The sequence below is a fragment of the Bacteroides sp. genome (genome assembly GCF_028690125.1).
In the GTDB taxonomy this organism is placed as follows: Bacteria; Bacteroidota; Bacteroidia; order Bacteroidales; family Bacteroidaceae; genus Bacteroides.
In genome coordinates, this window is sequence record NZ_JAQVBV010000011.1 from 57672 (window position 1) to 115342 (window position 57671).

A 57671-nucleotide genomic window follows, 5' to 3' on the forward strand; every position below is an offset into this window, starting at 1 on the left:
TTCTGTTGGACAGTTGGTGGGTGATTCTGCTGCACATCGGTTCAGACAGATTAACTCAATGATGGTGCTGACATTGCTGGACATCCTCTTGATATAACCGTGCGATTCAAGTTCGTCGAGAAAGGAAGCGACGGTTTTCCGGTGCCACTTCCATTTGATGGATAGTTCCACAATGGAGGCTTCCAATTGCCCTGGAGCCAAGTGGATGGTAATTCCGCGCTTACTGATTTCAGCCGGTTCTTTGACAGCGTTCTGTAACAGGTCGATAAAGGCGTGCAATCTGTTGCATACTTGGGTGGAACCACCTAAGTATGTCAATAGGTTGGTATCTATTGTGACTTGTATCTTGTTTTCGGTGCTCGTTTTCATTTTTGAAAATCTTTTTTCAAGGATGCCAAAAGTAGGGGTATAAAAAAGGATGGCAAAATGAACTAAAAGGAGTTTTCTTTCACTTCTTTCAAGCGCAAGAAATGAAAGATAAAAGAGGGAAAGGAGGGGCTAAAAAAGGGAAGAACTGCGGTTGCTTGGTGCGTGCGTAGGCGGGCATATATAAAAGGTGACGGGTGGGGAAAAAAGAAAAGCGACTCTTGCGAGCCGCTTTCTCTGGAACGAAGTTCCTGTTACTCTTTCGGGTCTGGAACAAAAGCCTCGATGTCATTGGAGACAATGATGAAATACGGTTTTTCGTTGAAGAGGCAGCCCTTGCGGAAACCTTTGACTATTACGGAAGCACCTTTCTTGATAAGGTCAAAAGCGGTTGTCTTCCATGTTTCTACATTGTAGTATTCCACTACGGATTCGTCCTTGCCTTCCTTGTTTTTGCTGTAATAATTAACCGCAACACTGAACGTTGCTTTCTGCTTTCCGTTGTTGCAAGTGATGATTTTTGCATCTGTCGTACAGTTACCAGTGAACTCGAAATTGTTTACTCTTTTCATGATCGTAATTTTTTAGAAGTTGAAAATAAATTAATTTTATGCCAGCATCATTGGAGCAAGAAAGAGGGAGTACACAAGGTTTCAGCGACAATTACGCCACGTTCAGAGAATGTCGGAAGAATTTTCGTCTGAATTCATCTAACCTTGTGAAAGGATTTATCCGTCTCCGAAGAACCCTTTCGGGTTCGCTCCTTGCCCTAAATTTGCTGGTAATAAAATATTTTTTTTGACTTCTTGAAACGAGCCGATGATAAAGAGGGATTATGAAGAACGGGTGACGGGCTGATGTAGAAATACTGCATCAATGAAAAGATGTACAGAGAGCTTCTCATTGCGGTCTACAGCAAAAAAGGTAAGGTGAAACGTATAAAGTGGAAAACAGGATTGTTACATGGAGGATAGCCGCCCGGAGCAATTATTGGTGACCTGGCATCCAATGGGGTTCAGTGAGGGCTGCATCTAACAAATGATTGGAATTCTTGTTTATGAATCGCATACCGATGTTGGTGTGTTGGATTTGAAAGAGTGCTCAGTGTATTCTCGTAGGATTGAGCGGAACTCGCATGAGGTACGGAAACTACATAGTATGTTTTATAATAGGGAGGGCGGATATGTTCGTGTATAAAAGGGAATATGTATTCTTATAAAAGGATGGCTGTCGGGAGGTATAAAAGGAAAACCTGAAAAGAAAGCCGGAGGGTATTAACCCCCGACTGGTAGCGGATTGGCTTTCATTGTTGTGAGATTGAGGAATATGCCTTGCTGCTCAATCTTTCCCTCCCTGAATAGCTTCCACAGTAAGGCACATCCCATTTGTGCCAAGGTGGAGTTGATAAACAAATCTTGCTTCCTTAACGCTTCGGCAACAGAGCAACTCGGACCGCTGTCTTGTTCATTGACCTGTGTGAGGTCAAACAGATCGCAGATAGTTGGCAGTACTGCAATCGCTTCAAATTCCGTGTCTTCGGGCTGTTTGCATTTCTTTATCGTCCCCAAAATGGCTTGCCCTGTTTTTTGTGTATTGCCGAAATCCAGCCAATAAAAGGGTACTTCATAATTATCACAAGCTATTTTGGTTCGTACCTTTAAATTGCGATGGATTACCATTCTGCTTTTCACGTTGTCCACACAAGAAATGGTAATGTTGGCAGTCGTGGTATCTTCTGCGTACATCTCGGGGACTGCCATCCAATCTAACCCGAAAAATTGATTGATGCGTGTCACAAGGCAAACGGATTTGTTCAGTCCTATATCGGCAGGACTGAAAAGTTGTCTACCAATATTTGCTTCAGACACTTCATCGGCATCAAATACGGAAACATCCAGTCCGGGATGTCCCAATCGTGCGAGAGCGGAATCCATGCGTGCCAATGCCTCCAATACTTGTGAACCTGTTCCTCCTGCACCAATGAGATGAATAGAAACCCGATGCTGGGGTTGCACTAAATAGGCGTTTGTGTAATGTACTTTTTTCATCGTAAAAAGTCGTTAAGTGTTTTATTTATAGGGATAAGTTCAGTGACAGGAAACGGCTCACCTGTTTTTATCAATCTTTTGGATAAAAGAGAAAGGTTAGACACGATGGGATTTGTGCCCAAAATATGGTCAAATTCAGAAAGCCAAAACATTTTTTCCCAGTATTCCATAATGTTAGTATAAGTCATGTCCGCTATTTCGGATAGTTTGGAATTACCCAAGCAAACATACGTTTCCGATACATTAAAATATGGGGCACGATAGAGCTGTGTGTCGGGATTGTCACCGATAAAGGCATATATGGCAAGGGTGTTTTGAATTGCAATATACAAGAGAGATGGTGTGTATAACTCTCCATTAGAAATAGCCAATCGTTTGCTGAAAAAGTGCATCCGCTTCTGCGGCTTTTCAAACCATATATATTTTTCATATCCTTTTCGTCCGTCTGCATACAGCATATTAGATGGAATAATACCGTGCAACTCCCTTTTAGTTGTATCAAGCGTCATTTCCGCTATATCTCTGATACACTCTTCTGTTAGTGGTATTCCCGCTCCCATATTACCTTTTACGATGTCTCTGCGTTCGAGGTAGATGTTATTTTCATCCTTGTCACTGTACACGATAATCGCCATTTTAGGCGTTAATCTTGTTCTTAGTTGTTCTGTTAGTTTATTCATTGATTACTAAATGTTCAAAATAGTCATTACATAGATATTTGAGCCATTGATAAGGAAATTCGCAAGAAGATAGTTTTTCTTGCTTTTCAGGAGAAAGAATGAGAAAAGAGAGTGGCTCTGTAGCTCCCATATTACTACATTCATCATTAACCATTTGAAAATGATATTCTACGATGGGGTCTTCTGTTGGCATTCCCCATGAGACGGATATAAGATTGTGCCATTCTATTTCTTCATTATTACGCTCTTGGTTATATTCTTCGTAGGTATCATCATAGATGTAGCTTGTTAGCACATCGGTACACATTAGCTCTATCCCCCTAATCATACACTTGACCTGTTCCGTTTCATCCTTGGAAAGACGTTTGATACTTTTCAGTTCGTCAAGCAAGCAGCATGGATTTATATCCTTGTTTTCTTCTATCAGTTTGATGAACCGATTTGCTTCTCCTTTTGAGTTCTTGTAGGAACGCATCATCTGTATTACTTTCTCGTCTACTTCTTCTTTTTCTTCTTTCATCTGATATTGAACATCCTCAATGAAGATTTCAAAGTTGGTGGTGTCTTTGATGAACGGAATGTAATTTCGTTGCATCATAAAAGCGATGAAGCGGATGAATAGTTTCCTTATCTTCGGGCGCATCGTCTTGGCTATCGAAATAGGAATATAGCAAATGGTGTCCCATGTAAATGTTGGGTGTGACTGATATACGACAAAGATAAATTCATCGTCTGAATAGTCTACATTCAATAACTGATGCTCCGGTAACAACTCTGTAACCCTATTGATTAAGTCTGTTATATCCCGACCGAATATTCCACAAGGCTTGAACAATAATTCTTTCCCATATAGGGAGAAATAGTTTGACGCTGCCTTTATCAATTTTTCGATATTCTTTTCGGTGTTAGTTACCCGATTGGTATCGAAGATTGTCTCTATTTCTGTTAGGCGTAAATCAGTGAATTGCTCCTTTAAAAATGAGTTATTTGTGACGACTTGGGCAGTACCCGTACTTTTCGGACGGATACCCCTGTATTCTGAACCTGCTTTTCTCGAAGTAGTATTCGCCCTAAGCGTTGGTGAAACCATTGGTTGTTGCATGATTTTTCTGACATAAGTGAGTGATTAACCTTTTGTTCCTATCGTAGTCTTGAATTGATATTCCATAGTGCCTTTTTCCGTAATCTGTCCGTGAATACTGCTGGTGGTCAGTTCGGGATAACTGTTGGAGTAGAAAGCAAGTACTTCATCGGGAGTGAGTTCGGGATTGGGGTCTGTCAATTCCGTTTCGTTGTACATGAATATACGTTTCAGCCCTGTAACTTCTAAAGCCATAATCTATCTGTTTATTAAGCGAACAATGTACCACTGTTCAGTTCTACACTAATTTTGTTTTTTAATACCTCACATTGTTTTGCATCCGCAGTAGGCATTTCGGTTGCCGTTTTGAGTAGAATGGCTGCTTCGGCATATTTCTTCTCATTGAACAACGTTTCTACCTTTTTCATCTTCTCACTGAAAGCTTTGCCCTCTTTCTCTTCTTTTTTCTTGGCTTCCGTAGTGGCTTTGGATGCTGCTTCCGCTGCTTCGATTGATTTCTCAAAGGTGTCCATGTTAGTCAATAATCCGGTCGCTTTGGTAAGAGGTTGGCAGATAGCCTGAATAAACTCTGCGTCCAGTTCATCGGGTGTTCCACTCACAATTATAGGAGACAGCTTACCTTTGGCTTCGTCTTTCAACCCTGTTTTAGTTGGCATAACCGACACACTCATTTTTCCATTCACTTTTGTCAGTGTAAGGGTGATTATATCCCTGTCTGACATCAATTCTGCTAATTCATTAAACATACTTTTAAGTTTTATATTTCCCTTTTGTAAGAACCCTTACTTCAGGAAGACTGTTAATTTTTTATCTGCCCCAAAGAAGCGTATCGTTTCCAGTCAAGTTTATTGCCGGAAATACTCTTGACCATCGGGAAAGGAAGATTTTCGGAAAATACACGAAGTGCTTGAACTTGCAAGAAACGAAATTTAGCGCTTCTAACTTTGCGGATAAATAATGACGGGCTTCTGAAGTGAGGCTTCCGGGAAAGGAGGCCGTTATAAAAGGAAGGGAGTTGAAGCTTTATAAAAGGGATGAAAAATGATAATAAAAAAGGGAAACCGCCCTTTGGAAAGGTATGGAACGAAAACAGAGAGATAGGAATTCGGAATGTATGTCCGTGACAGAGGGGTGAAGTGTGGTCTTCCCGAAGATGGCACTTTGCCCGTAATCTCTGTCACAATCGGGACTTTCATTCCTAATTACTTCGCGACGCGGTGTGACAGGACATTCCAAAGGAACGGTGGTATAAAAGGAAATCCGCCCACCGCCCTTGTTTGAGAGAAAAAAATCCCGTCCTATAGCAACTACTACCGGACGGGAAAAACGGTTAATATAAAGTTTTGTTTAGGCTGCGTTGTCTGTAACAAGACTACCCTCTACTTCTTTCAAGGATTTGTCTATTGTTTCTTGCAAAACTTTACGCTCGGCTTTTAATGAAGCCAGTTCATCTACTTTGCTCCACACATTTTGCATGATTTTTTGGAGTGTCGGAATTTCACTTTCTTTCGTAGCTATTTCCTTATCCTTACGGATGATAAGGTCGCCAATGCCTGCCATAGTAACAATCGGATATTCGGCACAACTTTTAAAGCTTAGGGGCAAAGCTCCTGTTATTCCATACCTGTATTTTAATCCGCTTACTCCTTCGACATAAAAGCTATTGTGTTCAAATGAACCTGCCCAATGGTATTCACTTTTGACATAAAGTTTTAATCCCATGCAGTGCCCAATGTGCTTAGTCTGCTCATTGCGGTTGCTCTTAGCTATTTGGTTCAATGCTTTTCCTGTCTCTTCCAAAGAGCTGAATTGTTGCCCGATAAGCGTTGTTGCTTTCTCCCCCTCATAACTCCGTACATATAGAACATCTTCGTTTACTTTTCGAATGAACTCTTTTCCTTGTTCTATGGCTTCATTATTAGTGGTAATTGACCTTTCAGCTTTGTAACGCTCTCGATTAAAAATCGTTTGCTCTTTTTCAAGCTGCATGATTTTATTGTCCAATTTAGACTTGTTCAATAAATCGGTGTTACCTGAAAGGAGAGCAACAAATTCGGCAAAGTTCATTCCGCTATTTTCGTCCATCGAATCCTCGTCAATTCTACGTGCGCCTATTGTGCCGCTATTGATTTGATTGATGAACATCTGTTTGTTTTTTAACAGATTAAACTTGTAAGCATCCAGCGTTTTCTCTGTGCCGTAAATAAAAATATCAACTTTGTTGTTACCCCACAATTTTACGTTATTTCCTTTACGTACAGCACGTCCGTTGCGTTGTTCCAAATCAGCCGGTCGCCACGGAATGTCAATATGATGCACCGCTACGGCTCTTTGTTGTGCATTAACTCCTGTACCCAACATTGAGGTAGAACCAAAGAGAACACGAATTACACCGCTGTTCATATCAGCAATCATTTTCTTTCTGCTCTTCTCTGTTTTTGCACAATGAATGAACTGAATTTCATGTGCTGGAATGCCATAACGGTTCACCAATTTGTCTTTGATGTCTTGGTAAATATTCCACTCATTCGGCTTGTATGTGCTAAGATCCGAGAAGCAAAATTGAGTCCCTTTTTCCTCGTTGAAGCGAGTATAGTATTCGAAAATTTTGGCAGCACATTGCGATGCTTTGTTAGCCGGATCGTCCTCAAACCGTTCAGGGTCTAACATTCTCATATCAAGTGCCATTTTACGGGCTATATCCGTAGCAATAAGCATTTTCGCCTTATCCAAATTATCAGGTTCGGGTTGGCGCAAGTCGAGGTCAGTCCAATTTCCACTATTGGCAAACGAAACAAGGCGACCAATCATTTCCTCTTGCGCCAGCGTGGGGGCGGAAGTGAGGAACTGAATATTTTTCTCGGGCACATCAAGGTTAATCATTTCAGCGGTACGATAATCGGTTATCTCTCGGAGGAATGAAGCAAGTTCGGGGACTTTGATATAAGTACGGAAGCGTTCTTTACGCTTGATGGCTCCCGTTACACTTAGTTCGTAATCACTTGCTTTCTTGGTGAAAATAGCAGCCCACGCATCGAAGCAACTGATATGCTGTTTTGCTAATTCTTTCGGTCGAAGATACTTAAACAATACATATAATTCAGTCAGCGCATTAACAATCACCGTGCCGGAGAGAAACGTTGCTCCCAAATCTTTACCTGTACGCATCTGAATATCACGAATAGCGATTAACAGGTTCATAGCACGTTGCGAACCTGCGGTATTACCAATCCCGGCTACTCTGTTATGCCTTGTCTGAAATGTTAAATTTTTAAAAAACTGCGATTCGTCGATAAAAATATGATCGATGCCCATTGAGTGGAAATTAATGCAATCGTCTTTCTTTTTTTCGATTTCATCTCTTAACTGCGAGAGCTTTACCAAGAGGTTTTCTTTGCGCTTTTCCAATCCGTTGAGCAATTTCCTGTTGCACCATTGGTTGCCTGTCTGGTCGAGGGCATCTAAAGAACGGTCAATGTCTGCCAGCTCTTCATCTAAAATGGCAATAACTGTTTCATCCGCTTGCGGTATCTTTGCAAACTGGTCATGCGTAAGAATGATACAATCCCAGTTGCAATTTTTTATTTTTGATAACAGTTCCTGCCTGTTTGCCGGAGTGAAATCTTCTTTGCCGGGATATAGGAGTTTTGCCGTAGGATAAGCTTTTTTGAACGCATCCGCAATCTCGTTGATATTCGCTTTCAGCCCGATAATAAGGGGCTTTTGCGCCAAATTTAGCCGTTTCATTTCGTAGGCAGCAACACACATTACCATCGTTTTCCCTGCACCTACTTCATGCCAGCATACCCCACCATTATTTTGCTTAATCATCCAAATGGCATCTTTTTGCGATTGGTAAAGGTCGTCATAGGGAAATTGTTCAAAGGAAAGCCCCGGAAAGGTTTGTGCCGAACCGTCATAGGCAGGACGTACATAACAATTAAATCGTTCGTTGTACAACCTAACAATCCCATCGCGTACTTCAATCGGTTGACTATCCAGCCATAAATTAAATTTATCTCTGATTTCCTGTATTTTGGTTGCTGCCTCTTGTATCGCTTCTTCATCGGGGACTTTCACCGTTTCACCGTTTTTAGATATTTCTTTTGTAAATTCGGGTACAGTGTCTTGCAACGCATGTACAAATAAACCTTCTCCGTTTAGATTACGAACGGAATACACCCGATAAGCAATAGGTGAATAGCCTTTCATTGAAACAATAAAAGTATCGTTTACATCGAAATAGGTAACGGTGGTTTCTATTTCAAAGAGATCTGTTGCGAAATTGGAATAAAGTTCACAATCTACCCAACGTTCCCCGAGGTTAAACTCCAATGCCTCATAAGGGATGATTTCAGGGGTAACATCTTCTAATGCTTTGATAGATTGGCTTGTCCATTCTTTGGCTTGTCCTGTCTGCGTAGCGATGTGTGTATGTAACTTTTTGGTTTTTTCAATTACATTACCTGCAAGGAAACGTCCCTTTTCTTCCCAACAGTCAGTGATGGCATTATAGAATATTTCACCGTTCAGGCTTTCGATAATTTCACTTTCGGCTTTCTCCGTTGCCTTGGAAATATAGTCCATATCTACCTGTCCGTAGAAATTCAGGCTACTTGCCAATGCTTCTAATGGTTGCAGTTTGATGGCAGTATCAATCTTCTTGAAAGCAACAGGCTCGTTCATGATGTCGGCTTTGATTACATTGTTTCCAAGCTGTATCTCAATGGTGAATACTTCGATGCCCATTGCATCCAACATAATAAATTCCTTGTTGTCGTTACTATGAAATTCTCCCCATTTAGCAATAAACGCATCATAATGGGCGTTCAACCTCTCACGTAAATGAGGAAATTCTTTCTTTGTTTCTTCCTCATTCTGTGAAAGTAAGAAGTAAGCTTCTCTTATTTTGAAATAGTCGGCAGCTCTTTCTATGTTTACAATATTCATCTTTACAGGGATAAAATTAGCTTTTAAACTGTCCATAAAGCTATCCCGTGTAAAATACAATGTGCCAATCTGTTCTTCAAAAACCACCATTGTACCCTCTTTCATCCAACCTGCTATTGTGCCAGTATAGGGTCTTTTTCCTCGCTCTACCTTTTTTACAGGTTCAGTATATTCGGTATCAAACAAATCAAAAAGTGTAAATTGTGCCTGTTGTTGTTTGATGGGAGCTGCACCAAAAAGGTTCATTCTAAAATAGCGGTCAAAGTCGGTTGCCAGCTTATTGGAAAGAACAGTTCTCATTTCTTGCTCGGAGTTTTTCCAATAGTATCTACGTACATATTTGCCATATTGGTTTTTGAGAATAGAACTTTCAGTAGCCAATGCCTCTTTCGGTTGACACAATAACTTATTGATGCTTTCGCTTTTTTCAATCATGCAGGGTACTTGCTCTTTCATCGTATCAAGAAAGATTTGTTCTCTTGATGTCAGCATACATTTATTTGAATGCTTCTGTAAAATGAAAAGGTCGCTTCCTACCTCAATTCCGCCAGTCTCCATAAATAGATTATCAGGCAATCGAAGTGCTGTAATCAGATTGGTATTGTGAACGATGAAATCACGCACAAATTTATTGGATGCAGAATCAGCAACCCCTCTTGATGTAATGAATGCAAGAACCCCACCCTCTTTGAGTAAAGAGATGGCTTTGAAAAAGAAATAGTTGTGAATGGTTTTGGCAGCTTGTGTATAAGGTTCTCCCCTTTTAATAAAGTCCGCATCATACACGTTCAGATTACCGAAAGGAATATTTGAGGCTATAACATCAAGAGCAGGAGTTTCTATTTCTTTGTCGCCAAAAGTTTCAAATCCATCAATAAATACCTGCGTGTCGGGTTCTAAAGATGATAAAATAAGCCCTGTCACATAGTCTTTTTCAAATGCGATCTTTACAGCGTTAGCAGGAGCAACAGGTAAAAATCCTCCAATTCCAGCGGAGGGTTCCAAAAAAGTGCCGATAGTCAGGTTGTTTTTACTAAAAATGTGCTGGATATTGTCTGCAACGGCAGAAATAACTGATTGTGGAGTGTAAAAAGCAGTCAAAACGGAATTTTTAATGCTTTTAACCAGTAACTTGTATAGCTTTGTATTACCCTCTGTTGCTTCCGTCAACACACTTTTTAGCTGTTGTAACACTTGCTTTGTGTCATTATCCGTTGTGCCGTGGTCTTTATCCTCATTATCTAATAGTAGAACAGAATAAATACCGCCAAAACCTGTATATTGTTGCAACAATATACGTTCTTCTCCTGTCGCTTTTCTCTGTTCTTGACGAATTTTGAAAGCTGTTGCAATGGCTTGTACATTAGCCGACAATGATTTTAATTTGTTATAGCCCATAATTTTAACCGTTTATTTTAATTTCCCTTTTATTCGGTCTTTCTGACCTGTGAGAGGGATATTTTTCGGCTATTCCAGATGGGTGTGGACAATCATGCAAAGCTGATATGGGAAATACGCTCGACCATAGGGAGAGGAAGATTTCCCAATATCACTTGCGGAGGTACTCCGGCTTTGCAACTGATTGGAAGCGGCCAGCTATCTTTGCGGAAAAATAGCCTTTCGCAGGGCTGCAAACGATGGACTTTGTTCAGCTACAAAGGTTAGGTATCAGTTATAAAAGGACTAGAAGATTCTTGTTTTATAAAAGGGAAAGCGGCTAATTTTACAAAAGGAAAATGAAATATAAAAGGAAATCCCCTTTGAGGGAAGGATGGTTCCTTTTCTGAATCATCCTCGGGTCTTATTCATACGTTCTTTCGGAACAAGGCAAAAGTGCCTCCTATGCTGATATTGTATATTAATTTATAATTATCATCGACAAATAAGGTGTAATCATAGAGAGCTAACTTTGGTTCATCTGCTTCTTCTGATTCTCCATAGTCCCATTCCTTGAGATAATTGGCTATTTCTTCATAATTATCTTTTTCATAAAGAGTTGATAAGAATGAATAATCGCCATCACCATCCTTTACTATACGTATGAGGCTCCATGTGTTATCTGTTTTCTTTTCCATTGTGTCTATCATTAATTTGTTTATATTCATAAAAAGCCTGTCCTTGATAAAAATCGAATTCAGGATATTTACAGAATCCTGATACTCCGAATTTTCCTGTGCGTTTCCCGAAATTGTTTTCTTCCAGCCAATCTATTATAGGAATGCCATTGTTGTTGATATCAATGAATTGGCATCCAGCACTACGATTACACTCCGGGAGATTTACCGTAATATCTCCATAATATACCAAATGATCCTTTTCTAAAACATCGAGTAGCATAGCTATAGGACTTCCCATTCCATATTCATAGGTTGAAATAATGGGAAACACCCACATTCCGTTGTATCTTAGTAATTTGTATTCACGTCCTTCAATTATTATTATTTTCATGTTCGTCTTTTAAGTGCTTTAAAATTAATAACATAGTGATTCTTCTATTTGATGAGAATGTGCATAGTATTATACACATTCTCGTTAGTTCATTTTTTACTCTGCGAAATCTCCAGCGCATATTTTTTGGAACTCACCTTCGCAAAACATCTCATATTCTTCTGTATTGTCTCCAGATTCAATATTCCTATCAATAATATCACCCATTTCGTCAAGATAAGCCATATCGGAGATGCAACGTTCTCCCTGTCTATTGACTAAATAGATTTCATAACAATCCGCGCCCGCATTGTAGGAGATTAAAACATCTCCGGTGAAAAGCCTTGCATTCACCTTGAATCTAAGAGTAGCCATATCTTTAAAAATTGTAGCTGCAAATTGATTAGTACCCCATGACAAAAGCACATTCATGTTAGTAGTTCCTATTAACTGTCTTCTGATAGATTCAGCGGCTTGTAAAATTTCTGCTTTATTCATAACTTAATTTATTTTTCCCTCTAATCATTTTGATTTCGAGGGGGATTAATTATTTTTTCTGCTCTCAGAATTGCATATCATTCCTGCAAAACATCCGTGAGAAATACTCTTTTTATGCAGTAAAAAGGAAGATTTTTCACAAGGAAAACCGTAGGTGGGTTTTTCAGAAGAATGATATAATGCAATTAACTTTGCAGCAAAAAATGGATTAATTCCCGAAGCTATCATGAAGGATAAAAGTGGTGATGTAAATGCGTTACACTATAAAAGGATTTCGATAAATATGTTACAAAAGGATATTACGATGGCAAGTAGCATATTTCTTAGACTAAATAGTCTCTAAGCAAGTTCAGAGAAAAGTGCTTGATATACAATGTCTCTTAATTACAAAAGGATATTTCCTATGCTGTTAAAGCTAAAGAAAGCAAGTGGAGCATCAGTTAGCTCCATAACTTTCTTTAACAAAAGCACCTGCCGGAAGAGTCCATATTTCTTCAGAGGACAATTTGATTTGAAGATTGTAGATATAACTGGTTGCAAGGTCTTTCAACTCCTTGGAAATATGGTTGTAGGGAATTCCCGTATCAACCAAAATTTGTAGGTCAATATTACGTTTTATAGTACAACCAAATTGCTTTTCCAAAGAAATGATTTTTGATATTTGGAGAGGACTTATCACATTCGCACTTGCAAACTGATTTTTGTTTCCAAAAATACAGAATTTGCAAGAACAACGATTCCACCCCATATAATAACACGGATGAACCCGTATTTGATAGCGTTCTATTATGTTCCAGACTTGTTTTTCCGTCCAATCCCGAATGGGGCGATAGCGGTCTATGTGACGGGTAAACTGTTTACCATTGCGAAGGTCGGCTTTGTCGGTTTCAAAAATGGCATATCGGGCGCGTGCGGCTGATTCTTCCCCCCGTTCACCACTAAGTACAAGTGTTCGACTGTTACGAAAACGAGGTTGGTTGATAATGGCTGTGGAACAAACATCTATTTTCAGATAAGAGGAACACCAACGAATTTTTAGGTCGTGGGAGCATTGAGGAAACTTATGTCGTGTTGTCAATTTTCCCCGTAAACCTCCTGCCTTACCAATAGAACCATCCCATTGTTCAAAGCGGTTAGGGGCTGTATGGCTATTTTCACGCATTAGTTCTCCGTAGAATCCTCCTTCTTTCCATTGAAAATAAATAGGTACACCAAATGCTTTCGCAAATTGGCGACAGTAATCAGGTGTGATTTCCCAATCGAAGAAAGTGTTGCCTCTGCCATCTATTTCTTGATGCCATAATTCGATTTTATCAACAGGTACATTGTTATCAAGTAAGTAAAGGAAACATGCGGTTGAATCTTTACCTCCCGAAAAGCTGACTATGTATTTATCATAAGATTGTAAATTGAATCTTTGGTTCATGTTTATTCAGTCTTTAGTAAAATTGAACGTGTCTTTTCTTTAATATTCTCAGATTTTCATATCCGATACTTTTAAGTTCTGCGAGTAAATCCTTATATTCCTCTTCTCTTGCCAATGTAGTAAGGGAAATAACACCATTATAATCAGCATCGGCGTACTGTCCGAGATGTTCATAAGAACTTACTGTTAACTTTCTTCGGTCTGTATTTTCTGGGAAAAGAGCGATAATCTGTCCGTTATCTTTCCATTTTCTGAATATGACTTTAGTTTTATTCATTATATTTTATTATTACGTTAGCCTAACTCTACCGGCTCATCACTCCATGTCAACTCCTTGCCTATGAGTTTGTAGATAGAACCTTTAGGTAACATTATTGTAATTTCTGCGCTACCGCATTCGCTTTCAACCCATATCTCTTCTAAATAACTCCATTCCCAAAAATCCCTGATAGGTTTTTGAGGTGAGACTGTTTCAGTTCCATTTCTGTTTACTGCTAACCATGCCATAATTTAGCTCCTTTCTATTTTGTTATGCAGGGCTTTTGCCCTAGTTTGTACTTAATTTCTTTCTAATATAACAAGGATACCACCCTCTTAAAAATATTGAGACCAATAATAATCAGCAGTTTTCATGTAACCTGCTTTTTTCAACTCGGCTTCAATTCGCCATAATTCTGAGTTTGCTCGTCATTCATCTCTATTTGTAGGTAGGCTCTGACACCTACCCCTGTTATTAATTAAATAATTGTCCGTCTTGTAAATATTCCCAATTATTGGCGTGGCTTTCTTCTTTGAAACTATCTTCGTTTTGCGTATACTCTATATCATCACGGCAAAAACGGAAAAAGCTGTCCAAGCACTTATCCATTAGTTTAAAGTAAGTGATATTCTTGGCGGGGTGTTTCAGAAAATCGTATATCGGTTGCAATATGGCACAATCGGCACAATATCCCGTAAGGGTACAATCTGTATTGTAGAATATCCGACTTAATCGATTTTTTGTTTTACATTGTACGCTTGTCTTACCCCAATAAATCTTAGATATGAATAGCCTGTGCCAATGGTTGTTGGTGATATACCTTGCCAAACGCTCTCCGCTTAGTTCTTCTAGCTCTCCAGAAAGAGAGGTGAAGAAACTGTAATGGTAGGTACAAGTATCATAGCTCCAATTACGGATGTCAACGTTAAAGAGTTTTGCAAATTCCTCCATCGTATTTCGGTTGTCGCTCGAAAAGGAATAGTCCCTATTCTCTATCCACTTATAGTAAGCGGTCTTTTGTGCGTCTACTGATAATTCATGCATCGGAAAAATGTTGTATTCTCGTGTTATCGTTCTCATAATGGTGATTATTGAATGGTTGCTAAAATAATTTCTTCTACATACTGCGGATGCACTTCGCTGAAACAGTAAACTACAAAGTCTTTACGTGCATCATAGTTCAACTCTCTGTATAGTTCTTTAAAGGGGGTTATATTACCGTTGATATAGGTTGATGCCATATACTCGTAAATATTGTCCACCGCATAATATCGGCATTGTTGCGCCACTGTTTTTCCTCGTCTTGTTTTCATCTTTATACTGTTTTTATAATTTTATGTGGATTCTTGAGGTGAAGGAGTTTCGTTTCCATTTATTCTTGAATTATTAACTTTGCGATATCGGTAATAACTTTTCAAGTCCAATATACCCAAGAGAAAAATTCCATGTTAGCAAATATCCTAAGCATATTTGGTAGCTATCGCTTGTTCCTCTTTGGGAATGGTTGTTAAGTTCATAATACTCATCATTATCCCACTCTCTTAGATAACGAACAGCAGCCATAACAGACTTCCTTTTTAGTAACTTTAATGGCTCATCAGCTTCGTCACCTTGCATAAAAATGATTGAGGCATAGCAATATTGAACTTGTTTCTCACCCATCATCTTTTTGGTATTTCCTGTATGCATAATTATTTCCTTCTTTATAATTAAATTTGTAATGACTTATAATGAAAACTCAGCTTTGAAATCTTCGTCGCATTGAATTAGGCTGGTCAATATTTTGATTAGGCTACGTTTTGAACCTACTTTTGCAATGGCGCATATATATTTGTCTTCCTGTTGCTTTGTTGCAATAAAGATATGACCACATTTTACTTCCGGCTTAAACGGGTAGATTTGACTTTTGAGTTTTTTGAAATTTGTTGCCATAGTGATATTGAGTTTAAATAATATTGATAACTGTATTTTTCTGTAATCTATTTGCCGTATTTATGTCTGCTTGTGTAACACAATGTTCTGAATAGTAATAGGGATTCAGTTCAATCAGTGACTTGATATTGTACTTTCCATTCTGTTCTTCTTTCGAGTTTTTTGTTTCCATTACTGTATATTTATTAGTTGAATAAAATTCTTTCCCTACAATTGAACTATTATATTTATTAGCTCTTTGACTGTTTATGGGACTTTTTCAAGTGCTACAATGAACAAAAGCAACGGATTAAGCCAACTTTTTCCAGAAAATACGAGCTGAAAGCTGGAGATTTTCGATGGAAATCAGCGGAATGTTCCGCAAGTTGGCATATCCGGCTTTGGTTGAAATTTGCACATGAATCAGGCCAATCAGTCAAAGTGATAATATTAATAGAAGAATCCAGAAAGCTCTGGAAAAGCGTATAAGGGGAGAGGGACAAGATTTAAAAGAGGCAAGATCGGATGTAATACTTTTCTATCCGGTGTATAAAAGGGAGGCGTGAAGAGACAAGTAAAATGTAATACACATAAAATGCCGAAGGGGAAAAAAGGGAAACATTTGTTTCCCTCCTCCCAACGACTCACTTTTAACTAGGTTGAGTGAAGTTGATGTATTTGCTGTTATTCAAATAGATGTTCTATAATCTCTACTGGCCCCCCCTTATAATCTTAGATTTATTTTTTTTGTTGTTTTACGTTAATTCTACTGGTTCATCATTCCATGTTAATTCCCTACCTATAAGTTTATAGACAGAACCTTTTGGTAACATTATTGTAATTTCTGCGCTACCGCATTCGCTTTCAACCCATATTTCTTCTGAATAACTCCATTCCATAAAATCCCTGATCGGTTTTTGGGGTGAGACTGTTTCAGTTCCATCTTTGTTTACTGCTAACCATGCCATAATTTAACTCCTTTTTATTTAGTTTCTATATTAATGTGCGAATATCTGCCGAATAAATCCTCAAACGGTAAGCGTGCGTAGGATTCACCATCCGCACCAATGGTATATATTCGATTCTCATATACTTCAATGTCTTTTATAAGTTCTCTTACTTGATTAACCACATCTTTGGGTACGTGGATGTATATATTGTCGCCCCATTGCCTTGTGGTTACAGAGAATTTGACGTTGGGAAATTCTCTCTTAAGTAATAAACGGATATTGTTAGGGGCTTGTCCTCCCTCTTTCAAATATGGGAAACGCTGTTTAAGCTTTTCGCAAATTGCAATGTATCTTAGTTGCGCTTCCATTTTTCTTTCTTCCTCCATTCGCTGTATGTATGCTTTTTTCGCTTCAATCTCTATCGAATACATGGTTGTGAAGTCAGACCATAAATACATATACCTACAATAGTCGTAACCCTGTCTGTCTACAAACACATATCTACCACCATCGGACAATATTAATGTTACACATTGATAGAATGTATCTATCTGTTCGCTGGTAAAATTGTATATATTTGCATTGTCGGGGAGGTCTTCAGAGCAACTACCACCCGTATTTGTCGGTAGATAATCACCATTCTGTAATGCTTTGTCGGATATGTGCATTATTTCAACTATCTTACAAATTGTTTGATAGTTGCTTTCATAGGTATAAAACACTTGCGACTGCAAGCCACAATCGTTTTTTAAACCAGAACAGTGAAGATTAACAAAATCGTTTACTTGCAGCTCTGCCACTGGTTTAGATTTATTCTGTTTTGCTTGCTCTTTGTATAATGTTATATTTTTCATAATCGTTTTATGCTGCTATCCGCTGACGGATAAGATTTTTATTTTTTTTATTTGATTCAAACTTATTCTATATCACTTGCAGAGAGCCACCAACCATCTGCTTCTATTATGTTCTTTTCATTACTATTTTCTTGGATTACAATGCGATCATCGTATAGCCCGTATGTATCACTTCCTGCTCCACAAGTAAAACCAATACCCACATCATATTTTTCTAATAATTGAGATAGTTCTTTCTTGAATTCTTTTATCTTTTCTTCTGTCATAATTTTATGAGTTTTTTACGATTATATTAGTGTTTTCCAATTCCCATTTTCTTTATGCAAGACATACATTGTGTTCTTGACTTGTTTTTTCCACCCATGTAAAGACCATGTAAAGCTAATATTGACAATGAGGAAGTGATCTGTCTGCTTTATTATATTGTGAAAAATAAAATCACTTATCCCCTCCTGTCTTTTATTTAATTCATTGTACACGATATGTATTACTTCATCTTTAGTTTCCATAATATTCTTGTTTTATTTGTTGCTAATCTGCTGATTTTTGATTTTATATAGTCCGTCTAAATGTGAAAATCTAACATTTCCGACTATAAAAGTTGGTGCTATTACTGCTCCAGCTGTGTATGTTGTTTTTCTGCGTTTTTCTGCAAAATATTCTGTTACTTTATTATTCTTTATAGCATAGTTTAAACCTGTTTCAATGAATTGAAAGGTAATACCATTAACTTCTAACGTTAGATATGCCCACAAACAATAAGGTTCTGATTGTGTACTTATAGCAACGTCCTTCACTGTTACAGGAAAAAGCATCTCTTGCTGTGCTGTGATATTATCCAAGTATATTTGTTCTTTTATTTCATTCAACATACGACTCTTGTTTGCATTGAATATTTTGAGACAGCCAATATAATTCTGGACTCTTTCATGAAAATATTTCATTCCATTACTGATAAACAGTCTTGTTCTGTTATCAAAAATGAGAGAATAATCATACGTTCCTCGCCATTTTCCAGTACATGCGCTTCTCTCCTTCTTAAAACTCTGATAACCCATAAGGATAGTTAACTCCTGGCAGCTAAGTTGTTTTTCTTTGTTCATAATCCGTTTTTTTTATGTTCAAACTATTTTTTCCCTTTAATCATTCTGATTTCAAGGGAGATTAACTATTTTTTCTGCTCTCATAATTGCATATCATTCCTGCAAAACGTCCGTGAGAAATACTCTTTTTACGCAGTGAAAAGGAAGATTTTTCACAAGGAAAAACGTAGGTGTGTTTTTCTGGAGAATGATGTTAATGCAATTAATTTTGCAGAAAAAAATAGGTTAATCATCCGAAGTTATCGTGTAAAATAGAAGTGGTGATATAGAATATTTTTCAATTATAAAAGGGAGATGGCTGATATGCACTTGCATATCATTTACAAAAGGAGATTGCGTTGATGTGGAGGTTTTCCTCTTGTGAAAGACTTGTATAATCGTTTTGGGTGAAAACAAAGAAGGGAATGTACCAAATTGGCACATTCCCCTTACTTTATTGGCTCTTAGTCTTCTTGAAAGTTATATATTTCTGTCACAATGAAGTCTTCTCCACCATGACCGGATAGACTTTTTAGATCTTCATAGCTATTGCAATAGAAAAAAATATCGTCATCATCATCATTTTGACAGTCTAAACTTAGTGCAATTCTAACATCTGAAACATCCTTTGTGTCTTTCCAGACAATTTTACATGATGCTACTTTAGGAATAGCATTGTTCATGTTTACATATTTATTGTATTCGGCTTGGATGCGATCCATCGTTTCGTCTACATCTGTCAGAATTACGCTCTCATTACAATCATTGCAAAAGCCATAGAAAAAGGATTCACTTGTAAATTCTTTGAACTCTTTTGTATTGGGGTTAATTACGGCTTCACAAGAAACATTCATTCTACCACATTGGGTGCAAATTACTTTCATATCTATTTTTATTGGAATTTAATGATTAAAACACGATTATTGAATAGTTCAGAAGCTTTGTAACCTGTACGCTGTTTCAGCCAAAAATGGTTTTTGCCGAATCCCCAATCGAAGAAATCGTGTGCATCGGTATCTGTTTTTAGTTGTTCCAGTCCTTCACGTAAGTCGCTCTTTGTGCAACAGTTTACTGCTGTGTTGATAATCTGTGCATACGCCAATACCGTTTCAGGGTAATATATGGCTATTGTACTTTCTATTTCTATAGTCTTCATATTCTTATGTGTTGTAGTCATTATTCTATTTGTATGTTATTTATGTAAGTTAATTACTGTAAGCCCTTTGCGGATTGCTCTATTTACGGTGTAATATGTTCCACCGCTGGGCACTTTATCAAAGTAGGCTATTATAGCGGATGCGTTATCTGTCATATAGTCGTTACGTCTGTGAAAACACCCTGTATAATAGTTTTCGGCTAAGGTTACACACTCTGCTATATTTGTGATATGGCAGTAACGCTCTTTGTTTTCGGGTGTAAATCGTCCCGCCTGTAAGCGGAATGGTATTACGGCTATCAAACGTATTTCGGAATGACATTCATCACGTAGCTTCAATACGGCTTCTGCTGATAATAGGTCAAAACCTTCTGCCATACCAGTGATAAATGTGTTGTAACCTTGTTCATACAGTTCGCGAATGATATTGTATATTTCGACAAATAAGGTTTCTTTATCTGTCGAAATACGTTCCTGCCTGTGTCCTGTGAAGGTTACTGCCTTGGCTTTATTGATGTTCATTGTAATCTGTTTCTTTAATTAATATTCAGAGAGTCAATCTTAATTTCAAATAGCCATCGGCATGATTAAAGAAAGGTTTTCTATCTTTTTATCTTCGATTGCAGGTAGGATGATAGCCGCTTTTGATGGGCTGCACATTTTGATGACGACCTCCTTACTGGATATATTTTCAAGTATTAACTTTATATATTCACTTTTGAAGCCAATGCGTAAAGGTTCTCCGGCGTATGCACAAAACAACGTTTCTTCAGCAGAGGTTGAAAAGTCAATGTCTTTACCCGAAATGCCAAGGCATGTACCAATGAAATCCAAAATGATGCAACCTGTTGCAACGCTTGTGAAAATGTTTACTCTCTTGATGGCGGATAGTAAGCTTTCTCTCTCAATAGTTGCCATGTGAGAATGCTCATTGGGGATGATGGCATTATAGTTAGGATAACAACCTTCCAACAAGCGACAGCGGAATGATTCGTCTTTGAACGTAAAGATTGCTTCCCGTCCGTTATGTGTGACCGTGATTGGTGCTGTTTGTTTGCTGGTGAGGTTCTTAATTATTTTGGCAGCTTTGAGTGGAAGAACGAAATCAAAGCTTTCCACTGGCGTGTCCAGTTTGTATGAGTTTCTAACCAACTTATGAGCATCGGTCGCTACTGATTGAAACATACCGTCACTGATAGTGAAGTAAATCCCCGTCATAATTGGACGTATACTGTCTTCGCTGACAGCGAAAAGTGATTGGCTGATAGCTATATTCAATATGGGTGCATCTATGCTGACCTGTTTTTCTATCCCGGCAAGAACTGGTGAAATGGGATATTCGTTAGCCGAAAGTCCCACTAAATCATACTTGCCATTAGCGTACTTGATGGAGGTGGCGAACGTAACTTCGTCAATTGCGAATGCGATGGGCTGCTCTGATAGGTTTTTGAGTGCATCCAATAACCTGTCAGCTGGCAGGCAAATTTTCCCATCCCCCTCGGTCATGGCGAGCGGTAATATACTACACTGTGTGCATTCTCCATCAGAAGCGGTGATTCGTAGACTTTCATTCTCTACCTCAAAAAGAAAGTTGGCAAAAATGGGTTGGGCTTTTGGATGAAACACTTTTGACATTGCGGTCAATTTGTTGCTAAGAACGATTGATGATACTAAAAATTTCATACTTCATTTTTTTTATTTCCCTTATCGTCAAGGACTTTCAGCCCTTTATTGTCGGAAGGTTAATTTTTAGTGCAACCAAGAAACATCCTTCCTATGGAACAAATCTTTTACCCCAAATACTCTTTATTGCAGATAAAGGAAGATTTTGGGTAAAACGAAGCTTGGATTTGTGGAATAAAGTGTAGGATGTTTGAACTTTGCACCTAAAAATCGCTTTACGACAATAGAGGTGACTTAATGTTCGAGTAGAAAAATAATCCTGTGGATGGTAGAAAAGGAAGGGAAGAACGTGCGAGTGCTAAAAAAGGATATTTATAGAGTGGCATTAATACTACTCACTCTTATTTGACATATCTGAATCCGTATCATCCTCACTCATACCTATTACTCCACGGATAGCGCAGAGTGCCGCCATGAGTATCGTAACCAATATAGTGCGTATCGTAAGGTTCATATCGAAAGCTTCCAAGCTGGTTGCTATTAGGATAATGATCGCTATCAGGGCGAGTATCATATTTTTCTTACTCATAAGTATGCCTTATTTGAATGTGATATTCCCGAAAACCGCTACTTGTAGCCATTGGTCGGCATCAGCCGGTGTGCAACAGTGCATCTTTACACGATGCTTGAATTTCACACTAATAGACTCCATCATATAAATGGATTTTTCGAAATTCCAATTCCTGATTAATAAGGAACTGGCTCTATCTGTTATTATATCACCTATGCGAAACCTTACAATCAATATTTTAGGAATTTCTTTTTGTAGATTTGGCAGATTTATTTTTTTGATTTCGTTATTTTCAAATATCCCTTCTTCAATCACTGCCCATGTGCAATATTTATCAATCAGGGCAAGAAGTTCATTGAGAGTTGCTGCGTCCATATTACAAGGAATTATAAAAGGATTACTAATATTTATTATCTGTATAAAAGGTAGTGAAAATGGTTGTCCCGGTAATCGGATTGTTCCTGATTACCGGGTTTGTCTCACTTATTGGAGTTCCATTTCTTCAACACCCATCGTGAAGCCATTCTCCGTCATCATCAAATGAAGGGGATGTATCTTTCGTTTTCATCCAAATACGCCATGATTGCTTTTGCTTCCTCATGCGATGCCCTGTTTCTTTCATCAATGTAGTTGTTATTAGCCATTACCTTAATACATTCTTTGATAGTCCGGTATAAAGACTGTTGCAATGTTGGGTGCATGGTTAATACTGCCGCTGCAAAATTTGAAGGATTAAAGCAGAAACTATTGATACCGTTTTCTACTTGTTTTGCAAGTTGGAACTCTGCTGTTTGATTTACATTCTTATCCATAACAATTTTATTTAGGAACATTTATTTTTCCCTGCAATCCGGATTCTTTCATCCGTCTGCCGGTTTTTCTAAATGCTGTATTAGGTATTCGGGAGGTATCCTGCCAGATTTTTCATCAGAATACATCTGAAAGATGGAGATTGTGATGAAAATGCAGTTTAATCTTGCAGGATACGAAACCGATACCAGACCTTTGCATTTGGACAAAAAACGGTCGATGTAAAGATACCTGCTATTGATAGTCAATCATGGCTATAATAGGTCTCTCTGTTTACGACATAAGGGTCAGAAAAGTACAATAGGTCTCTTCGAAATCGAATTTATATCTCTCCATCATTCTTTTCCGCTCATTTGTAATTTCACCCAAAAATATATCAAGTGAACTAAAAATGGTCAGATGGATTGTGTCACACAGTCCTCTATCATCCGTTATGGCAGATATTCTCACCATGTTTTCCATCTCTGGATTGGATACAGCGCAGCAAGAATGTCCACATAGAATAGCATTGGATGGGATGAAATAATATAGAAGAAGCATATCGTTTTGTTCTTCCCATATATCCATTATCTGTTCTAAAGATAATGGCGTTTCAAGATGATAGGCAAATCTTTCCCAATCATCGAGGATCTCGGTCACGGTTATGTTTACCGTGTCAAATAATTCCGGCATTGTCATCTTAGCAATGCTTTCAAATCTTGCTCTTTTTGGCGTAATCATATTGCTTAGGTTTTAAAATGATTCTTTATACAGGCATTTTTTTGCTTCTTCCCATGCAGCATTTAACTGTTTGACAATATGTAGCAACGCCTTCGTGTTTTCTTTTTGACAAATGTCGTCGTACTGGAATAAAAGAGAAACAAGAATGTTGACATCTTCGTCCGTCATTTGATTTCTCATTTCCGTTATCCAGCAACGTATCTTGTTGATATTTTGCTCTGAACAGGAGTGTTGATGTATCCACTCCATTTGTTTTTTCTCTCTTTTTTCGTTTGCTTGTGCTTCAGAACGTATCTGTTCAATCTCTTCTAGCGAGAGGTTTCCTGATCTCTCAATGCGGAGCATGTTGGAATTACCGGTATCTTCGTCTTTAGCTGAAACTATAAGTAATCCATCCTTATCCACTTCAAAGGTGACACCTATTTTAGGCTTACCCGCTTCTGTGAGTCTCATACCTGATAGGTTGAAGTACCCAATCGACCTGTTTGTCTTTGCAAAATATCCTTCTCCTTGCAGAATGTGAATGGTTACAGTTGCTTGATTATCTTTGGAGGTAGTAAATTCTTCCCGCCGCTTTATTGGGATTGTTTCGTTTGCTGTGATTATCCGTGTCATGATACCACCTTCTGTTTCGACACCCAGTGAGAGGGGAGTTACATCCATTAAGATTACATCGTCAAGTTCCTTATTTAACAAAGCTCCCTCTAAGGCGGCACCTGCCGCAACAATTTCGTCCGGATTCGTACATTTCGATGGTTCTATGCCAAAAAAATTGCGTACCATTTTCTGTACAGATGGGATGCGGGTTGAACCACCCACCAATAATATGTGATCAATCTCTGAATTGGAGATACCTGCTGCTTGCATTGCTTGTGAACAGGGTTGATAACATTGTTCCACGAGCGGAGACACCAGTTCTTCAAACTTTCGTCTGGTAAGCGTTTGGAGAAGATGCCGGGGAATATTGTCTATCGGTATCAGGTACGGAATATTTATTTCGGTCATTTCATTGGCTGACAGCTCTATTTTCGCTCTTTCCGCAGCCTCTTTGATTCTTTGGACAGCCTCCGGAAACTGCCATATATTTATTGAATATTCTTGATGAAACTCCTTGATTAGCCAATCCATGATTGCATGGTCAAAATCGTCTCCACCTAAATGGGAGTTTCCACTGGTCGCCATGACTTCATAAAAACCGTCGTTGCAATCCAGTATGGATATGTCAAAAGTTCCTCCACCCAAATCAAATACTACAATTTTTCCAGGTACACCATTTTTGATACCGAAAGCAAGTGCCGCTGCGGTAGGTTCATTTAGTATCCGCCTGACTTTTAAGCCAGCGATGATACCCGCTTCTTTAGTTGCCTGCCGTTGTTTTTCTGAAAAATAGGCAGGTACAGTGATAACAGCTTCGCTTATTTCCATACCGAGATAATCTTCCGCACTCCTTTTCATCTTTTGAAGGATGTATGACGATATTTCTTGTGGAGTGTATTGTTTTTCTTCAATCTGTACAATCAGTTTTCCATCTTCCAACCCCCGTATTTCATAAGGCATCATTTCTGATTTTTCACTTATTTCAGAGATTTTTTCCCCAATAAAGCGTTTGATAGATGATACGGTACGTGTCGGATTAGTGATAGCCTGCCTTTTTGCAGACTCACCAACCTTTATTCCGGCCGAAGTAATTGCCACAATAGATGGCGTGGTATGTTTTCCTTCGCTATTTGGAATAATGGTCGCATCACTTCCTTCGTAAATGGCCACACAGGAGTTTGTGGTTCCCAAATCTATGCCAATAATCTTCCCCATGTCTATTTCATTGTAATTAGAATCTGTTCTTTAATGAGTTTGTTGGGTAGACTATCTAGTTTGAGCCCGTCAGTAAGTTTTTGTTTTTGGAGTTTTTCGAATAAGGACTCCATCTGTTCGCCTATTGAATATAATTCTTTCACTTGCTTTTCTGTGCGTGTTTCTATACACAATTGATTATAATTGGAATAAGGATTTAATAACATGGATATTGTCATTGCGGCTTGTCTTCTGGTTTTTACTTGATTCCGATTGACGGCGTCCATACATCTTCGGGCATTCTGGATGAGCCGTCTGTTGGTCCTTACCCCCATATATGCTATTAAGTCCTCGGGAGCTATTTTTCTGTCGGAGCTTGCTTGAACCAAAAGTTCTGTAATCTTGGCAGTTGTCTTAATAACAGTACGGACGGACTTTTCATCGTATTCGTACAAGTAGTTAAGAAAGTTAATAAAAAGGTGGTTTTCTTCACTTATGAAATCCAACATTTCCTTTTTAGATATAAATCCCTCACTGTTCCATGCTGTCAATCGGTTTGTGTATTCAGCGAGATTTTCTGATGCAGTTCTATCTGCCTGTACCTTGTCATCCAGTCTATTGAAAAAAACTTCTGCTTCTTGGAGAGCAGAAGAACTGACTGTATTGTTATTTCTATTATTGAAAGATTGTTGAACCAGTATGATGTCTTTGTACGTCCTCTGTTTGCTATCGGCTAATCTTAGCATTTCATCGGAAATATAGTTTCCTATCGTAGCACATCGAATCATATATTGTACGGATTCGGCTTTATCCAGTGTGGTATCTGCTATCATAAAATGCAATACAGTATCTTCCAGCATTTTCCACTTTTCCAGAGTCACTATTAGGTCAGGAGTGGATATGTTTTCTATGGTACCCAGTTCTTTCTGGAATTCCCCATAAGCAGAAAAAGCCTCTATCTTGCAATCTATTTTCGATATTTGTCCTTTAGATGAACACGAGATAATCGTTAACACTAAAGCCAAGAAATAAAGTATTCGTATTTTCATTGTTGTTGAATGTTAATTGCTTATAATCAGTGTTCTTGTTTGTTGTATGATGATGGTATGAGTTTGTTTGTATCTTATTTTATAGAAAATATGGTGACCTGAAACCTTTTTCGCCGTTTGACCGTCCATTATAACTGGCAAATGTTTTTGTCATCAATCGCTGTTAGACTAAGAATGGGTGCTCTAAGTTTGATAAACTTCCAAAATATGTATTTTAGAGACATTATACAGATTTCTTTTTGACATGTTTGAAGTGGAATCTTTTCTTGCGTCTGGTTCATTTTCATTTTGGGGTATAGGCGATCTACTTTGGTATCACTCTTACCAATGGATTTTGTTATTAGCATTTTGCTATTAGCTAAATTGTATCTAACTTTTTCTTTCATATCTTTTTTTGCAAAAGTATGAATAATTGCACATACTATAAAATCGAACTTGTATGCTTTAATTATATTTATGCAATTGAACTTTATTGAAAATAATTAATCGAACCTAAATACTATAAGTTAGTTATGTTTTGTAAGTCGCTGTTATTTTAGATCGTATCGAACATTTATGAACTGTTAGTGTTGATGAGTAGTGTGATTTATATTAAGTTTGATTATGTGTTTATATTTAATTAATCAAACATTAGTATTGTTATTTTTATAAAGCTAGAATTGATAATCTATTGTTAATTAAGAGGAGATAAATTAGGAAGTAGAATGTTCTATGAGCTTCTAAAAGATACTGTTTGGTATCTTTTGGCTTTATCATATTGTGTGTAATTTCTGAATCATCGATTAAGTGAAATGAACCGTTAATAGTATATAAAGTAACATGCATTTAAAGTATGATTTTTATTATTTGAATATTAATTGTACCTTTGTGCATTAATAAAAAATAAATCCATGACCAGAATAGGTTATATAAAACTGAATGTATCGAGCACCTCTCAAGACAGTATGGAAATACTGGAGAGTCTTGGCTGTAAGAAGATTATTATAGAGCAAGTAGAAGATGAAGTAACACGTCCTCAATGGAAGCGTATGCTAACTCAACTGAAAAAGTCAGATGAGCTAGTTGTTCTTGGTCTCAGTAATGCAATTAGAGGGTTGCGCGAACTTGCTGCATTTTTTGAGTTATGTCGTATAAAGAAAATCCGTTTGATTTCTCTAAAAGATAAGCTAGATTCCAATGATGAACTATTTCCCGCTTCTACTTCTAAATTCATGGATGTATTTGCTTCTTTAATGGGAGATATAGCCGTGGAAAGAGGGGCTAGTGCTCGCATCCGTGCACAGAATAGAGGGAATGCTCTCGGGCGGCCGGTTGGCAGTCGGGATAAGCAGAGAGAAAAACTCTGCATTGAACTTTATATGGGTGGTAGCAATGTTGAAGATATTTTAAAAGAGACAGGGTTTCGTTCAAAAAGTTCAGTTTTTAGAATTTTGAGGAATAATGGTATGGAACCTGACCGTCGTCCGGGTAAAAAGAAAAAAGCAGATTAGGCTATCAAATTATGCACAAATATGATAATCGTCAAACAGATGGCTACATATAAGCTAAATATACGTTCTCTTTCCTTTACATATTGAAGATCTGCAAGTCTTGCTGAACAGATTATTGTCATCCATCCGAACAAGATGGACGTTGCTAGTGTGCGTGGACGGAATCCAACTATCGAAAATTCGATATATAATGCTGCCATGCCTAATAATAGCAATGGTATATAAATTAGATTCCTTTGAGAAAAAAACAGTTCGTTCCACTTTCTAGGTACCCAATCATGTAGCTTTGCGCCTATTTCTATGATCAGAAATAAAGCTAAAACGATGTATATCACATAAGGTTTGGGTGTAAGGGAAAGAAATGCCATCTGTATAATGCAATATCCCAAATAAATAACGCCGACCTGTATGGCTGTTTCAGCCACGACTAATTGTGTCCAGGCAAGCCATCGAGGAATACGAACCGATTCCTTTCTTCTGTGCAGGTCCACTACAAGGAATAGTGAAGGAAAAATTACCGAAAAACAAAATACACAAGCTTTGAATAGAGTTATTTGTAATCCGCTGGCACCTATATTGCCCATTGATGCAATCACGTACAAGATTACCAATAGCAGAATGGCAAAAGCCGTATAATACAACGCTATGAAAAAATGTCTGAAAAGTTGGTAAATACGGTTGGATATACGGATTCCATCACTCAGGCACAACGTTGCCAGTGCCGCTATCCATGATGTCAACATCAGCGTATGAGGAAATCCGGCATGATAGGCTCCCGTCATGTAGATAACAAAAAGTGCCGGTGTTCCATAATAAATGACTCTTTTTATCCTGCCAAGATAGTGCATCCCGCAAAGAGATGGAATACCAAAACACAGCCATTCGCTTTGCCGGGTGTACAGGTACAACAAGAAGGTGAGAGTTGCGCATCCGAATTCTATTGGAACATCAACGAATGTCATTTTTGTTAGTGTCCGTATTATGGTCAGTAGTTTTGCAGGAAGAATTCTTGCCCAAATCATTGTTTTAGAAGAATTTGAATTTTGCATTATTATCCATTAGGAGTCTGCCTTCCGACATGGTTTGGTGGCTTCCTGACTTACATTCAAATAAATCAAGGGAGATATTTGAAAAGAAAAAATAGGGAATGGAAAGTCCGGGAAACGACTCTTCTTTCGCTCTGTATAATGATGAAAAGTCCTTAGAGGAGGCATAATAGGTTTTGCCTCCCTGATGAAAGCTTACTTCTGTACCTTGAATGGAGGTTATCTGTACTTTCTTGAAAGGAGGATCTGAAGGTGTAGGCTTATTCGCTACATAATAGTCACCGGTTTTTATAGTGGCAGGTCTCATTCGGTTGGGTGTAGCCATCTCCCAAGTATTGTATTCAGTCATTATGGCGAGTTGTTTTCTGGGGCGCGTGAGGGCTACGTACAAACATCTTCTTTCCTCTTCGATGGCATCTGCACCTTCTTTAATGGCAATATCACAAGGGTAGCTCCCAATACACATGTCGAGAATGTAACAATAGTCAGCTTCCAGACCTTTTGCCGAATGAATGGTGGAGATAATGACGGCATCATCCGTTGCCGGGTTTGTGCCTGTTTGCGGGTCCAACACATAGTCGTTGATGAATCCGGAAAGTGATTTCGCATTTGCGGCAATTTCAATCAAAGCGGCAAAGTCTTTCTTTCGCCTGTTCCAGTCTTTTTGATATTTATCGGATAGCAAATCGACCAATGATTTTACGATTCCTGATAGGCACGACTGGGTATCCATGCTTTGGGATAAAGCATACCTTATTACTTGAGCAGGCGCGCTGAAGTGAGTCGTGTCTTTCATCAAATCCACCATCTCTTCCAATGTATTTTCATCTTTCATGGAGCCAATCATCTTCTTCGCTTTGGATTCGCCGATTCCCGGCCAAAGTTCGAGGTATCTCATCCAAGCCAACTCGTCGTGCGGGTTTGCGATGATGCGCAAAGTGGATACGACATCCCTTATATGTGCCGATTTCAATAGAGAGATACCTCCGTACAGGACGTATGGGATATGATTGGCCAGCAGAGTTGCTTCTACCTGTTTTGCTTGATACGCATTTCTTGCCAGTACCATGTGATCAGCATAGTGTGCTCCATTTTTGAGATGCTCTTTGATGTCGGATTCAATAAATACAGCTTCTTCCGCCTTGTTATTCACAAAAACCAAAAGCGGCTTTTTACCTTTCTTCTGCTGTGCTACAAGCTTCTTCTCGTATTTCAATGGCGACATTTCGAGCAATTGATTGGATACATCCAAAATCGCTTGCGAGCTGCGATAGTTTCTGACCAGCTTCATTACCGTTGAATCAGGAACACGCTCTTTGAAAGAATGGATGGAGTGAAAGTCTGCTCCCCTGAAGGCATAGATGGACTGTGCATCATCTCCGACACAAAACAGGTGGCAACCGGGCATGAATATCTCAAGTAGTTTCCATTGCAACGGGTTGGTGTCCTGCATTTCGTCTACCAGTATATGGTCATACCGTGAAGTTACCCGTTGGCGGAGAGGTGCGTTTTGAGTAAGGGCATCAACGGCTTTGATAAGTATGTCATCATAATCTAAATATCGGTGTTGCTTTTTGTATTCCTCGTAGAGTCCGATGATGTGTTCTATGGTTCCCGTGATGCTTTTCAAATAAGACTCGGTGGCTTGATCGCCAAATTTGTTATACAGAAACTTATGTACAGACACACTCATTTCACAATCCGTGTTCAACTGAAATGAGCGGATAGAAAGTATGTCTGACGCTTTTATGCTATCAGTAAGGCTGTTCTTCTCTTTGTTGAATACAAGCCTCATGACAACCTCTTGGTCGTCTCCGTCAATAATAGTCCATCCACCCATGTGGAAGAAATCTGGATTGGCACGGATAATCTCTAAGCACCAGCCATGAAAGGTTGAGCCTTGCAGCATCGCATCTATTTTTTCTTCGGCAAGGATATGGGCGGCACGTACTGCAATCTCGTTGGCAGACTTTCGGGTGAATGAGATGATTTTTAACCGGGATGAGTCAACGTTGTTTTTGATCAGCCATGCGGCTCTTGAGATGATGGTCATCGTCTTCCCTGTTCCGGCACCAGCAAGTAGCAATAAGTGCTTCCCGTTAAAAGTGACAGCCGCTTTTTGTTCTTTGTTTAAGTTGTTCAGATACATTTTTCTATTTATTTTATACACAAATATCGTGAAAAACAACGAGATAAGAAAGCATTATGAGTATAAAGTTTGATTATTATATCTATTTAATTAAATCGAACTAATATCGGATTTAGGATATTTGTATTGGCTAATCCAAATTCAATATTTACAGCTTAATTATAAATTGTTTATCAATATGTTGTGGATTAACAAGTCTGATGTTCATTAATTGATAGTGATGTCTATTAACGCTTTACTACAAAAAGTGACAAGTCTGATTTAATGTAAAATCAGACTAAATATAGGACTTGGACATACTATACCTGAATCTGACGAATTACCAGTATTGAAACTTATACTGGTTCCAATCCAAAGGTATCTATCAATAACTGTAAAGCTGGATTTGCTTGGAGGAATTGACCTAAAACAGCTTCTTGCAAAGGTCGTTGAAGCAGAATGTCGGCAATATCAATCCCGGCATTCCATTGTTCATCGCTTGTATTTTCTTCCATCAGATTTGAAATAGACACTGAGAAATGTTCTGATTTTAATTTAGCATAAAAGGCATACCATGTATCATACGCTTTTGAATCAGGGAAAAGGCATATTCTTCTGCCTTGAAGAATGTGATACCTTGAATGAAGACAACCATTCTTACCGCCACTGGCAATCCAAACAAACTCCCTCATGTAGGCTGCACTAATTAATGCTGATTTTTCGCTTTCGACAATGGCAATTGGTTTATCCGGATATAGCTTCAGGAGATGTTCTCCAAAGAAGCATTGCTCTAAATGAAAGTTTTCAAGTTTCATTTCGCTATGAGCCCAAGTAATCCGGCTGTACCCTTCTTTCACTCGATGCCCATTGCTTCGGTGGTAGAGCATAATCTTTCCGGTACGGATTTCTCCATCAATGGATACTTGCCAGAATACAGTAGCAGCACCATTCCATTTTTTCGATGTGCCTACGTGGTATTCTTTGAATAACTCTGTCGTTTCGTTCTGTCCAAGTTTTGTGCAGAGGAAAAAAAATAGATTGTTGTTTGCATACCAGTGTCCGGAACACGAAGCACACATTACTTTCTTGTCAATGCAACTTACCATATGAGGTTGTGAGATATGTGGGCGTACTTGTTTTATGAAAGTCGTTGTAACTTGATCGTTACCTGCATCCATCAGTTCTTTTAGAGCTTCGGGATTGTCTCTAAAAAACGCTGCCGGCGGATAATGGTAGCCACAATTATTGGTTCTATTGCACTTACCCACAGTTTCGGGAAAGATAAAGCTGCCTTCTGTATCCGCATAACGTGTAAATTCCTTCTGCCGTCCGCAACCGGGACAAGTGTATCGATTCTTGTTGGTACGGTCATATTTTTCTAATACGAATCTATAGCTTTTCATGAATTATTCGCTGTTTTGAGGACTAAAATGCCAATATCGCCATCGAAATGGTATTGTTTCACTCTTTAGATATTGCATATATTATCCGTTGATATTCAGATTCTTGTTTGTATAAAATAGAATTTTAAAGATGGCAAATCGCCAATATCGCCAGAATCGCCAGTGTGTATTACTAAAAGCTGTACATCTTCTTATAAGTTCCATGTCGTTGCTTTGAAAATAGTTTCTCTGACCGGGTGCTGTCCCCAACAAACCGGTCGAAGGTTCGTGGTGGCATTCCGAGATTCGTAGCAATATCTTTACCTGCTTTCGTCTCGAACTCTTCGGGCAAAGCCATATAGACCTTGCGCTCCAATTCTGACAGGTGGATGTCATTTTCAACAAAAAAGTAGAAATAAATCCGATGGAAAACTTTTCTGAAATATTCAATGAGTAAAATGGCGCGCTGTACAGTGGACAGGTCTATCTGTTCCATCGTTGCTTCACCGTTTCTCCACCGTTCAGCCTGAATGATGAGACACAAACGTCCTAATGCTGTACTAAGTTTACCGAAGTAACTGGCAAGTATGATATTACCACTGTCATTCATCTCGTTAATCATTTGCACATTGGCTTGTTTCCATTCGGTGAATTTGGCTTTTGCCTCTTTTGATAGTTTGAGATTTTTAGGAATAACCTCTTTGCTATCATCAATAACTGCCAATTCAAGGATATCCTCGATGAAGGAATTCCACCAATCCAGCTCCTGCTCGGGGACGTTATCATCGTCTGCCAATTCCAGCTTCTGATCAAGCGGGTAGGCAAACAATAATCGGGCCATAAAACCATTCTCTGTTTTATCTCCGTCAATCAGGTGTTTCAATTGTTCAATTTGAGTTCCTCCGATTACAGAGATTAAGGGTTCTGTTACTACAATGTTATAATCTTCGCTCTTGCGGTTGTAGATGATGTCACTGTGATTGTAACGTTCGTTCCAGAACGTACTTTCATCCATGCCTTTGGTATATCTTTGGGAGTTCTTCGTCCATCGGCTAATCTCGTCTTGGTATAGTAACATTCCATTTTTAGAACATTCGAGCGCAGAAACCAGCCATTCAAGCGTATAATCTTGAGTTATGAAGTATGCTTTTTTAGGTGATTTCGGCTTTTCCAGCCCTTCTTTGTCTTTGGTATTCTCGTATTTTTCTAACTTTTGGTAAAATGCTTCCAGCTCTTGGTTGTATTGCAAGGCAAGTTTCCTGTTGTGTAGTAGCAAAGGTCTAAGGATTAAACGTGTGGGCGGTGTCTTTCCGATGCTTGGGTAACCAACCATTACGTAAAACAGTCCCGGATAATCGTGGAAAGTGTTGTTGATCTCAATGCGGAACCGTTTGCCGATAGCCACCCCTATGGCACACAGAATATTGATTCCCAGATAATCTTTCTTGAAACGAAGATGCTCGTGGATGGACAAGATGAACTGTCTGGTTCTAAGGGAAAAGGCTTCGACCGGAAATTCTCCCAGTGCTGTTTCTGTTTGTATCTGTTTTGCATCTGCAATAACATCTTCAGGCGTTACGGGCTTTTTCCCTGCCGTCTTTTGATCTCTCATAATTATTGTCTATCGTAGGTGAAAGGGAATGGATGTCTCGGATAAAATATCCTCTTCGGTTTTTATCTTGTGAGCTTTTATCCACTCAGTCAATTCAGACTTACGAAAACGCAGACTATTCCCGAGCTTGTAATACGGAATCGCATTGTTGCATGTATAGCGGTAAATAGTGCTTTTACTCTTCTTCAACAGTACGCTCGCTTGTTCAATGTCGATTTCGTCACCATTATCAATGAATAGCATCTGTTCACTCTCCTTTGACTGGTTCTCCACTTGGGTTGACATCATTTCGATGAGATGCTCGATTGCCTGTGGCAAGTTATCGTGTGTAACTTTGCCGAATTTTTCAACGTTTGCCATTTTGTTACATTTTTGATTTGATGCAGCAAAGGAAAGCAAAGAACTAATGATGATAATTTGTCATCATCTAATCTTCAATTATTTAAGATGTCTTAATGCATGCCTCGTAAACGGAAAAAGCCCTATAATCTCGTTGTCGGAGATCATAGGGCTCATTAATGGGCTGTATGTATTTGCCTTATGAAATGATTCTTTGGTTATATGGCATTGTCGTTCTCATCTCCTTTACGAAATCAGATATGATATTGCCTTCCTCTGATATTCTGTATAGAGGGATGATGGACGTAGAGGAAGTACGGGTCGAGTTCCTATAAAGTGATTGGGGATCATAGTCCTTTAAGTCGATAAAACACGATAAATATTTGAAAAAATCCGCTTGCTTGAGCTTTTTATAATAACTCATCAACTCGGATATGTTATGAAAGAAGTGAGCCACGTCCTGCATGGATAGGTACTGTGGAATTACGACTTTATTGACAACCTCAATTTTTCTCCTGTCGTTGATAAAGTATTCAAATATACTTTGCTTGATGGTGGTAATATCATCCGCCGAAAAAAAAGCCGATAATGTTGTTGTAATGTAGCGCTCAAGAAATTGCCATGTTTTGCTGTATAGTTCACTGTTATAGTCGTCAACCGTAACCTTTTGGGTAGAAACCGAGGTGGCACCTCCCGGATAAAGGGAGAGCTGCGTGTTTATGTTTTCAGAAGTCGTGCTATCAGAAGAACGATTCTCTGGTTGAGAAAGGTTCTTCAGATAGGTTTTCAGCACCTCATACTTACCCTTGTGGATTCTGTTGAACGCAACATAATTACATTTTTTTGAGACTTCGAGAAGTTCTTTATCCAACCACTCTTTATCATTCCTATGGATTTGCAGAGCATCAATATATGCGTCTATTTTTTGTTCGCATGTTTCATTGACTTTCTGAATGGCCAGAAGAACCATGAACCCTAACGGAACAATAGGGAAAATATAATATTTTAGGTACCATGGGATGTCCAATAGCATTGAGCACGCAATTAAGGAGACACACAATGCCTGGGCTATAATGAAGGATTTATTGGATAGGTTTATCATTCTGTTATTGATTTTGTCAAGATAATCATTGATGTTTACTTTTAGTAACCTGCTTATATACAAATTTCAGTGCTCTTCAAATGTGAAAAAGTATCCTGCTGCTGAGTTTCTAGTCAGTTTCATGTCTGTCTGGCTTAATTGGTTGGCGAATAAAAGATATATTCTAAATTTTTTGAACATGTTATTGTTACCTATGCAAAGGTACATTTTATCCATAAACGCTGCAAAATGTTGGCTGACAAAATTCCATTTCCCCACACAGTTTTACACATCATTCCTGAAAACTCAAAAAAATCAGCCTTTTCAAACACTTTATCGTAAATCATCAACGCTAAAATTTAAAGTTAAGGCTATACTGTCATGGAGGTTTAAATAACAGCAATTATCAATTGGGAGTAGAACAAGGCACAACGTTGCACCCAACATGAAAGTTTTTTTCTGACATTACGAAATGAATAAATTAATCGAAATAATAAAATCAGTCTTTTCTAAATACTCATGAGATCGTCTAATATATGAGTGAAAGAGGAGGAGAAACAACCATACATATTAGAGTCAGTTACCCCCAAAACAAAGGTCTAAGATTGATCAATACTTCTCATTTTTGTACCTCAATGAAAAAACAAAAAAAGACTTGATTATTTGAGATAAAATCAGTATTTTTGCAATGAGTTAAGGACATTTAGAAAATGCGATCATTGCTATATTATTGATTATCAGTATTTTACATTTTCATTTTTTGTACCTCGTGTGTATCTCTCTTTTTCATTCACTGTTTGAATTGATTGACTATCAGTATTTTGCATAGTTTTTCAATATCCTGTATCGGCAAGTAAGAGGTGATTATCATCGATTAGCATATATTACTATTGATTAATAAGGCGTTGAAATTCAACGCCTTTCTTTTTGCTCTTATCATTGATCGTAGTCATTGATAGTGCATTTTCAGCTCATTTTTGTACCGTATTTGGGTCTCGGAGGTTTGCATAGTAAAAACCATCGGCAAGGTTGTGGTCACTGTGGTACGCAATGGTACGTGTTGGTACGCAATGAAACACTTTTGGCGAAATAACAAGAGAAAGAAATGAGCAGTAAAATCGAAATTCAGAAAAAATGTGATTGGTGTGGAACAGTTTTCACTGCACGTAAGACAACTACGGCATATTGTTCTCACAAGTGTGCCAATCTGGCTTACAAAGACAGAGTTAGGAAACAGCGAGTTGAAAGTCTTCAAATTGAGTTTAACAAGAAAGCTCAAAAGAATCCCGATTTAGAAAAAGAGTATTTAACACCTACCGAAGTATCAAAACTACTCGGTATTGGTAGAACATCTACTTATAGGTATATCAGAACCGGACAGATAAAAGTTGTTCGGTTTAATGGCAAGACCTTGATAAGACGTATTGACATTGAGCAAATGTTTGATTTCTTACAGGTACAAGACGTAGAAAGCAAGCCAAAAGAGAAAGCCTCTATCACCGAGTTCTACACCACAGCCGAAGTCAAAGAGAAATACAATGTAGTTGACTCATGGATATTCGTTGTAGCTAAAAAGCACAACATTCCCCGAACCTTCAATCGTGGCAAAACTTATTGGAGTAAAAAGCATATCGACAACTATTTTGCTAAGAAAGCAGCCAATCCGGAAATAACAGAATGGTACTCCGTGCAGGAGATTCAGGATAAATTCGATATGACTTTGGCTGCTATCTATACGCTCGCCTCAAAGAATGCTATCCCCAAAAAGAAAGAGGGCATCATGGTCAGCTACTCCAAAAAGCATTTCGACATAGCCAAAGGCGTAGCCCAGCCCGAAGAACCGCAATACTACACGGTAGCAGAAGCGATGGAGAAATTCAATCTCACTCGTGACCAACTCTATCATTACGCTAAGTACCATAATATCCCTAGAGTGAAAGTCGGCAAATACACTAAAATCTCCCGACCTGAACTTGATAAATTGTTGGGTGATCCGAAAATAGAGTAAGTTATTCAGCGGTGACGGTAGCCACCATATTATCACCGCTTTTCTTTGCAATCAAAAAACAAGTATAAATCATTAAAAAACAATCGTATGATACACACGTGCACCAAAGTTACAGTTCGCCAAAGAGCCATCCGTAACGACAAAATTTCTCTCTACCTTGATTATTATCCGGCTATTCGCCATCCCGAAACCATGATTATGAGCCGTCGGGAGTATCTCGGCATCTACATTTACGCCCACCCAAAAAACGAAATGGAGCGTGAGTTCAACAACGATATGCTGAACAAAGCCGAAGCCATCCGGTGCATCCGGGTACAGTCACTCATCAACGAAGAGTTCGGTTTCTTAGACAAGCACAAGATGAAAGCCGACTTTCTCGCCTATTTTGCCAAGATGATGAAGAGTAAAGATCAAAAATGGAAAGTAGTCTACGCTCACTTCTACAACTTCGTACAGGGAAAATGCTCTTTTGGTGAAGTGAATGTAGATTTATGCAAAAGGTTCCGAGCTTACTTATTGAACGCTAAGCAACTGAAACATACTCAGCACAAAGTATCGCTTAACTCCGCAGCAGGCTACTACTCCACATTCAGAGGTCTATTGAAAATCGCTTATCGGGATAAGCTGCTCCGTGAGAACATCAACGACTTTCTGGATAAGATTGAGTATGAAGACGTAAAGAAAGAGTATCTGACATTAAACGAGGTAAAACAATTAGCAGCCACACCCTGCGACATACCTGTTCTAAAAGCCGCCTCTCTGTTCTCTTGCCTGACAGGACTACGTATCAGTGATATTATGAATCTACAATGGTCTGATTTTGGCATCGCTCCCGACCAAGGTTACTGTATTCGTATCCGTACCCAAAAGACCAAGACCGAAGCCACACTCCCCATTAGCCACGAGGCTTTTGAACTATGCGGAGAGGTTGGAACGGGTAAAGTCTTTAAGGGGCTTAGCCGAAGCATGATAAATTATCCTCTAAAAAACTGGCTAAAGCAAGCTAAGATATTGAAACATATCACATTTCATTGCTTTCGGCACTCGTATGCCACCCTTCAAATTGCCGCAGGGACAGACATTTACACCGTCAGCAAGATGCTTACACACCGTAATGTATCGACGACGCAGATATATGCGGAGCTGGTGAGTGAGAAGAAACGAGAGTCGGCAAACAAAATCTCATTGAAATAATAAAATCAACTTTATAGTTGAAATATTGCTATTTATAAAACAAATATCAACTTAATTATTAACTTTGCAAAACAGGAAATAAATGGTAACAAAAGAAGATGTAGAAGTGTTCCTTAAGCAGTTCCAACAGAAGCTTAAAGTATTCAGCATCATTTTTAGAGATGATAGAGGAAAGAATGCTCAAGCACTGGCAGACTTAGAAATAACACCTAAATATAGAGAAACTGTTATAAAAGAAATCAAAACTGAAGACTATTGCCAAGGCCCTATTGTTGATACATTAAACCACATGGGAGATATGTGGGTGTTTGGTAAAGACGTAAAGGGACAAGAGGTATATATCAAGATTTCATTAGGTCAGAAAAATAGTCAAACAATATGTATTTCGTTTCATATATCTGAATATAAAATGAAATACCCATTTAAAGGAGAAATACAATGAAGAGTCCTTTTACAGGAGGGAAAGTTGTCCTCCACCAAGAAAATGCAGAGTTGGTGTTTCGCAGAGAAAAATTTAAGTACATCTATTTGTACTATCTATGTGAAGACACCAAAGAAAGATTTACCACCACAGAGATTGACGAAATCAATCTCTCACAGGTATATAATCAATATCGTATCAAATATGGAATCCCATTTCCCGATGAGATTAAGCGTATCCGACAGATGTATGAGCTTTCGGCATCTAAGATGTCAGAAATATTAGGATTTGGGGATAACCAGTATCGGCTATACGAAAATGGAGATATACCCAGTGAAGCAAATGGCAAAATACTCAGCTCAATAAAAGAACCGTCTATATTCAAGGTATTTGTAGAAAATGCAAAGAACCAATTTGAAGCCAAAGAATTTGAAAAGATTCTCTCTAAGCTTAAAAAAGTAATGGAGCATGAGAAGTCACATATCAAAGAAGCACTTATTTTCGATTCATACTCAAGGGGAGCTTACAATGGCTATGCTGCTCAGTCATACAGTAAATTGAAAAACATCATACTCTATTTTATAGAAAAATGTGGTGATACGTTCAATACCAAAATGAACAAACTATTATTCTATACGGATTTTCTATCTTATAAGACCTATGGGCGTGGAATCAGCGGTTTAGCTTATAGAGCGATTCAATTCGGACCGGTACCTGTAAGATGGGACAGAGTATATAGTTTGATGGATGATGTTTATCCGGAAATAGTAGAATTTAACTCCGGCAATTGCGGAACCAAGCTATGTTCTACCCTATCACCCGATTTCTCTTGTTTCTCTACTGAAGAACAAAGTATTCTAGATACTGTATGGGAAAAATTTAAAGATATTTCCGCATCAGATATTTCAGAATTGAGTCATAAAGAAGATGCTTGGGAAAAATATAATACCACCAATCTGATGATTGACTATAAAGAAGCATTCACACTCCGCGCATTCGATTAGAGATAATGGAAATATTTCTCATCAACATATCATATAATAAACAAATAGCATTATATTTGCATATTATATGATATGTTACAACTATGGCAAAGAATACAATGGGGACTAAATTACCTCGCAAATTACAGCAGAAAATGGAGATTGTAGGTGAGCAGATCAAATTAGCACGCTTACGCCGTAATTTGAGTGTGGCACAAGTGGCTGAACGAGCTACCTGCTCACCTCTCACGGTATCACGCATCGAAAAGGGTGTGCCTACCGTTGCCATAGGTATCTATCTTCGTGTGCTTTACGCTCTGCAACTGGATGAAGATATTCTCTGGATTGCCAAAGAGGACAAATTGGGAAAATCACTGCAAGATTTGACCCTAAAGAGTCGTGAGCGCGCATCTAAAAAGGAATAAACAATGAAAAAGCTATTAGTATATGCCGACTTTGATTGGCTGAAAGATATTAAACTTATCGGAGAACTAAGTTATGAATCGCTTCGTGGCTCAGATAGCTATGCTTTCAAATTCAATGATGAATGGCTGAAGCGATATGGCAACCTATTTATTAGTGCAGACCTGAATAACTACAAAGGACTGCAATACACACAACCTGAGAAAGATATTTTCGGCTGTTTCTCCGATGCATTGCCCGACCGTTGGGGACGTACGCTGCTCAATCGTAGAGAGCAAATCTTGGCTACCGAAAAGAAACGTCCTATCCGTCGCTTATCCTCATTTGATTATCTACTGGGAATTGATGATTCATCTCGCATGGGAGGATTTCGATTTAAAGAAACACCCGATGGCGATTTTATCAACTCCGGCAATACGCTGCGCATCCCACCATTAACCAGTATCCGTGAGTTGATTCATGCCACCGGGGAGATCGAAAAAAGCGAAGAGGAAAACAAACTACCTGATAAGAAGTGGCTCACTCAATTAGTGCAACCCGGTTCTTCATTAGGTGGAGCTAGGCCGAAAGCCAGCGTAGTTGATACTGATAAAGTATTGTATGTCGCCAAGTTTCCCTCTCGTAAAGATGATTACAATGCAGGGCTTTGGGAACACTTCTGCCATCTATTAGCCAAGAAAGCAGGAATCAATGCAGCATCTACACAAGTAATCTCCACAAGCGACAAGTACCACACACTCTTATCACGTCGTTTTGATAGAACCGATGACGGCAAGCGAATACATTTTGCCTCTGCCATGACATTACTCGGACTCTCGGACGGTGCCAACGCAAGTACTGGAAACGGCTACTTAGATATGGTAGACTTCATACTTCAAAATTGCACAGAGGTAAACAAGAACCTCCAAGAACTATACCGTCGTGTAGCTTTTAACATTTGCATCGGTAATTCCGATGATCACTTCCGCAATCACGGTTTTCTGCTCACATCTAAAGGTTGGACTCTATCTCCTGCTTACGACATGAATCCAACACTGAATGAATATCAGAGTCTACTTATTTCCAACTCTTCCAGCAGAGCAGACTTAGCAATTCTATCAGATGCTTGTGAAGACTATATGTTACCTCGAGACGTAGCCACAAAAATCATCTCAGAGGTGACAATAGCCGTTAAAGACTGGAAAGCATTGGCAACTAGATTAGGAATAGCGAACAGCGAAATGGAATTACTCGGGAATACCTTTAATAGTCGGATTAAAGAATACATCTAATTCTTTGGCAAAATAGATAGTCATTTGCCTTATAGAGAAGACAAACGCAGCCATATCAACGCCAAATGCGGACAATTGCACAAACAATTTGGAGTCAAATAGTTATTACTATATATTTGCGCACAAATGATAACTATTGATTAATATGACAGCTAAGAAAACCGACTACATTATTATATATTCTTTCCTATGTGCATCAATATTGAGTATTGCTGTATTAGTTCGCATGTTTGCAGTAACAGAGCTCAAAATGGACGAGTTCTCGGCTCTTATGGTCTTTTTCGTAACTTGCCTTTTGCTTGGTGGCTTCTATTTTAGTTTCCAATCCATATTGAATGATTGTCTTTTGCCTATTGTAGAGCGAATTTTTAGAAAGAAACACCCACAATTAGAGCCTGAAATTATAGTAGAACCGCTTGTGGAAGCTCCACAAGAACAGAAGGAGCCTGCTGTGCTTAACTACGGAGAATATAAACAAACTGCACAACATAAATTTGCGCAGGAGCAGGCACAAACTTTGGAAAAGGTTCTCTCCTATACAGGGAAAGAGATGGCATTGTATATGACCGAAAGCGAGTTGCAACAACTTTACGAGCATATCCGCTTTTTTCAATCCGCTACAGAACAGGAATGCGAACAGTTAAGTAACCCTGTGGCCATTGATGCCAAACTAAAATCCATCGACCTGATGCACTTTGGCTGGAATATCGGTAACCAATTTAAGAAGTCTGGTATTGAAACGGCAACTTTCATCAAGCACGTTTTCGCCAAAGAACTACACGATAGCGTAATTTCCACCATCAAGCGAAAACTCAGAGTCGAAGGTACTTGCATTATTAAAATCAAAGAGGAGTTATAAATTATATTTTTTAGTCTATATCAAGCGATCACTTTGGCGTGGTCGCTTTTTTTATGCCGTAACCTATTGGTATATAGCAATAATCACCATTGATAAGTTATTAACCAGTTATATCTTGGTGGCTAATTTCACCATAAAATCACCAGTTTTCTTTGCACATGAATTATTAAAATCAAGAATTTATGTGTAAACAAGAAATCACCTTTGATAAGTTACCGCAGGCGATAACTTATCTGACCGAACAGGTCGCAGAGTTAAAACAATTGGTATCGGAGCTTCAACCACCACAATCTGAGAAACACCAATTAGTAGGCATTGACGATGCTTGCCGTATTATCCAAAAAGCCAAACCTACCGTCTATGCCCTTGTGCGTAAAGGATTGCTACCTTCTTATAAAAAAGGGAAACAGCTCTATTTTTATGAGGATGAATTACTGGCATGGATAGAAAACGGTCGGAAGAATACTTCAGAACAGAACTATGACCAGATGCTGGCTTCGATGCAAAACGGAGTACGTCGCAAACCGAAATCAGGCTTTAACCTTTAATCCGTCAGAGTTATGGAAGAGAAATCAATAACTCCCGAAGGAATTATCAATCAAGCAATGGGAATGAATATGTCTTTTGCAGGCGCAGAATTTCCGGTTGAGATATTTCCATCAAAGATTCAGCAAATTATACATGAGGTGTATGAGTGTCAAAGTTATCCTATTGATTATACGGCCGCCTCTATCCTGACTGCCATTGCAGCAGGAATAGGCAATACCCACCTTGTCCAAATGAAACAAGGTTGGGTGGAGAGTGCTATTTTGTTTGTAGCATTAGTCGGCCGACCGGGTGCAAACAAAAGCCATCCCCTCAGCTTTGCCATGAAGCCCTTTATCAACTTCGATTATCAGCAAAATCTGGAATTTGGAAAACTGTATGCTAAATATGAGCAAGATATATCTATGAGTAAAAAAGAGCGTCAAGATGCCGGTGCGGAGGAGTTTCCACAAGAACCAATCCGCAAACGCTTTCTGGTTTCGGACATTACACCCGAAGGATTAAGTTATATCCATGCACAGAATAAACGTGGACTTTGCCTCTGGTCGGATGAACTTTCGGCATGGTTTAAAAATTTCAACCGTTATAATAATGGTTCGGAAGAACAGTTCTGGCTGTCGGTATTCAGTGCCAAGACTGTTATTTCCGATAGAAAGAATGCTAAAAGTTCCGTTTTCATCACCCGTCCATTCATTCCGGTGATCGGCACCATCCAGAAAAAGATTCTAAGCGATTTAGCTCATGGCGACCGTTCAAGCAACGGATTTATTGACCGTATCCTGTTCATCATGCCTGCCATTCAGCAAAAAGCTCGATGGAATGAGAAAGATATTTCTCCCGATTTGGAATCCCAATGGCATACACTACTAAATGGGCTTATCAACATTGAGTGCTCATTTGATGAAAACAATGAAATTCAGCCTTCAATCGTAACCTTCAGCGACGAGGCTCGCAGGCTATTGTATAAATGGCAGCATAACCACGCGGACCTGTGCGATAATCTTAGCAATGAAATGCTTTTAGGAATATATTGTAAACTGGAAATCTATATCATTCGCTTTTGCTTGGTGATACAGATAACCCGTTGGCTTTGTGGGGAGTGCGGAAAAGATCAGGTAGACACAGAAACCGTTCAACGAGCGATTCTGCTAACGGAATATTTCAAACAAACCGCTACCAGAGTGCAAAATCTAATGAATGAAACGGCTCTTACTGTTCAACAACAATCCGTTCTATTTCAACTCCCCGAACTCTTCAGCACTGCACAAGGCATAGAGATAGCAGCCAGTCAAGGGATGAAAGAACGGGCGTTCAAAGAGTTCCTGAGTAAACACACAGGAAACCTTTTTCAGAAAGATCGGCATGGAGAATACAAAAAAGTATAACCGCATTATCCACACTATCCACATTTTGAGAAACCAAAATGCAGAAAATGTTGAAAATGCACTAAAAAAAGAATCAATGACACACAGATTTATATTAGAACCATACAAAAGCATTGCCTCCCGACACACCTGTCCGGAGTGCAAGCACAAAAGATGTTTTTCCCGATATGTTGATACGGAAGGAACAATCTCCTTTCCGGAATACGTCGGACGGTGTAACCGTGAACAGAAATGTGGTTACCACCTTACACCCAAAACATACTTTGAACAGAATCCTGAACAATGTGAACAGTCACAAGTGCGTGAACGTTTGTTCCGCCCGGCTCCACCTCCATCACCAACAAGCTATATAGATGACACTCTAGTAGAACGGTCAATGAGTCATTACAAAGAAAATAAACTGTTCCAATTCCTATCTACTCAGTTTGGTGAGGATGAATCATTGCGACTAATGAAGCTTTATCAAGTAGGAACAGCCAACCATTGGCAGGGTTCAACGGTATTTTGGCAGACAGATGCATATGGCAAAGTGCGTACTGGCAAAATCATGCTCTATAACTCAACTACGGGCAGGCGTATTAAAGAACCTCACAATCATATTACGTGGGTACATTCCATTCTTTATAAGGATGGCTTTAATCTGAAACAATGTTTCTTTGGAGAGCATCTATTGCCTAAAGAGAGTACAAAGTCCGTGGCCATTGTAGAAAGTGAGAAGAGTGCTCTTATCGCCAGTTCCTACCTGCCACAATATTTATGGATCGCTTCGGGTGGCAAAAATGGCTGTTTCCGTGAGGAGAATCTCAGTGTACTCAAAGGCAGAAACGTTGTGCTCTTTCCTGACTTGGGAGCCACCGATGACTGGTCGGCCCGAATTGCCACAATGCAACGAATGGGAATTACGGCTAAACTTTTCGATTATTTAGAAAAGAATGCTACTTCTGAACAGCGGAAAAATGGATTTGACATTGCTGATTTTCTATTGGAGATGAAGCAACCGCAAGCTATTTTACAAGCCATGATTGCAAAGAATCCGGCTCTCAATTTGCTAATAAAAGAGTTAGATTTAAAGCTCATCGAAGAACCTGTACGACCTATTTCCACCGCAAAGAGAAAAGGATTCAGGCTTTAAGTAAAATCGTAGATTTTGAGATAGCAAGTTTATGTTTTGGGCGTCCCAAAACCTTGTCTTAATCCCGTTGGTCTACAAATTAATCAATAATATTGAACGTATGAAAGTATATAATAAAGGTGGAAGACCCACCAAATCATTGATAGAAAAACGCACCTATCGGGTGAACCTAAAGATGAATACCGAGGAGTATTACACACTCAAAACCCGCGCATCGGAAGCAGGAGTTTCACCATGCGATTTTATCAGAGTTGTAATTCTAAAGGCTGAAATACGACAACGACTTTCGCCCGAATGGATGGAACATATTCGCAAACTGTCAGGCATGGCAAACAACCTGAATCAGATTGCACACAAGGCAAATGCCGCAGGTTATCCGGATGCTCGAATGGAATACCTGTACTTAGCCGACAAGATTGATCACCTGTTAGACCAGATACAACAATGATGGCAAAAATAGTAAAAGGAACAGCTTTTGGCGGTGTAGTAAAATACATTCTCGACCCGGCGAAACAGACTAATTTGTTGGATTCCGATGGTGTACGCCTAAAAAACTTGAACTCTATTGTTCAGAGCTTCGAGGCTCAACGAGAGCTAAACCCACGAGTGAGCAAGCCTGTGGGCCACATCTCGTTGGACTTCTCAGCACAAGACCGAGCCAAAATAACCGATGAAGTGATGATACAGATTGCACACGACTATATGAACCGCATGGGTATAGTAAGCACACAGTACATCATTGGCAGACATCACGATAAAGAGCATCCACACCTACATATAGCCTTTAATCGTGTGGATAACAACGGACACACCATCTCCGACCAGAACGACCGTTTCCGTAGTGAAAAGATATGCAAAGAGCTAACCGCCAAGTATGGATTATACTTCGCAAGTGGCAAAGAGCAAGTAAAACATCATCGCCTAAAAGAACCTGATAAAACCAAGTATGAGATTTACAACGCTCTGAAAACAACTGTTCCTCAATGTAGAAGCTGGCGAGAATTATTGGAACGATTGAATAGTGAAGGCATCACTGTTGAATTTAAGATGAAGAGCGGAACTAATGAACCGCAAGGCATTAAGTTCAGCAAGAACGGCTACCACTTCAACGGCTCAAAGGTAGACCAACAGTTCAGCTTTTCAAAGATAGACTTTGCATTACAACGAAATGTTCATGCAGATCAGAAGCAAGAGACAAACATCCAGCCACCATCACAGAATTCTCAACAGGGATTTACCTCTCCAGATTCTGATAGTTTGCTAAGTGGCATAGGTGGATTATTTGATGGGATACTCACACCTAGTCCTGCTTACGATCCCGAAGAAGAAGCTTTCCGTCGCCAAATGCAACGGAAGAAAAAGAAAAAAGGAATAAGAAGATAACAATTTAAAACAAGTTACTATGTTTGTAAACGTTGACAATCTTCGCTCGTCGGGACGGGTGGTCCCGCCCCTTGCCGCTGGGCGCTCCCCGACCGATGATTTTTAGATAAAGAAAATAGGCGTAATAATTGAATTACTAAATTTGCAATTGACAAGATTCAAGATTCAGTAATTAAAACTATTACACCTATGGTACAAAGTAAAGCATTAAATTTTGAAGGTCAAAATATCTATATTGGTATTGACGTTCATTTGAAGACCTGGCATGTGAGTATCATCACCGAATCCGGCTGTTTGAAAAAGCACAGTCAGCCATCTTCAGCCCAAGCGCTCTTTGAACATTTGAAGAAACATTATCCCAACGGTAATTATTTGTCAGCTTATGAAGCTGGTTTCAGTGGTTTTTCCACTTATTATTCATTATGGGATTGTGGTATAGAATGCCTTCCGGTTCATGCTGCAGATATTCCTACCGGTCAGTACGAATCGGTAATGAAAACTGATGCCATTGACTCGACCAAAATAGCAAAGGCTTTGAAATCAGGTTTTCTCAGAGGTATTTATATACCCAAGAAAGAGATGCTGGATGACCGTAACGTTATGCGTTTTCGTATCACATTGAAACGTCAACTTTCCGGTTACAAGTCTCGAGTCAAGCACCTGATTTATAATAATGGAGTTAGTTATCCTGAATGTTTTCAAAACTCCAGGTCTCATTGGTCTAAACGCTTTCTTAATTGGTTACATGAAGATGTACAACTATTATCTGAGAGCCGTAATTCACTGGATCTATTGCTAAGACAGGTGGAGTTGTTTCGCAAGAACCTGCTTGAGACTACCCGACTGATCCGTACATTGTCACGTAACGAACGCTATGGCAGAGCATACGAGAATATAGTCTCGATTCCCGGTATTGGTATGATTACAGGCATGTGTCTTTTGACAGAGATTGGTGACATAAACCGCTTTCATAATGAAAAACAGTTCGCCTCCTATCTAGGGCTGGTACCTACAAGCCATAGCAGTGGTGAAAAGACAAGTCACGGTCAGATGACATTCCGGGGAAATAAACGGCTCGGTCCGTTATTGGTGGAAAGTGCATGGGTAGCCATACGGCAGGACAGGGCATTAGCTGCTGCTTACGGTGAGTATTGCAAGCGTATGTTACCACAGGAAGCGATAATCCGCATAACCCGAAAATTAGCGAACAGAATACTGATTGTACTCAAAAGTGGAAAAAAGTATGAGCATGACAGATGTTACTGAGAGAAAATATAAAAGCCCTTCAGGCAAATTTCAACTGGGACGACTCCTGCATAATTTATGATGAACCGTAAAGGTTGCATCTCAAACAAGACTGTTGCGTCCTACCTATTATTCTGAAGAAGTAAATTGTTGGCTACATACATTGTGGCACAACTTATAGAAGTTTGTCTAATAGGGCTTTTATTTAACTCTAAACCATATAAGGAGTAAAACTCTGAGATGGTTCAGAGATTGTGGCTTGAGTCGCAATCCGGATGGGGATTGTTTCTTTATCTGATTTCAAAAAACGTAAGTGATTGATTTATAAAGTTAATAACAAATAAAAAGGTATTCAATTATTAGGAATACAACATAGAAAAAATTATGGATATAAAAATTATCATTTCTATGTTCGAGGACTTGAAAAAGTTAATCTCGGAGCAGTTTAGCAACCTTTCGAAATTGATTGAATCTTTGGTTAATGTCAAATCCGACCAACCTGCCCTACCAATTATACCACAGGTGGATCTATCTGAATTAGAAAACCATATGGCTCAGACTAACGAACTTATCAAAGAAGGGTTCCAGAAACAGCAAGAACAATTACATGAGTTTAACCAGAAGTTAGAACAACAGCAGGATAAGCCCCTACCCGTTCAGAAGTATCTTCATTCCATAGAGTTAAAATCGTCGAAGGTAGTCATTGCATTGATTTTGCTTGGTGTAGCGCTGCTCGCCTCAATGAGCTACAACGCCTATCAGTTCTCAGCAAACAGCCGTTTGACGGGTAACGATATTAAGTTCCGCTACATCAAAGCCTTTGGTGAAATCACTCCCGAAAACCTGCTAAAACTCGAAACTATTTTCGAATACGATCCCGACAAACAGAAACAACGTTCTATCCGTAAGATGGTAGAAGAGCACGAACAACGTGTAGAACAGCGTGCCCGTGACCTCGAACAAGCCCGACTTAAAGAGGCACAAGCCGAACAGCTCCGCAAAGAAGCTGAGAATCTTAAACAAAAGAAGTAGATTAAATACAGCAAGAAAGATGGAGAAAACATCTCCATCTTTCTTAGTGCCTGACTACGAAGACATATAATTACTATGAAATAAAGTTTAATTTTATAGTAATGTATCAATGGTATTTATTAAATTTGCAATTTAAGTCAATATAATCAACCAATGATGAAAGAAATCAATAGATTAAAATCGGTATTAATCGAGCAGAAGAAAACTGGCAAATGGTTGGCTGAAAATTTAGGTAAGGATACTGCAACAGTGTCACGTTGGTGTAATAATCATGCCCAACCATCAGTGGAAACCTTCACTCGCATTGCGGAACTATTGAACATTGACGTAAGGAAATTATTCAACAAGACAAAATCATAGTATTGGTATTTATGAAGATAATAGATAATAAACAGGGACGAACATTATGTAACGAGATTAAAAATCGTATTGAACCTGATGCAATAGTATCATTAAGCACAGGGCTCTTTACTGTTTATGCACTCTATTCTCTTCGTGAGAAACTAGCTAATATCAAAGAGTTCAATATTCTAATTTTATCTAATCCTATAACACAGTTACCGGAAGGACTTTCGATAACAACAGAATCAAATATATGGGGAACAGATGACGAAAAAGAGCTCAAGCGACAACTGCTTTTAAGGCAGGTTGCAGAGGAGTGTTCGAAAATAGTAAGCCATGTCGGTTGTATAAAGAAATTATCAGTGCCAAGTGCATTGGGTTTTAAATTGCTCTTCATTAGGAATATTTCGGGAAGTGACTGTGTTGTGAATAGTGGTATATCTGATTTTTCAGCTGATAATATTGGTTATTCAAGTTCTGCCAATAGCCAATGTCATATTGTTCAAGATGAGAAAGAGGCTATAGAACAACTACGTGTTTTTTATAATCAAACTTGGGGAAACAAGAATCAAACAATAGACATTACAGCCGAAATACTGAACGAATTACAAAAAGGGTTCAAAGATTACACTCCCAATGACGTGTATTATTATATTCTTCACCACCTATTTCACTACTCGATTGTGGAGCTTGCTGGAGATAAAATAATCAAAACTAAAACAGGTTTTAAAGAAAAAGAAGTATGGAATAAGCTATACAAATTTCAAAAAGATGGAGTTATTGGAGCTATTGAAAAAATAGAGAAGTTTGGTGGGTGTATTATTGCCGACAGTGTGGGACTTGGTAAAACCTTTGAAGCATTGGCTGTTATCAAGTATTACGAGTTAAGAGGTGATAGAGTGCTTGTCTTGTGCCCTAAGAAACTCCGAGAGAACTGGACAGTTTACACACAGAATGATAGACGAAACATTTTTATCAATGACAGATTTGGGTACAAAGTTCTAAATCATACTGATCTAACAAGAACACGAGGAAAATCTGGAGACGAAAATTTAGCTACATTCATTTGGTCAAATTATGACCTTGTGGTTATTGATGAGTCTCACAATTTCAGAAACAACAACCCGGCAAAGGGCGAGATGACTCGCTATGCAAGGATGATGAATGAAGTAATAAAAAAAGGAGTTAAAACAAAGCTCTTAATGCTTTCTGCTACGCCTGTAAATAATAGAATGAACGACCTGAAAAATCAAATTTCATTTATTACTGAAGGAAATGATTTAGCCTATATTGATGAGGGTATCGACAATATCACCAATGTAATGAAACTGGCACAGAAGCAGTTTACCGACTGGACAAAAAGCTCCGAGAGACATATAAATACGCTGTTTGATAAATTAGACAACCGTTACTTTAAGTTGCTTGATATGCTTACCATCGCCCGTTCTCGCAAGCATATTGTAAAATACTATAATTCATCAGATGTAGGGAAATTTCCAACACGATTAACTCCTAAGAATGAAAAAACGGATATAGATAGTCAGCGTTTATTTCCATCGTTGCGAGAGATTAACAATGCTATTCGCAAAATGAATTTGGCGAATTTTTCTCCTATGTCCTATTTGAGAGATGACAAGGTGGCTGAATATGAAGCTAAGTATGACTATCAGTTGAGTTCGGGAAGTGTGTTTAAGCAAGTTGACCGTGAAGCGAGTTTGATTCACTTGATGCGTGTAAATTACCTCAAGAGGATGGAGAGTTCAATAAACTCATTTTACTTAAGCATACAAGCACTTTTGGAGCAGGTGAACAACAATTTGCTAAAGATAGAAAATGCTGCTGAACTTACTGATGAGTCTGTCGCTATTGAAGATATTGACATTGAAGACGATGATAATGAAGCACTGATTGGCAACAAGGTAAAGGTGCTTTTGCAGGACATCAACCTTGTCAAATGGAAGCAAGCATTAGAATATGATCGAGATACACTCACGAAGTTATTGGATAGTGCAGCAACCATATCTGCCATACGGGACGAAAAATTGGAACGATTGAAGCAGATTATTGCTGAAAAGATTGCTAACCCTATCAATAACAACAATAAAAAGGTTATTATTTTTACAGCTTTTGCAGATACAGCAACATATCTCTATCATGAAGTTTCAGCGTGGGCATTATCAAATTATGGATTATACTCAACACTAATAAAGGGAACCGGAACTAATAAAACCAACTTTCCTTCGGCGAGTACCAAGGATATGAATGAGTTGATAACGCATTTCTCACCTCTTTCAAAAGAACGCCATAAGACGTTTCCTACGGCAAAAGGCGAAATTGATATATTAATCGCTACTGACTGTATCTCTGAGGGGCAGAACCTTCAAGACTGTGATTATTTAGTGAATTACGATATACATTGGAATCCGGTGCGTATCATTCAACGTTTCGGACGTATAGACCGACTTGGTTCTAAAAATGATAAAATACAGTTGGTGAATTTTTGGCCCAATATGGAGCTAAATGAATACATCAACCTTGAAAGTCGAGTGAAGGGTAAAATGGTACTCCTTGATATTTCGGCTACTGGCGAGGAAAACCTTATAGAGATGAATGAAAACGACGAGATGACAGACTTGGAGTATCGTCGCAAGCAATTGGAGCAGATACAAAATACGGTTTTGGATTTAGAGGATATTCAAGGTGGTATCACGATAACAGATACCAATATGAACGACTTCAGAATGGATATTCTTGAATACGAGAAAGAACATCTTGCCGAGTTAAAAACGACACCTAAAGGGATTCATACGGTAGTCGAAACAACGGATGAAGAGATATTGCCGGGAACAGTTTTCTGTATGCGAAGTTCTGCCCAACAAAAAGGGAAGAGTTTACTTGCCCCTTACTATTTAGTCTATACGGGCGAGGACGGTTCCACTATTTTAGGTTATACTCAGGGAAAACGTTGTTTAGATTACTTAAAAAAGCTATGCCACGGGAAAATGGAGGTGCTGACCCATTTGGCTCAAAGTATGAAGAAAGAGACAAAAAACTATACGAATATGAGTCGCTACTCTTCATCTTTCCAATCAGCCATCGAAAGTGTTATTGGCAAGTCACAAGAGGTGGGTGCTGCATCTTTCTTTTCTAGTGAATTGATTTCGCTCAACTCTGAGGGAGCAACCTCGCAAAGTGATTTTGAGATTGTCGCATTTGTAGTAATAAAACGAGGATGATAGATTATCTAAACATACCAACAATAGCGTTGATAAATACGCCTATCAGCAAAAAGTTATTTGCTGATAAGGCTCCTTTGTCTGCTGCAGAGAAGCGTATGTTGCGTGAAGATGTTGAGAGTATTGCAATGAAAGGTCTGCTTCAAACACGTACAATTGGATTGCCTTCATATAGTGACGATGAATATCTCTACGACCAAATAATTGTGTCCGAGGTGAGGATAAAGAGCCTATCAAAGGCATCGGCTATCGCAACAATGATACAACGTGCTTTTCCTGTACCTATGTTTTTGATACTGTCCCACGACAATCAGTATAGTATAAATTGGTGTGTGAAGCGTATCAATCAAGCAGACAGGAGTAAACGAGTCATGGAGGAGCAACAGATAACTCGTTTCTTTGCAATAGATGACAGAGATATTATTGCGAGAAGTTGGTTACATTCACTTGATATAACCAAGTTACAATGCCCCACGCTTAAAGATATGTTTGATGAGTTGTGTGGTAGGTTGATAATGCTGACTGTTTCGGACGAAGCAGAAGTATTTATAGAAGCCAATGCTTATAAAGTAGAGCAATTTAGAGCGGTACTCAAAGAATTAGCAGATAACCGTGAAGAGCAAAAAAAGGTCAGTGCAAAGATAAAAGCAGAAACGCAGTTTAATGCACAACTAAAACTTAGCTCGAAGCTCAAAACACTGCAATTTGAAGAAAAAAGGATAAAAGAAAAATTGAAATAGAAAACAAAAAAAATGAGAATATGAGAATAAACAATATCAGACTTCGAAACTATCGCTGTTTTGAAGATATTGGGTTAGAACTTCACGATAAGTTCAATCTTATAGTGGGTATAAATGGAACAGGTAAAACGGCAATTTTGGAGGCATTGAGAATTGCCATAGGCTCACTATTTCTCAGTGTAGATAAGTATAAAGATAAAATATCGAGCCCTACAATCTCGCAAGATGATGTTAGGTTGCAGAATTTGGAACAGCAGTTTCCTGTGTTTATTAATACTGTTGGTGATATTGATGAATTTGATGTAACTACTTCATTGTTTCGCACGCTCTCATGGGAACGTTCACTTGAGACTAAAGGTGGAAACACAAAACATATTAATGCAAAGGAGATGAAAGAAGCATCTTCGGAAATGCAGAGGCGTATACGAAATGTAGAAACTGAGACAACAATTCCTTTAATCGCCTATTATTCGACCGAAAGGTTTAAAAAAGAAAAACGAGATGTCGGCGTAGAGCCTGATGGGAGCAGACTAAGAGGTTATTATCACGCTTTAGATCCGTTGACGAATATCAAATTCTTTTTGGATCTATGGAACACCGAAACTCTCTCTGACTTGCAAAATGGTACTCAGTCGCCAATGCTGGCTGCTGTGGCTGAAGCGGTAAAGAGTTGTATTAATAACTGTGAAGATGTGAAATTTGATATAAAACAGCAGGAACTAATAATGACGATGAGTGATACTCACGAGCGTCTTCCTTTTCATGTCCTTTCTGATGGAGTTCGTTCTATGTTTGCAATGGTTATGGAAATAGCATTCCGCTGTTACTTATTGAATCCTCATTTAAGAGAGGATGCAGCCAGAGAGACTTCTGGAGTAGTGCTTATTGATGAAATAGATCTGCACTTACACCCAGAATGGCAAAAACGGGTTATTGGTGATTTGAGACGGACATTCCCCAAGATTCAGTTTATAGTTTCAACTCATGCGCCATTGGTTATTGGCTCATTAACTGAAGGTCGAATATTTAGTATCAAAGAAGGTCAAGTGTTTGATTTTCCATTGCAGTATGGTCGTGATGCGAACTTTATTTTAAATGAGATGGGAACCGAGGAGATGGATAAAGACTTGAAAGATAGCTTAAAAAAATACTTTCTAATGATAGAATGTGGACAAGGAAAGTCTGATGAAGCTTTAACTCTAAGACGAGATTTGGAGTATAAATTGGGCGAAAATCATACAGAGTTACAACGAGCAAATATGATGCTGAGTTTTTTCTAAAAGACACACGAAATGAGATATATAGAAAAGACCGCTGAGCCTGCTTGTATGACAACATGGAAACAAAAAAGGGAAAGTGCCAAGCAGAAATTAGTTTATGATGAGTTTGATAAGAAGAGGGAGTTGAATGACCTGTTAAGGGAAGAGCAACACCATATTTGTTGTTATTGCCAACAAAAATTAACTCATTATCAGGGAAGCAAAATCGGAGGAAGTCACAATGAACATCTCGATCCTCAAAATGGGGAGTATGGTCACGACACTCATCAAATGAATTACTATAATATATATGCTTGTTGTATTGACTCTCAAGGCCTTAAAAAGAAGGAAAAAGAAAAAAAGCATTGTGGAGAGTTCAAGGGTGATGATATCATCTGGGGCTTTATACAAAAGTCAGATTGTGTGGAGTGTTTTAAGTACAACGTATTGGGAGAGATAATACCAAATGGAGAATATGACAAATGGGAGGATTATCAGATAAACTATTCGGTATTGCCGATTGTGCAAAAGGATGCTGTCTATACGATACAAAATTTAAACTTGAATTGTAATTATTTAAAAGATGACAGAAAGAAAGAGATAACCGCATTGTTATCTATTTTGGTAACCATGTCAAAAGAACAGGTTGAACAAAGGATAAGTACCATTGAAAGTGAACAGTGCTATCAAAGGTATATAGACCTATTGTTGTATTACATGAAAAAAAAACAATAAAGAAGTATGGTAAAGATGATGACAGAAACAACTCGCTTAAATCTGCACGCCAAAAGCATAGAAAATATTGAGGCTATCAGATGTAAGATTAACGAAATTATTAAGCTATATAATACTGGCAAATATCCTATTAAGTTACTTCAATTTGATATGTTTGTTAGTATGACAATGTCCGACTCATTTGTATTAGTTAAGCAATATACAGCTGCAGACCAACGATGGGAAGAGATATTCATAGCGGAACAGATATATATCAAGATGAATGAAAGCCTTAAAAAGTTAATAGGGTTTCATAAAGATGGAGATAGAAAGAGCTATTGGATAAAGATAATGGGAAGTTATGTGCAAAATCATAAGGAGTTACTTGAAGAATACGATACTATCAAAAAAAAATTGATTCAATATGCTCAAAATGAAGAACTTCAATGCTATATAAAATCGTACCGCAACTATGCCATACATGGAGATGAGGATTTAGATTCATTAAAATTGTTCAAAGAAATTAACGAGATCAATATTGACTATACGTTCAAGCTATTTACACAATGGGCAGAATTTCTGAAAAGCATATCCGCTTTCATCTCCTCTTGTTATAAAAATGAAGTTGAAAAATTGAAATAAAAACACCATATATGGAAAAAATAACGATGCCGCAGGCGGAGAGCCGTAGTGCAGACCTTGTGAATGAGAACTTGGAGCTGTTGAAGCAGATTTTTCCCGAAGTGATAAAGGAGGGACGAGTCGATTTGGAGGCTCTGCATGACTTGCTGGGCAGTTATGCTGATACGGCAGAGGAGCGTTTTGGACTCAATTGGGCAGGGAAAGCCAATGCACGTCGTGAGGCTCAGAAGCGAAGCTCAGGTACCTTGCGTCCTTGCCCCGAAGAGAGTGTTGATTGGGATACAACCGAAAATCTATATATCGAAGGGGATAATCTTGAAGTGTTGAAACTGCTGCAAAAGAGTTATCACAAGCAGGTGAAAATGATCTATATCGACCCTCCATATAATACAGGAAAGGATTTTGTCTATAAAGATAACTATAACGATAATTTAAGCAACTATTTGGAGCAGACGGGACAAGATAGGCGTATGTCGACCAAAGCCCTAAGTGATAGTGATGGACGCTACCACTCCAATTGGCTCAATATGATGTATCCACGTCTGAAATTAGCTCGCAACCTGCTTACGGATGATGGGGTTATTTTCATCTCTATTGATGATAATGAGGTGGATAATCTCAAAAAAATATGTGATGAAATATTTGGAGAAGAGAATTTCTTTATGAACGTAATTATTAGAGCAAACAGTAGGGGGCAAACATATAAACAGATATCAAAAACTCATGAGTATTTATTAGTGATTACCAAAAGTGATGCAACTGAATTGCTTGAGCTTGAAAAAGGATCAGATAACTCCGACCTAAATTTAGTTGATAACATAAGCAATTACAATATACGAGAATTACGCAATCGCAACCCTAAGTTTGGTCGTCACAATAGACCAGGCTTATATTATCCTATTTATGTAAATACATCTATTGCAGATAAAGATGGTTTTTTTCCTGTTTCTTTGTCACAAAATAATGGATTTAATGTTGAGGTTTATCCATTAAATTCAGAAGGGAAAGAAAGCTGTTGGAGGTGGGGTAAGAGTAAATTTGCAAACAATATTTCAAATAATACTTTAAATAGTAATTTGATTGCAAAAAATAAATCAACAGGAGGATTTAATATTTATGAAAAATACCGAAAAACCACATTTAAGCCAAAATCAATTTGGGATGAGAATGGATTTTTAACTGAATCAGGAACAGTACAGGTAAAATCATTAGGTTTCAATAGTGAATTCGAATTTCCTAAACCTGTTGACTTAATTAAACGTTGTCTTGCTTTATCTACAACTGAAAATGATGTTGTTTTTGATTTCTTTAGCGGCTCAGCCACAACAGCCCATGCTGTAATGGAATTGAATGCTGAAGACGGAGGCAAACGCAAATATATCTGTGTACAAATACCCGAAGAGACACCTGAAGATAGCGAAGCCAGAAAAGCAAAATTCTATACAATACCTGAAATAGCTAAAGAGCGTATCCGCCGAGCAGGTAAAAAGATTCTCGAAGAGCAG

At 38.6% G+C, this 57671-nt stretch carries 62 protein-coding genes (2 of these 62 cut by a window edge); 22 read left to right on the forward strand and 40 right to left on the reverse strand.

Annotation, left to right across the window (positions count from 1 at the left end; all coding sequences use genetic code 11):
* The 34 genes from PHO71_RS09350 to PHO71_RS09515 form a co-directional block, all read right to left on the reverse strand.
* Positions 1 to 369: the beginning of a hypothetical protein gene (locus PHO71_RS09350; protein ID WP_300202165.1), read on the reverse strand. 417 nt of this gene lie to the left of the window's left edge; 369 of the gene's 786 nt are visible here — the first part of the coding sequence; it begins with the start codon at positions 367 to 369; its stop codon lies beyond the left edge, outside the window.
* A 251-nt stretch (positions 370 to 620) separates the two neighbouring features.
* Positions 621 to 938 carry a single-stranded DNA-binding protein gene (locus PHO71_RS09355; protein WP_300202168.1) on the reverse strand — a complete coding sequence of 106 codons (318 nt, stop codon included), beginning with the start codon at positions 936 to 938 and terminating at the stop codon, positions 621 to 623.
* 702 nt (positions 939 to 1640) lie between these two features.
* Complete coding sequence (locus PHO71_RS09360; protein ID WP_300202171.1) at positions 1641 to 2414, reverse strand: PRTRC system ThiF family protein; 774 nt, start codon at positions 2412 to 2414, stop codon at positions 1641 to 1643.
* Positions 2411 to 3094 carry a PRTRC system protein B gene (locus PHO71_RS09365; RefSeq protein ID WP_300202173.1) on the reverse strand — a complete coding sequence of 228 codons (684 nt, stop codon included), beginning with the start codon at positions 3092 to 3094 and terminating at the stop codon, positions 2411 to 2413. Before PHO71_RS09365 ends, PHO71_RS09360 begins: the two co-directional genes overlap by 4 nt.
* Positions 3087 to 4196: a hypothetical protein gene (locus PHO71_RS09370; RefSeq protein WP_300202176.1), complete on the reverse strand. Its 1110-nt coding sequence runs from the start codon at positions 4194 to 4196 to the stop codon at positions 3087 to 3089. The genes PHO71_RS09365 and PHO71_RS09370 overlap by 8 nt, the downstream gene beginning before the upstream one ends.
* Positions 4197 to 4220: 24 nt before the next feature.
* On the reverse strand, positions 4221 to 4430 hold the full coding sequence (locus PHO71_RS09375; protein WP_300202179.1) for a PRTRC system protein C: 210 nt from the start codon (positions 4428 to 4430) through the stop codon (positions 4221 to 4223).
* Positions 4431 to 4444: 14 nt separating this feature from the next.
* The gene (locus PHO71_RS09380; protein WP_300202182.1) at positions 4445 to 4942 is read right to left on the reverse strand and encodes a PRTRC system protein E; all 498 of its coding nucleotides are present in this window, start codon (positions 4940 to 4942) and stop codon (positions 4445 to 4447) included.
* 601 nt (positions 4943 to 5543) lie between these two features.
* Positions 5544 to 10544 carry an N-6 DNA methylase gene (locus PHO71_RS09385; RefSeq protein WP_300202185.1) on the reverse strand — a complete coding sequence of 1667 codons (5001 nt, stop codon included), beginning with the start codon at positions 10542 to 10544 and terminating at the stop codon, positions 5544 to 5546.
* 407 nt (positions 10545 to 10951) lie between these two features.
* Positions 10952 to 11221, reverse strand: coding sequence for a hypothetical protein (locus tag PHO71_RS09390; RefSeq protein WP_300202188.1), 270 nt, complete (start codon positions 11219 to 11221; stop codon positions 10952 to 10954).
* The gene (locus PHO71_RS09395) at positions 11202 to 11594 is read right to left on the reverse strand and encodes a DUF4313 domain-containing protein (RefSeq protein WP_300202191.1); all 393 of its coding nucleotides are present in this window, start codon (positions 11592 to 11594) and stop codon (positions 11202 to 11204) included. The genes PHO71_RS09390 and PHO71_RS09395 overlap by 20 nt, the downstream gene beginning before the upstream one ends.
* Before the next feature lie 96 nt (positions 11595 to 11690).
* Positions 11691 to 12071, reverse strand: a complete 381-nt coding sequence (locus PHO71_RS09400; RefSeq protein WP_300202194.1) for a hypothetical protein — start codon at positions 12069 to 12071, stop codon at positions 11691 to 11693.
* Positions 12072 to 12507: 436 nt separating this feature from the next.
* Positions 12508 to 13497 carry a phosphoadenosine phosphosulfate reductase family protein gene (locus PHO71_RS09405; protein ID WP_300202197.1) on the reverse strand — a complete coding sequence of 330 codons (990 nt, stop codon included), beginning with the start codon at positions 13495 to 13497 and terminating at the stop codon, positions 12508 to 12510.
* A gap of 13 nt (positions 13498 to 13510) precedes the next feature.
* Positions 13511 to 13774: a hypothetical protein gene (locus PHO71_RS09410; RefSeq protein WP_300202200.1), complete on the reverse strand. Its 264-nt coding sequence runs from the start codon at positions 13772 to 13774 to the stop codon at positions 13511 to 13513.
* 17 nt (positions 13775 to 13791) lie between these two features.
* Positions 13792 to 14004: a fructan hydrolase gene (locus tag PHO71_RS09415; protein WP_300202203.1), complete on the reverse strand. Its 213-nt coding sequence runs from the start codon at positions 14002 to 14004 to the stop codon at positions 13792 to 13794.
* 226 nt (positions 14005 to 14230) lie between these two features.
* Positions 14231 to 14836 (reverse strand): hypothetical protein, encoded by a 606-nt coding sequence (locus PHO71_RS09420; RefSeq protein WP_300202206.1) that lies wholly within the window; start codon positions 14834 to 14836, stop codon positions 14231 to 14233.
* An 8-nt stretch (positions 14837 to 14844) separates the two neighbouring features.
* Positions 14845 to 15069 carry a hypothetical protein gene (locus PHO71_RS09425; RefSeq protein ID WP_300202209.1) on the reverse strand — a complete coding sequence of 75 codons (225 nt, stop codon included), beginning with the start codon at positions 15067 to 15069 and terminating at the stop codon, positions 14845 to 14847.
* 73 nt (positions 15070 to 15142) lie between these two features.
* The gene (locus tag PHO71_RS09430) at positions 15143 to 15445 is read right to left on the reverse strand and encodes a hypothetical protein (protein WP_300202212.1); all 303 of its coding nucleotides are present in this window, start codon (positions 15443 to 15445) and stop codon (positions 15143 to 15145) included.
* A 36-nt stretch (positions 15446 to 15481) separates the two neighbouring features.
* The gene (locus tag PHO71_RS09435) at positions 15482 to 15688 is read right to left on the reverse strand and encodes a hypothetical protein (RefSeq protein WP_300202215.1); all 207 of its coding nucleotides are present in this window, start codon (positions 15686 to 15688) and stop codon (positions 15482 to 15484) included.
* Between the two features lie 13 nt (positions 15689 to 15701).
* The gene (locus PHO71_RS09440) at positions 15702 to 15860 is read right to left on the reverse strand and encodes a hypothetical protein (protein ID WP_300202217.1); all 159 of its coding nucleotides are present in this window, start codon (positions 15858 to 15860) and stop codon (positions 15702 to 15704) included.
* 562 nt (positions 15861 to 16422) lie between these two features.
* Positions 16423 to 16635, reverse strand: a complete 213-nt coding sequence (locus PHO71_RS09445; protein ID WP_300202220.1) for a fructan hydrolase — start codon at positions 16633 to 16635, stop codon at positions 16423 to 16425.
* A 14-nt stretch (positions 16636 to 16649) separates the two neighbouring features.
* A complete protein-coding gene (locus PHO71_RS09450; RefSeq protein WP_300202223.1) occupies positions 16650 to 17471 on the reverse strand; it encodes a hypothetical protein in 822 nt (273 codons plus the stop codon).
* 62 nt (positions 17472 to 17533) lie between these two features.
* Positions 17534 to 17737 (reverse strand): hypothetical protein, encoded by a 204-nt coding sequence (locus PHO71_RS09455; protein WP_300202225.1) that lies wholly within the window; start codon positions 17735 to 17737, stop codon positions 17534 to 17536.
* 255 nt (positions 17738 to 17992) lie between these two features.
* Entirely contained in the window at positions 17993 to 18574 is a 582-nt protein-coding gene (locus PHO71_RS09460) for a hypothetical protein (protein WP_300202228.1), read from the reverse strand.
* Positions 18575 to 19017: 443 nt separating this feature from the next.
* Positions 19018 to 19437, reverse strand: coding sequence for a hypothetical protein (locus PHO71_RS09465; RefSeq protein WP_300202231.1), 420 nt, complete (start codon positions 19435 to 19437; stop codon positions 19018 to 19020).
* Positions 19438 to 19445: 8 nt separating this feature from the next.
* Positions 19446 to 19709, reverse strand: a complete 264-nt coding sequence (locus PHO71_RS09470) for a hypothetical protein (RefSeq protein ID WP_300202234.1) — start codon at positions 19707 to 19709, stop codon at positions 19446 to 19448.
* A 36-nt stretch (positions 19710 to 19745) separates the two neighbouring features.
* Entirely contained in the window at positions 19746 to 20231 is a 486-nt protein-coding gene (locus tag PHO71_RS09475) for an SLOG family protein (protein WP_300202237.1), read from the reverse strand.
* Positions 20232 to 20276: 45 nt separating this feature from the next.
* Positions 20277 to 21392 (reverse strand): DNA polymerase III subunit beta, encoded by a 1116-nt coding sequence (gene dnaN / locus PHO71_RS09480; protein ID WP_300202240.1) that lies wholly within the window; start codon positions 21390 to 21392, stop codon positions 20277 to 20279.
* 331 nt (positions 21393 to 21723) lie between these two features.
* Positions 21724 to 21921 carry a hypothetical protein gene (locus tag PHO71_RS09485; RefSeq protein ID WP_300202243.1) on the reverse strand — a complete coding sequence of 66 codons (198 nt, stop codon included), beginning with the start codon at positions 21919 to 21921 and terminating at the stop codon, positions 21724 to 21726.
* 9 nt (positions 21922 to 21930) lie between these two features.
* On the reverse strand, positions 21931 to 22278 hold the full coding sequence (locus PHO71_RS09490; RefSeq protein WP_300202245.1) for a hypothetical protein: 348 nt from the start codon (positions 22276 to 22278) through the stop codon (positions 21931 to 21933).
* Positions 22279 to 22439: 161 nt separating this feature from the next.
* Complete coding sequence (locus PHO71_RS09495; protein WP_300202248.1) at positions 22440 to 22715, reverse strand: hypothetical protein; 276 nt, start codon at positions 22713 to 22715, stop codon at positions 22440 to 22442.
* A gap of 271 nt (positions 22716 to 22986) precedes the next feature.
* The gene (locus tag PHO71_RS09500; protein WP_300202251.1) at positions 22987 to 23433 is read right to left on the reverse strand and encodes a hypothetical protein; all 447 of its coding nucleotides are present in this window, start codon (positions 23431 to 23433) and stop codon (positions 22987 to 22989) included.
* Positions 23434 to 23445: 12 nt separating this feature from the next.
* A complete protein-coding gene (gene dnaK, locus PHO71_RS09505) occupies positions 23446 to 25245 on the reverse strand; it encodes a molecular chaperone DnaK (RefSeq protein ID WP_300202254.1) in 1800 nt (599 codons plus the stop codon).
* 2 nt (positions 25246 to 25247) lie between these two features.
* Positions 25248 to 26273, reverse strand: a complete 1026-nt coding sequence (locus PHO71_RS09510; RefSeq protein WP_300202256.1) for a hypothetical protein — start codon at positions 26271 to 26273, stop codon at positions 25248 to 25250.
* 128 nt (positions 26274 to 26401) lie between these two features.
* The gene (locus tag PHO71_RS09515; RefSeq protein WP_300202259.1) at positions 26402 to 26659 is read right to left on the reverse strand and encodes a hypothetical protein; all 258 of its coding nucleotides are present in this window, start codon (positions 26657 to 26659) and stop codon (positions 26402 to 26404) included.
* Between the two features lie 504 nt (positions 26660 to 27163).
* On the opposite strand from PHO71_RS09515, the gene PHO71_RS09520 reads away from it, so the two are divergent.
* A complete protein-coding gene (locus PHO71_RS09520; RefSeq protein ID WP_300202262.1) occupies positions 27164 to 27763 on the forward strand; it encodes a recombinase family protein in 600 nt (199 codons plus the stop codon).
* Here the strand turns inward: PHO71_RS09520 and PHO71_RS09525 are convergent.
* The 6 genes from PHO71_RS09525 to PHO71_RS09550 all read right to left on the reverse strand — a co-directional run bounded on the left by PHO71_RS09525 (position 27760) and on the right by PHO71_RS09550 (position 35303).
* Complete coding sequence (locus PHO71_RS09525; RefSeq protein ID WP_300202265.1) at positions 27760 to 28785, reverse strand: hypothetical protein; 1026 nt, start codon at positions 28783 to 28785, stop codon at positions 27760 to 27762. The genes PHO71_RS09520 and PHO71_RS09525 overlap by 4 nt on opposite strands.
* 4 nt (positions 28786 to 28789) lie before the next feature.
* The gene (locus PHO71_RS09530) at positions 28790 to 30958 is read right to left on the reverse strand and encodes an ATP-dependent helicase (protein WP_300202267.1); all 2169 of its coding nucleotides are present in this window, start codon (positions 30956 to 30958) and stop codon (positions 28790 to 28792) included.
* Positions 30959 to 31293: 335 nt separating this feature from the next.
* Positions 31294 to 32340, reverse strand: coding sequence for a DUF6371 domain-containing protein (locus PHO71_RS09535; RefSeq protein WP_300202270.1), 1047 nt, complete (start codon positions 32338 to 32340; stop codon positions 31294 to 31296).
* A gap of 172 nt (positions 32341 to 32512) precedes the next feature.
* A complete protein-coding gene (locus PHO71_RS09540; protein WP_300202273.1) occupies positions 32513 to 33931 on the reverse strand; it encodes a DUF3987 domain-containing protein in 1419 nt (472 codons plus the stop codon).
* A 9-nt stretch (positions 33932 to 33940) separates the two neighbouring features.
* Positions 33941 to 34291: a helix-turn-helix domain-containing protein gene (locus PHO71_RS09545; RefSeq protein WP_300202275.1), complete on the reverse strand. Its 351-nt coding sequence runs from the start codon at positions 34289 to 34291 to the stop codon at positions 33941 to 33943.
* A 178-nt stretch (positions 34292 to 34469) separates the two neighbouring features.
* The gene (locus tag PHO71_RS09550; RefSeq protein ID WP_300202278.1) at positions 34470 to 35303 is read right to left on the reverse strand and encodes a hypothetical protein; all 834 of its coding nucleotides are present in this window, start codon (positions 35301 to 35303) and stop codon (positions 34470 to 34472) included.
* A 1153-nt stretch (positions 35304 to 36456) separates the two neighbouring features.
* On the opposite strand from PHO71_RS09550, the gene PHO71_RS09555 reads away from it, so the two are divergent.
* The 21 genes from PHO71_RS09555 to PHO71_RS09655 form a co-directional block, all read left to right on the forward strand.
* The gene (locus PHO71_RS09555) at positions 36457 to 37359 is read left to right on the forward strand and encodes a helix-turn-helix domain-containing protein (protein WP_300202281.1); all 903 of its coding nucleotides are present in this window, start codon (positions 36457 to 36459) and stop codon (positions 37357 to 37359) included.
* An 87-nt stretch (positions 37360 to 37446) separates the two neighbouring features.
* Positions 37447 to 38553 carry a site-specific integrase gene (locus PHO71_RS09560; protein ID WP_300202284.1) on the forward strand — a complete coding sequence of 369 codons (1107 nt, stop codon included), beginning with the start codon at positions 37447 to 37449 and terminating at the stop codon, positions 38551 to 38553.
* Between the two features lie 82 nt (positions 38554 to 38635).
* The gene (locus PHO71_RS09565; protein ID WP_300202286.1) at positions 38636 to 38995 is read left to right on the forward strand and encodes a toxin; all 360 of its coding nucleotides are present in this window, start codon (positions 38636 to 38638) and stop codon (positions 38993 to 38995) included.
* Positions 38992 to 39978, forward strand: coding sequence for a type II toxin-antitoxin system antitoxin SocA domain-containing protein (locus PHO71_RS09570; protein ID WP_300202289.1), 987 nt, complete (start codon positions 38992 to 38994; stop codon positions 39976 to 39978). Before PHO71_RS09565 ends, PHO71_RS09570 begins: the two co-directional genes overlap by 4 nt.
* 83 nt (positions 39979 to 40061) lie before the next feature.
* A complete protein-coding gene (locus PHO71_RS09575; protein ID WP_300202292.1) occupies positions 40062 to 40382 on the forward strand; it encodes a helix-turn-helix transcriptional regulator in 321 nt (106 codons plus the stop codon).
* A gap of 3 nt (positions 40383 to 40385) precedes the next feature.
* Positions 40386 to 41651, forward strand: coding sequence for a type II toxin-antitoxin system HipA family toxin (locus PHO71_RS09580; protein ID WP_300202295.1), 1266 nt, complete (start codon positions 40386 to 40388; stop codon positions 41649 to 41651).
* Positions 41652 to 41796: 145 nt separating this feature from the next.
* Entirely contained in the window at positions 41797 to 42510 is a 714-nt protein-coding gene (locus PHO71_RS09585) for a hypothetical protein (RefSeq protein ID WP_300202298.1), read from the forward strand.
* 182 nt (positions 42511 to 42692) lie between these two features.
* Positions 42693 to 43058 carry a helix-turn-helix domain-containing protein gene (locus tag PHO71_RS09590; RefSeq protein ID WP_300202300.1) on the forward strand — a complete coding sequence of 122 codons (366 nt, stop codon included), beginning with the start codon at positions 42693 to 42695 and terminating at the stop codon, positions 43056 to 43058.
* Positions 43059 to 43070: 12 nt separating this feature from the next.
* Entirely contained in the window at positions 43071 to 44441 is a 1371-nt protein-coding gene (locus PHO71_RS09595; RefSeq protein WP_300202303.1) for a DUF3987 domain-containing protein, read from the forward strand.
* Between the two features lie 76 nt (positions 44442 to 44517).
* Positions 44518 to 45573, forward strand: coding sequence for a DUF6371 domain-containing protein (locus PHO71_RS09600; protein ID WP_300202305.1), 1056 nt, complete (start codon positions 44518 to 44520; stop codon positions 45571 to 45573).
* Positions 45574 to 45673: 100 nt separating this feature from the next.
* Complete coding sequence (locus PHO71_RS09605; RefSeq protein WP_300202308.1) at positions 45674 to 46021, forward strand: MobC family plasmid mobilization relaxosome protein; 348 nt, start codon at positions 45674 to 45676, stop codon at positions 46019 to 46021.
* Positions 46018 to 46956 carry a relaxase/mobilization nuclease domain-containing protein gene (locus PHO71_RS09610; protein WP_300202311.1) on the forward strand — a complete coding sequence of 313 codons (939 nt, stop codon included), beginning with the start codon at positions 46018 to 46020 and terminating at the stop codon, positions 46954 to 46956. Before PHO71_RS09605 ends, PHO71_RS09610 begins: the two co-directional genes overlap by 4 nt.
* A gap of 189 nt (positions 46957 to 47145) precedes the next feature.
* Positions 47146 to 48222 (forward strand): IS110 family transposase, encoded by a 1077-nt coding sequence (locus tag PHO71_RS09615; RefSeq protein WP_300202316.1) that lies wholly within the window; start codon positions 47146 to 47148, stop codon positions 48220 to 48222.
* Positions 48223 to 48585: 363 nt separating this feature from the next.
* Positions 48586 to 49233: a hypothetical protein gene (locus tag PHO71_RS09620; RefSeq protein WP_300202320.1), complete on the forward strand. Its 648-nt coding sequence runs from the start codon at positions 48586 to 48588 to the stop codon at positions 49231 to 49233.
* A 156-nt stretch (positions 49234 to 49389) separates the two neighbouring features.
* Positions 49390 to 49593 carry a helix-turn-helix transcriptional regulator gene (locus tag PHO71_RS09625; RefSeq protein ID WP_300202410.1) on the forward strand — a complete coding sequence of 68 codons (204 nt, stop codon included), beginning with the start codon at positions 49390 to 49392 and terminating at the stop codon, positions 49591 to 49593.
* 11 nt (positions 49594 to 49604) lie between these two features.
* Positions 49605 to 52811, forward strand: coding sequence for a helicase-related protein (locus tag PHO71_RS09630; protein WP_300202323.1), 3207 nt, complete (start codon positions 49605 to 49607; stop codon positions 52809 to 52811).
* A complete protein-coding gene (locus PHO71_RS09635; RefSeq protein ID WP_300202325.1) occupies positions 52808 to 53551 on the forward strand; it encodes a DUF4391 domain-containing protein in 744 nt (247 codons plus the stop codon). The genes PHO71_RS09630 and PHO71_RS09635 overlap by 4 nt, the downstream gene beginning before the upstream one ends.
* A 20-nt stretch (positions 53552 to 53571) precedes the next feature.
* On the forward strand, positions 53572 to 54831 hold the full coding sequence (locus PHO71_RS09640; RefSeq protein ID WP_300202328.1) for an AAA family ATPase: 1260 nt from the start codon (positions 53572 to 53574) through the stop codon (positions 54829 to 54831).
* Positions 54832 to 54843: 12 nt separating this feature from the next.
* On the forward strand, positions 54844 to 55545 hold the full coding sequence (locus PHO71_RS09645) for a retron system putative HNH endonuclease (RefSeq protein WP_300202331.1): 702 nt from the start codon (positions 54844 to 54846) through the stop codon (positions 55543 to 55545).
* A 6-nt stretch (positions 55546 to 55551) separates the two neighbouring features.
* Entirely contained in the window at positions 55552 to 56166 is a 615-nt protein-coding gene (locus tag PHO71_RS09650) for a hypothetical protein (RefSeq protein ID WP_300202334.1), read from the forward strand.
* Positions 56167 to 56177: 11 nt separating this feature from the next.
* On the forward strand, positions 56178 to 57671 hold the 5' portion of the coding sequence (locus PHO71_RS09655; RefSeq protein WP_300202337.1) for a site-specific DNA-methyltransferase. The gene runs 480 nt beyond the window's last position; 1494 of the gene's 1974 nt are visible here — the first part of the coding sequence; its start codon is at positions 56178 to 56180; its stop codon lies beyond the right edge, outside the window.

Bases quoted from the DNA above. Each gene is read 5' to 3' on its own strand.
- PHO71_RS09555 (WP_300202281.1), top strand. From the start codon at position 36,457: ATGAGCAGTAAAATCGAAATTCAGAAAAAATGTGATTGGTGTGGAACA.
- PHO71_RS09560 (WP_300202284.1), top strand. From the start codon at position 37,447: ATGATACACACGTGCACCAAAGTTACAGTTCGCCAAAGAGCCATCCGT.
- PHO71_RS09510 (WP_300202256.1), bottom strand. From the start codon at position 26,273: ATGAAAATACGAATACTTTATTTCTTGGCTTTAGTGTTAACGATTATC.
- PHO71_RS09410 (WP_300202200.1), bottom strand. From the start codon at position 13,774: ATGAATAAAACTAAAGTCATATTCAGAAAATGGAAAGATAACGGACAG.
- PHO71_RS09545 (WP_300202275.1), bottom strand. From the start codon at position 34,291: ATGGCAAACGTTGAAAAATTCGGCAAAGTTACACACGATAACTTGCCA.
- PHO71_RS09495 (WP_300202248.1), bottom strand. From the start codon at position 22,715: ATGGATAAGAATGTAAATCAAACAGCAGAGTTCCAACTTGCAAAACAA.
- PHO71_RS09610 (WP_300202311.1), top strand. From the start codon at position 46,018: ATGATGGCAAAAATAGTAAAAGGAACAGCTTTTGGCGGTGTAGTAAAA.
- PHO71_RS09605 (WP_300202308.1), top strand. From the start codon at position 45,674: ATGAAAGTATATAATAAAGGTGGAAGACCCACCAAATCATTGATAGAA.
- PHO71_RS09385 (WP_300202185.1), bottom strand. From the start codon at position 10,544: ATGGGCTATAACAAATTAAAATCATTGTCGGCTAATGTACAAGCCATT.
- PHO71_RS09540 (WP_300202273.1), bottom strand. From the start codon at position 33,931: ATGAGAGATCAAAAGACGGCAGGGAAAAAGCCCGTAACGCCTGAAGAT.
- PHO71_RS09575 (WP_300202292.1), top strand. From the start codon at position 40,062: ATGGCAAAGAATACAATGGGGACTAAATTACCTCGCAAATTACAGCAG.
- PHO71_RS09445 (WP_300202220.1), bottom strand. From the start codon at position 16,635: ATGGCATGGTTAGCAGTAAACAAAGATGGAACTGAAACAGTCTCACCC.
- PHO71_RS09450 (WP_300202223.1), bottom strand. From the start codon at position 17,471: ATGAAAAATATAACATTATACAAAGAGCAAGCAAAACAGAATAAATCT.
- PHO71_RS09370 (WP_300202176.1), bottom strand. From the start codon at position 4,196: ATGCAACAACCAATGGTTTCACCAACGCTTAGGGCGAATACTACTTCG.
- PHO71_RS09390 (WP_300202188.1), bottom strand. From the start codon at position 11,221: ATGGAAAAGAAAACAGATAACACATGGAGCCTCATACGTATAGTAAAG.
- PHO71_RS09565 (WP_300202286.1), top strand. From the start codon at position 38,636: ATGGTAACAAAAGAAGATGTAGAAGTGTTCCTTAAGCAGTTCCAACAG.
- PHO71_RS09640 (WP_300202328.1), top strand. From the start codon at position 53,572: ATGAGAATAAACAATATCAGACTTCGAAACTATCGCTGTTTTGAAGAT.
- PHO71_RS09585 (WP_300202298.1), top strand. From the start codon at position 41,797: ATGACAGCTAAGAAAACCGACTACATTATTATATATTCTTTCCTATGT.
- PHO71_RS09430 (WP_300202212.1), bottom strand. From the start codon at position 15,445: ATGCATACAGGAAATACCAAAAAGATGATGGGTGAGAAACAAGTTCAA.
- PHO71_RS09395 (WP_300202191.1), bottom strand. From the start codon at position 11,594: ATGAAAATAATAATAATTGAAGGACGTGAATACAAATTACTAAGATAC.
- PHO71_RS09520 (WP_300202262.1), top strand. From the start codon at position 27,164: ATGACCAGAATAGGTTATATAAAACTGAATGTATCGAGCACCTCTCAA.
- PHO71_RS09440 (WP_300202217.1), bottom strand. From the start codon at position 15,860: ATGGAAACAAAAAACTCGAAAGAAGAACAGAATGGAAAGTACAATATC.
- PHO71_RS09400 (WP_300202194.1), bottom strand. From the start codon at position 12,071: ATGAATAAAGCAGAAATTTTACAAGCCGCTGAATCTATCAGAAGACAG.
- PHO71_RS09650 (WP_300202334.1), top strand. From the start codon at position 55,552: ATGGTAAAGATGATGACAGAAACAACTCGCTTAAATCTGCACGCCAAA.
- PHO71_RS09590 (WP_300202300.1), top strand. From the start codon at position 42,693: ATGTGTAAACAAGAAATCACCTTTGATAAGTTACCGCAGGCGATAACT.
- PHO71_RS09635 (WP_300202325.1), top strand. From the start codon at position 52,808: ATGATAGATTATCTAAACATACCAACAATAGCGTTGATAAATACGCCT.
- PHO71_RS09535 (WP_300202270.1), bottom strand. From the start codon at position 32,340: ATGAAAAGCTATAGATTCGTATTAGAAAAATATGACCGTACCAACAAG.
- PHO71_RS09620 (WP_300202320.1), top strand. From the start codon at position 48,586: ATGGATATAAAAATTATCATTTCTATGTTCGAGGACTTGAAAAAGTTA.
- PHO71_RS09490 (WP_300202245.1), bottom strand. From the start codon at position 22,278: ATGGACGCAGCAACTCTCAATGAACTTCTTGCCCTGATTGATAAATAT.
- PHO71_RS09415 (WP_300202203.1), bottom strand. From the start codon at position 14,004: ATGGCATGGTTAGCAGTAAACAGAAATGGAACTGAAACAGTCTCACCT.
- PHO71_RS09485 (WP_300202243.1), bottom strand. From the start codon at position 21,921: ATGAGTAAGAAAAATATGATACTCGCCCTGATAGCGATCATTATCCTA.
- PHO71_RS09645 (WP_300202331.1), top strand. From the start codon at position 54,844: ATGAGATATATAGAAAAGACCGCTGAGCCTGCTTGTATGACAACATGG.
- PHO71_RS09465 (WP_300202231.1), bottom strand. From the start codon at position 19,437: ATGAAAGTAATTTGCACCCAATGTGGTAGAATGAATGTTTCTTGTGAA.
- PHO71_RS09360 (WP_300202171.1), bottom strand. From the start codon at position 2,414: ATGAAAAAAGTACATTACACAAACGCCTATTTAGTGCAACCCCAGCAT.
- PHO71_RS09550 (WP_300202278.1), bottom strand. From the start codon at position 35,303: ATGCTATTGGACATCCCATGGTACCTAAAATATTATATTTTCCCTATT.
- PHO71_RS09600 (WP_300202305.1), top strand. From the start codon at position 44,518: ATGACACACAGATTTATATTAGAACCATACAAAAGCATTGCCTCCCGA.
- PHO71_RS09375 (WP_300202179.1), bottom strand. From the start codon at position 4,430: ATGGCTTTAGAAGTTACAGGGCTGAAACGTATATTCATGTACAACGAA.
- PHO71_RS09625 (WP_300202410.1), top strand. From the start codon at position 49,390: ATGAAAGAAATCAATAGATTAAAATCGGTATTAATCGAGCAGAAGAAA.
- PHO71_RS09420 (WP_300202206.1), bottom strand. From the start codon at position 14,836: ATGAGAACGATAACACGAGAATACAACATTTTTCCGATGCATGAATTA.
- PHO71_RS09355 (WP_300202168.1), bottom strand. From the start codon at position 938: ATGAAAAGAGTAAACAATTTCGAGTTCACTGGTAACTGTACGACAGAT.
- PHO71_RS09630 (WP_300202323.1), top strand. From the start codon at position 49,605: ATGAAGATAATAGATAATAAACAGGGACGAACATTATGTAACGAGATT.
- PHO71_RS09425 (WP_300202209.1), bottom strand. From the start codon at position 15,069: ATGAAAACAAGACGAGGAAAAACAGTGGCGCAACAATGCCGATATTAT.
- PHO71_RS09455 (WP_300202225.1), bottom strand. From the start codon at position 17,737: ATGACAGAAGAAAAGATAAAAGAATTCAAGAAAGAACTATCTCAATTA.
- PHO71_RS09475 (WP_300202237.1), bottom strand. From the start codon at position 20,231: ATGAACATCAATAAAGCCAAGGCAGTAACCTTCACAGGACACAGGCAG.
- PHO71_RS09405 (WP_300202197.1), bottom strand. From the start codon at position 13,497: ATGAACCAAAGATTCAATTTACAATCTTATGATAAATACATAGTCAGC.
- PHO71_RS09380 (WP_300202182.1), bottom strand. From the start codon at position 4,942: ATGTTTAATGAATTAGCAGAATTGATGTCAGACAGGGATATAATCACC.
- PHO71_RS09580 (WP_300202295.1), top strand. From the start codon at position 40,386: ATGAAAAAGCTATTAGTATATGCCGACTTTGATTGGCTGAAAGATATT.
- dnaK (WP_300202254.1), bottom strand. From the start codon at position 25,245: ATGGGGAAGATTATTGGCATAGATTTGGGAACCACAAACTCCTGTGTG.
- PHO71_RS09515 (WP_300202259.1), bottom strand. From the start codon at position 26,659: ATGAAAGAAAAAGTTAGATACAATTTAGCTAATAGCAAAATGCTAATA.
- PHO71_RS09470 (WP_300202234.1), bottom strand. From the start codon at position 19,709: ATGAAGACTATAGAAATAGAAAGTACAATAGCCATATATTACCCTGAA.
- PHO71_RS09435 (WP_300202215.1), bottom strand. From the start codon at position 15,688: ATGGCAACAAATTTCAAAAAACTCAAAAGTCAAATCTACCCGTTTAAG.
- PHO71_RS09525 (WP_300202265.1), bottom strand. From the start codon at position 28,785: ATGATTTGGGCAAGAATTCTTCCTGCAAAACTACTGACCATAATACGG.
- PHO71_RS09460 (WP_300202228.1), bottom strand. From the start codon at position 18,574: ATGAACAAAGAAAAACAACTTAGCTGCCAGGAGTTAACTATCCTTATG.
- PHO71_RS09530 (WP_300202267.1), bottom strand. From the start codon at position 30,958: ATGTATCTGAACAACTTAAACAAAGAACAAAAAGCGGCTGTCACTTTT.
- PHO71_RS09570 (WP_300202289.1), top strand. From the start codon at position 38,992: ATGAAGAGTCCTTTTACAGGAGGGAAAGTTGTCCTCCACCAAGAAAAT.
- PHO71_RS09500 (WP_300202251.1), bottom strand. From the start codon at position 23,433: ATGATTACGCCAAAAAGAGCAAGATTTGAAAGCATTGCTAAGATGACA.
- PHO71_RS09615 (WP_300202316.1), top strand. From the start codon at position 47,146: ATGGTACAAAGTAAAGCATTAAATTTTGAAGGTCAAAATATCTATATT.
- PHO71_RS09365 (WP_300202173.1), bottom strand. From the start codon at position 3,094: ATGAATAAACTAACAGAACAACTAAGAACAAGATTAACGCCTAAAATG.
- PHO71_RS09595 (WP_300202303.1), top strand. From the start codon at position 43,071: ATGGAAGAGAAATCAATAACTCCCGAAGGAATTATCAATCAAGCAATG.
- dnaN (WP_300202240.1), bottom strand. From the start codon at position 21,392: ATGAAATTTTTAGTATCATCAATCGTTCTTAGCAACAAATTGACCGCA.